Origin of the sequence: Ruminococcus sp. FMBCY1 (assembly GCF_023921805.1) — a bacterium.
GTDB lineage: Bacteria > Bacillota > Clostridia > Oscillospirales > Acutalibacteraceae > Ruminococcoides > Ruminococcoides intestinale_A.
The window spans coordinates 1,495,304-1,552,974 of sequence record NZ_CP074197.1; the positions used below are offsets into that span (position 1 = coordinate 1,495,304).

At 41.1% G+C, this 57,671-nt stretch carries 50 protein-coding genes and 3 tRNA genes (2 of these 53 running past the window's edge); 15 read left to right on the forward strand and 38 right to left on the reverse strand.

Annotated features, from left to right (window positions below; all coding sequences use genetic code 11):
• From KGF34_RS07440 to KGF34_RS07455, 4 genes are all read left to right on the forward strand, one after another.
• Window positions 1-1,620, forward strand: the 3' portion of a protein-coding gene (locus tag KGF34_RS07440) for a hypothetical protein (protein WP_252558592.1). It extends 72 nt beyond the left edge of the window; only the last 1,620 of its 1,692 coding nucleotides appear in the window; its start codon lies beyond the left edge, outside the window; it ends in the stop codon at window positions 1,618-1,620.
• Between the two features lie 47 nt (window positions 1,621-1,667).
• Window positions 1,668-3,113, forward strand: a complete 1,446-nt coding sequence (locus KGF34_RS07445) for a nicotinate phosphoribosyltransferase (RefSeq protein WP_252558593.1) — start codon at window positions 1,668-1,670, stop codon at window positions 3,111-3,113.
• 16 nt (window positions 3,114-3,129) lie between these two features.
• A complete protein-coding gene (locus KGF34_RS07450) occupies window positions 3,130-3,879 on the forward strand; it encodes a CAP domain-containing protein (protein ID WP_249377006.1) in 750 nt (249 codons plus the stop codon).
• 274 nt (window positions 3,880-4,153) lie between these two features.
• Window positions 4,154-4,573, forward strand: a complete 420-nt coding sequence (locus tag KGF34_RS07455) for a potassium channel family protein (protein WP_022234061.1) — start codon at window positions 4,154-4,156, stop codon at window positions 4,571-4,573.
• A gap of 104 nt (window positions 4,574-4,677) precedes the next feature.
• Here KGF34_RS07455 and KGF34_RS07460 read toward each other — a convergent pair whose 3' ends face one another.
• The 3 genes from KGF34_RS07460 to KGF34_RS07470 form a co-directional block, all read right to left on the reverse strand.
• Entirely contained in the window at window positions 4,678-4,923 is a 246-nt protein-coding gene (locus KGF34_RS07460; protein WP_252558594.1) for a hypothetical protein, read from the reverse strand.
• A gap of 222 nt (window positions 4,924-5,145) precedes the next feature.
• Window positions 5,146-6,084, reverse strand: coding sequence for a bifunctional riboflavin kinase/FAD synthetase (locus tag KGF34_RS07465; protein WP_252558595.1), 939 nt, complete (start codon window positions 6,082-6,084; stop codon window positions 5,146-5,148).
• Between the two features lie 25 nt (window positions 6,085-6,109).
• Complete coding sequence (locus KGF34_RS07470; protein ID WP_022233944.1) at window positions 6,110-6,655, reverse strand: NUDIX hydrolase; 546 nt, start codon at window positions 6,653-6,655, stop codon at window positions 6,110-6,112.
• A 54-nt stretch (window positions 6,656-6,709) separates the two neighbouring features.
• Between KGF34_RS07470 and KGF34_RS07475 the strand changes: the two genes are divergently transcribed.
• Complete coding sequence (locus tag KGF34_RS07475) at window positions 6,710-7,603, forward strand: M14 family metallocarboxypeptidase (protein ID WP_022233943.1); 894 nt, start codon at window positions 6,710-6,712, stop codon at window positions 7,601-7,603.
• A gap of 283 nt (window positions 7,604-7,886) precedes the next feature.
• Here the strand turns inward: KGF34_RS07475 and asnB are convergent, their stop codons facing one another.
• The 13 genes from asnB to KGF34_RS07540 all read right to left on the reverse strand — a co-directional run bounded on the left by asnB (window position 7,887) and on the right by KGF34_RS07540 (window position 19,329).
• The gene (gene asnB / locus KGF34_RS07480) at window positions 7,887-10,355 is read right to left on the reverse strand and encodes an asparagine synthase (glutamine-hydrolyzing) (RefSeq protein ID WP_333780947.1); all 2,469 of its coding nucleotides are present in this window, start codon (window positions 10,353-10,355) and stop codon (window positions 7,887-7,889) included.
• Window positions 10,356-10,677: 322 nt separating this feature from the next.
• A complete protein-coding gene (locus tag KGF34_RS07485) occupies window positions 10,678-11,082 on the reverse strand; it encodes a hypothetical protein (RefSeq protein ID WP_252558596.1) in 405 nt (134 codons plus the stop codon).
• 91 nt (window positions 11,083-11,173) lie between these two features.
• The gene (locus KGF34_RS07490; protein ID WP_022233996.1) at window positions 11,174-12,031 is read right to left on the reverse strand and encodes an NAD(P)H-hydrate epimerase; all 858 of its coding nucleotides are present in this window, start codon (window positions 12,029-12,031) and stop codon (window positions 11,174-11,176) included.
• A 22-nt stretch (window positions 12,032-12,053) separates the two neighbouring features.
• Window positions 12,054-12,749: a hypothetical protein gene (locus KGF34_RS07495; RefSeq protein WP_252558597.1), complete on the reverse strand. Its 696-nt coding sequence runs from the start codon at window positions 12,747-12,749 to the stop codon at window positions 12,054-12,056.
• Between the two features lie 12 nt (window positions 12,750-12,761).
• A complete protein-coding gene (locus KGF34_RS07500) occupies window positions 12,762-13,730 on the reverse strand; it encodes a biotin--[acetyl-CoA-carboxylase] ligase (RefSeq protein WP_252558598.1) in 969 nt (322 codons plus the stop codon).
• Window positions 13,731-13,766: 36 nt separating this feature from the next.
• Window positions 13,767-14,957 carry a bifunctional phosphopantothenoylcysteine decarboxylase/phosphopantothenate--cysteine ligase CoaBC gene (gene coaBC, locus KGF34_RS07505; RefSeq protein ID WP_252558601.1) on the reverse strand — a complete coding sequence of 397 codons (1,191 nt, stop codon included), beginning with the start codon at window positions 14,955-14,957 and terminating at the stop codon, window positions 13,767-13,769.
• A gap of 1 nt (window position 14,958) precedes the next feature.
• A complete protein-coding gene (panD, locus tag KGF34_RS07510) occupies window positions 14,959-15,354 on the reverse strand; it encodes an aspartate 1-decarboxylase (protein ID WP_022234000.1) in 396 nt (131 codons plus the stop codon).
• Between the two features lie 26 nt (window positions 15,355-15,380).
• Complete coding sequence (panC, locus tag KGF34_RS07515; RefSeq protein WP_186935649.1) at window positions 15,381-16,235, reverse strand: pantoate--beta-alanine ligase; 855 nt, start codon at window positions 16,233-16,235, stop codon at window positions 15,381-15,383.
• Window positions 16,235-17,074, reverse strand: coding sequence for a 3-methyl-2-oxobutanoate hydroxymethyltransferase (panB, locus tag KGF34_RS07520; RefSeq protein WP_252558602.1), 840 nt, complete (start codon window positions 17,072-17,074; stop codon window positions 16,235-16,237). Before panB ends, panC begins: the two co-directional genes overlap by 1 nt.
• Before the next feature lie 577 nt (window positions 17,075-17,651).
• Complete coding sequence (locus tag KGF34_RS07525) at window positions 17,652-17,933, reverse strand: hypothetical protein (RefSeq protein WP_186935532.1); 282 nt, start codon at window positions 17,931-17,933, stop codon at window positions 17,652-17,654.
• A 52-nt stretch (window positions 17,934-17,985) separates the two neighbouring features.
• A complete protein-coding gene (locus KGF34_RS07530; RefSeq protein ID WP_022234004.1) occupies window positions 17,986-18,135 on the reverse strand; it encodes a hypothetical protein in 150 nt (49 codons plus the stop codon).
• 152 nt (window positions 18,136-18,287) lie between these two features.
• A complete protein-coding gene (rpsT, locus tag KGF34_RS07535) occupies window positions 18,288-18,548 on the reverse strand; it encodes a 30S ribosomal protein S20 (RefSeq protein WP_022234005.1) in 261 nt (86 codons plus the stop codon).
• Window positions 18,549-18,720: 172 nt separating this feature from the next.
• A complete protein-coding gene (locus tag KGF34_RS07540; protein ID WP_252558603.1) occupies window positions 18,721-19,329 on the reverse strand; it encodes a TetR-like C-terminal domain-containing protein in 609 nt (202 codons plus the stop codon).
• Window positions 19,330-19,526: 197 nt separating this feature from the next.
• Here KGF34_RS07540 and KGF34_RS07545 point away from each other — a divergent pair, with 197 nt between their 5' ends.
• Window positions 19,527-22,244, forward strand: coding sequence for a YhgE/Pip domain-containing protein (locus KGF34_RS07545; RefSeq protein ID WP_252558604.1), 2,718 nt, complete (start codon window positions 19,527-19,529; stop codon window positions 22,242-22,244).
• Window positions 22,245-22,950: 706 nt separating this feature from the next.
• On the opposite strand, the gene hydF is transcribed toward KGF34_RS07545, so the two are convergent.
• The 15 genes from hydF to nifJ all read right to left on the reverse strand — a co-directional run bounded on the left by hydF (window position 22,951) and on the right by nifJ (window position 39,634).
• Complete coding sequence (gene hydF, locus KGF34_RS07550; protein ID WP_252558605.1) at window positions 22,951-24,132, reverse strand: [FeFe] hydrogenase H-cluster maturation GTPase HydF; 1,182 nt, start codon at window positions 24,130-24,132, stop codon at window positions 22,951-22,953.
• Between the two features lie 9 nt (window positions 24,133-24,141).
• On the reverse strand, window positions 24,142-25,560 hold the full coding sequence (hydG, locus tag KGF34_RS07555; protein ID WP_252558606.1) for a [FeFe] hydrogenase H-cluster radical SAM maturase HydG: 1,419 nt from the start codon (window positions 25,558-25,560) through the stop codon (window positions 24,142-24,144).
• A gap of 24 nt (window positions 25,561-25,584) precedes the next feature.
• Complete coding sequence (gene hydE / locus KGF34_RS07560) at window positions 25,585-26,631, reverse strand: [FeFe] hydrogenase H-cluster radical SAM maturase HydE (protein WP_252558607.1); 1,047 nt, start codon at window positions 26,629-26,631, stop codon at window positions 25,585-25,587.
• Window positions 26,632-26,907: 276 nt separating this feature from the next.
• Complete coding sequence (locus KGF34_RS07565) at window positions 26,908-27,168, reverse strand: hypothetical protein (protein WP_252558608.1); 261 nt, start codon at window positions 27,166-27,168, stop codon at window positions 26,908-26,910.
• A gap of 367 nt (window positions 27,169-27,535) precedes the next feature.
• Window positions 27,536-27,733, reverse strand: coding sequence for a hypothetical protein (locus tag KGF34_RS07570; protein WP_252558609.1), 198 nt, complete (start codon window positions 27,731-27,733; stop codon window positions 27,536-27,538).
• A gap of 199 nt (window positions 27,734-27,932) precedes the next feature.
• Window positions 27,933-29,201 (reverse strand): SPFH domain-containing protein, encoded by a 1,269-nt coding sequence (locus KGF34_RS07575; protein ID WP_186935541.1) that lies wholly within the window; start codon window positions 29,199-29,201, stop codon window positions 27,933-27,935.
• Window positions 29,202-29,439: 238 nt separating this feature from the next.
• A complete protein-coding gene (locus KGF34_RS07580; RefSeq protein ID WP_252558610.1) occupies window positions 29,440-30,252 on the reverse strand; it encodes a zinc ribbon domain-containing protein in 813 nt (270 codons plus the stop codon).
• Between the two features lie 3 nt (window positions 30,253-30,255).
• Window positions 30,256-32,031 (reverse strand): aspartate--tRNA ligase, encoded by a 1,776-nt coding sequence (gene aspS / locus KGF34_RS07585; protein ID WP_195410664.1) that lies wholly within the window; start codon window positions 32,029-32,031, stop codon window positions 30,256-30,258.
• Between the two features lie 34 nt (window positions 32,032-32,065).
• Window positions 32,066-33,361 (reverse strand): histidine--tRNA ligase, encoded by a 1,296-nt coding sequence (gene hisS, locus KGF34_RS07590; protein WP_022235334.1) that lies wholly within the window; start codon window positions 33,359-33,361, stop codon window positions 32,066-32,068.
• 98 nt (window positions 33,362-33,459) lie between these two features.
• Window positions 33,460-33,855, reverse strand: coding sequence for a methylglyoxal synthase (locus KGF34_RS07595; protein WP_022235333.1), 396 nt, complete (start codon window positions 33,853-33,855; stop codon window positions 33,460-33,462).
• Window positions 33,856-33,885: 30 nt separating this feature from the next.
• Window positions 33,886-34,626 carry a septum site-determining protein MinD gene (locus tag KGF34_RS07600; RefSeq protein ID WP_022235332.1) on the reverse strand — a complete coding sequence of 247 codons (741 nt, stop codon included), beginning with the start codon at window positions 34,624-34,626 and terminating at the stop codon, window positions 33,886-33,888.
• An 878-nt stretch (window positions 34,627-35,504) separates the two neighbouring features.
• Window positions 35,505-35,592 (reverse strand) — tRNA-Leu (locus KGF34_RS07605).
• Window positions 35,593-35,600: 8 nt separating this feature from the next.
• Window positions 35,601-35,675, reverse strand: a tRNA-Glu gene (locus tag KGF34_RS07610).
• A gap of 3 nt (window positions 35,676-35,678) precedes the next feature.
• Window positions 35,679-35,755 (reverse strand) — tRNA-Met (locus tag KGF34_RS07615).
• A gap of 318 nt (window positions 35,756-36,073) precedes the next feature.
• The gene (gene nifJ, locus KGF34_RS07620; RefSeq protein WP_252558611.1) at window positions 36,074-39,634 is read right to left on the reverse strand and encodes a pyruvate:ferredoxin (flavodoxin) oxidoreductase; all 3,561 of its coding nucleotides are present in this window, start codon (window positions 39,632-39,634) and stop codon (window positions 36,074-36,076) included.
• 505 nt (window positions 39,635-40,139) lie between these two features.
• On the opposite strand from nifJ, the gene KGF34_RS07625 reads away from it, so the two are divergent.
• The 3 genes from KGF34_RS07625 to KGF34_RS07635 all read left to right on the forward strand — a co-directional run bounded on the left by KGF34_RS07625 (window position 40,140) and on the right by KGF34_RS07635 (window position 45,449).
• Complete coding sequence (locus tag KGF34_RS07625) at window positions 40,140-43,046, forward strand: acyl-CoA dehydratase activase (RefSeq protein WP_252558616.1); 2,907 nt, start codon at window positions 40,140-40,142, stop codon at window positions 43,044-43,046.
• Between the two features lie 26 nt (window positions 43,047-43,072).
• Window positions 43,073-44,374: a 2-hydroxyacyl-CoA dehydratase gene (locus KGF34_RS07630; RefSeq protein ID WP_252558617.1), complete on the forward strand. Its 1,302-nt coding sequence runs from the start codon at window positions 43,073-43,075 to the stop codon at window positions 44,372-44,374.
• 250 nt (window positions 44,375-44,624) lie between these two features.
• Window positions 44,625-45,449 carry a hypothetical protein gene (locus KGF34_RS07635; protein ID WP_252558618.1) on the forward strand — a complete coding sequence of 275 codons (825 nt, stop codon included), beginning with the start codon at window positions 44,625-44,627 and terminating at the stop codon, window positions 45,447-45,449.
• Between the two features lie 200 nt (window positions 45,450-45,649).
• On the opposite strand, the gene KGF34_RS07640 is transcribed toward KGF34_RS07635, so the two are convergent.
• The 7 genes from KGF34_RS07640 to KGF34_RS07670 form a co-directional block, all read right to left on the reverse strand.
• Entirely contained in the window at window positions 45,650-46,399 is a 750-nt protein-coding gene (locus KGF34_RS07640; RefSeq protein WP_022234700.1) for a DUF6273 domain-containing protein, read from the reverse strand.
• 12 nt (window positions 46,400-46,411) lie between these two features.
• Window positions 46,412-46,855, reverse strand: a complete 444-nt coding sequence (locus tag KGF34_RS07645) for a C-terminal helicase domain-containing protein (protein ID WP_252558619.1) — start codon at window positions 46,853-46,855, stop codon at window positions 46,412-46,414.
• A 149-nt stretch (window positions 46,856-47,004) separates the two neighbouring features.
• Window positions 47,005-48,186, reverse strand: a complete 1,182-nt coding sequence (locus KGF34_RS07650) for a DHHW family protein (protein ID WP_252558620.1) — start codon at window positions 48,184-48,186, stop codon at window positions 47,005-47,007.
• A gap of 21 nt (window positions 48,187-48,207) precedes the next feature.
• Window positions 48,208-49,602 carry an MBOAT family O-acyltransferase gene (locus KGF34_RS07655; protein ID WP_252558621.1) on the reverse strand — a complete coding sequence of 465 codons (1,395 nt, stop codon included), beginning with the start codon at window positions 49,600-49,602 and terminating at the stop codon, window positions 48,208-48,210.
• Between the two features lie 233 nt (window positions 49,603-49,835).
• Window positions 49,836-50,801: a M23 family metallopeptidase gene (locus KGF34_RS07660; RefSeq protein ID WP_252558622.1), complete on the reverse strand. Its 966-nt coding sequence runs from the start codon at window positions 50,799-50,801 to the stop codon at window positions 49,836-49,838.
• A 39-nt stretch (window positions 50,802-50,840) separates the two neighbouring features.
• A complete protein-coding gene (locus KGF34_RS07665) occupies window positions 50,841-51,539 on the reverse strand; it encodes an NUDIX domain-containing protein (RefSeq protein WP_022234695.1) in 699 nt (232 codons plus the stop codon).
• Window positions 51,540-51,579: 40 nt separating this feature from the next.
• Window positions 51,580-52,875, reverse strand: a complete 1,296-nt coding sequence (locus KGF34_RS07670; protein WP_252558623.1) for a DHHW family protein — start codon at window positions 52,873-52,875, stop codon at window positions 51,580-51,582.
• 273 nt (window positions 52,876-53,148) lie between these two features.
• Here KGF34_RS07670 and KGF34_RS07675 point away from each other — a divergent pair, with 273 nt between their 5' ends.
• The 6 genes from KGF34_RS07675 to rfbG form a co-directional block, all read left to right on the forward strand.
• Complete coding sequence (locus KGF34_RS07675) at window positions 53,149-53,913, forward strand: type III pantothenate kinase (RefSeq protein WP_022234693.1); 765 nt, start codon at window positions 53,149-53,151, stop codon at window positions 53,911-53,913.
• Window positions 53,914-54,435: 522 nt separating this feature from the next.
• Complete coding sequence (locus KGF34_RS07680; RefSeq protein WP_022234692.1) at window positions 54,436-55,152, forward strand: Wzz/FepE/Etk N-terminal domain-containing protein; 717 nt, start codon at window positions 54,436-54,438, stop codon at window positions 55,150-55,152.
• A gap of 19 nt (window positions 55,153-55,171) precedes the next feature.
• Entirely contained in the window at window positions 55,172-55,891 is a 720-nt protein-coding gene (locus tag KGF34_RS07685) for a CpsD/CapB family tyrosine-protein kinase (protein ID WP_195410656.1), read from the forward strand.
• 89 nt (window positions 55,892-55,980) lie between these two features.
• Window positions 55,981-56,655 carry a sugar transferase gene (locus KGF34_RS07690; RefSeq protein ID WP_252558625.1) on the forward strand — a complete coding sequence of 225 codons (675 nt, stop codon included), beginning with the start codon at window positions 55,981-55,983 and terminating at the stop codon, window positions 56,653-56,655.
• A 12-nt stretch (window positions 56,656-56,667) separates the two neighbouring features.
• Window positions 56,668-57,447, forward strand: coding sequence for a glucose-1-phosphate cytidylyltransferase (rfbF, locus tag KGF34_RS07695; RefSeq protein WP_252558627.1), 780 nt, complete (start codon window positions 56,668-56,670; stop codon window positions 57,445-57,447).
• Window positions 57,435-57,671, forward strand: partial view of a CDP-glucose 4,6-dehydratase gene (rfbG, locus tag KGF34_RS07700; RefSeq protein WP_252558628.1) — the start only. The gene runs 831 nt beyond the window's last position; the window shows 237 of its 1,068 coding nt (coding positions 1-237); its start codon is at window positions 57,435-57,437; its stop codon lies beyond the right edge, outside the window. Before rfbF ends, rfbG begins: the two co-directional genes overlap by 13 nt.

Below are 57,671 nucleotides of genomic sequence, written 5' to 3' on the forward strand. Positions count from 1 at the left end.
TCCAAACATTTTTATACAATTATGGGTACGGCGGTTGTGCTTCTTATTATGATACCGGCAGGTGCGCTTGTCGGAATAATCACCTATGCTCTAACACTTGGCGTAATGACATACGGCGGAGCAACACAGGGTGCGGAAGTAATTTTACATATTATTTCTATCCTTTCCGTAGTATTCGGAATTAATGTAATTATCAATATATTTTATTTTTCAAACGATATTGAAAATCTCATTCCTCTTCCGTTAAAGCCGAGAGAAATCGTAAGCGCAAAGTTTGCTTATTCCCTGCTTTCGGAAAACATAATGGAATTTATCCTTATTCTCGGCGCTTGCGTAGGCTTTATGTCGGCAAAGGGATTTTCGCTTACAGGTGTTATAACTTCAATAATCGGCATACTTACCGTTCCCATTATTCCTCTTGCTTACTGCGGAATTATTGCCGTTATATTTATGTACTTTACCCACTCGGTAAAAAATCGTGATTTCCTCAATAAAATTACAGGTATCGGCACTGCCGTGCTTATAGTCGGCGCATTGGTTGCTCTCGTAAGCATCAGCGGATTTAATCCCGACGCAATCGTTACTTCGCTTGCAAGCGCAGACAACGGATTTTTAAATGTTATGAACTTTATTTTTCCGCACATTCCGCTTATGATGGATTCTATCTCAAGCGAATCCGTATATCAACTGCTTTTATACTTGCTTGCAAATGTAATTTTTGTTGCAGTCTTCCTTTTCCTTGCGTCAAAAATGTATATCAAAGGTGTGTCGGACATCAATACCACAAAATCCAAACGCAGTAAAAGCATTGCAAGTCAGGCTGTTGAAGAATCAACCCAAAAAGGAGTTTTTGCAAGTTATTTGAAAAAAGAATTTCTTATCCTTTTCAGAACTCCGCCTTTCTTTATGGACTGCATAGCCATTAACCTTTTGTGGCCTGTTTTTATGGCTGTTATTATGATTTTGCAGGGCAGTACAAACTTTTTGTCGGGCACACTTACACCGTACCTTGCGGGAGATCAAAAAAGTATTACTGTAATTACCGTAGCGGCTGTTGTAATTTCCGCCCTTGTCACGGCAATTAACAGTATCGCTTCTTCCGCAATTTCAAGAGAGGGCAAGCACTTCCAATTTATGCGCTATATTCCCGTTACATTAAGAGTTCAACTGAATGCAAAAGCACTTACAAGTATAATCATCAGCGGCTCTGTTATGGTGCTCTATGTAATTGCATTTAATATTTACTGCGCAATTCTCGCAGACAGCTTTAACCCGTTTGTATTCATCGTAATTCCGCTTATACATATTCTTTTAAGCCTTATCTGCGTTGTTTTTGTAACCTACCTCGGTATATTCTTGGACACAATAAACCCTAAACTTGTATGGGACGATGAAATCAACGCTTTGCGAGGTAACTACAATACCGTAATCAATGCAGCCATAATTATAGCAATTACCGCCGCTATTTGTGCAATTTCTCTTGTATTGCTATGGATTTTTGGCGTTGAACCTGTTATAATTAACCTTGGACTTGTTATTGTTATGTATGTGCTTGCGGTTTTTGCACAAAGGCTTTGCCTTAGCAAGGGTGTAAAAAATCTTGAACAAACCGAAAGCTGATAGATTCGAAACACAATGCAAATCAAATTTTATTAAGGTGATTTATAATGACAGAAACTAACTATTCCATGCTCTGCGATTTTTACGAGCTTACAATGTCAAACGGCTATTTTAAAAACGGCTTTTACAAAAAGACTGTTTACTTCGACCTTTTCTTCCGCAAAGTACCCGACAACGGCGGTTTTGCCATTGCGGCAGGCCTTGAGCAGGTAATTGACTACATCAAAAATCTCCACTTCTCCGAAACCGATATTGAATATCTTAGAGAAAAAGGAATTTTTGACGAAGAATTTTTAAAATATCTTTCAAATTTCAAATTCACAGGTGATATTTACGCTATTCCCGAGGGAACTCCTATCTTCCCTAACGAACCGATTATTACGGTAAAAGCTCCTGCCATAGAGGCACAGCTTATCGAAACATTTTTACTTCTTACAATCAATCATCAGACTCTCATTGCAACAAAGGCAAACAGAATTGTTCGTGCCGCACAGGGCAGAACTGTTCTTGAGTTTGGTTCTCGCCGTGCACAGGGCGCAACAGGTGCCGTTGACGGTGCAAGAGCCGCATACATAGGCGGTTGTGCCGGTACAGCCTGCACACTTACAGACGCACTTTACGGCGTACCCGCAGGCGGCACAATGGCTCATTCCTGGATTCAGATGTTCGACAACGAATATACAGCATTCCGCACCTACTGCGAGCTTTATCCTGAGAACCCGACACTTCTTGTCGATACTTACAACACGCTTAAAAGCGGCGTTCCGAACGCAATAAGAGTATTTAAAGAAGTGCTTGTTCCAAAGGGCATTAACAAATTTGCAATTCGTCTTGATTCGGGCGATATTTCTTACCTTTCTAAAAAAGCGAGAAAAATGCTTGACGAGGCAGGACTTGAAAACTGCAAAATTGTTGCGTCAAACTCACTCGACGAGTACCTTATCCGTGACCTTATGATGCAGGGTGCACAGGTCGATGTTTTCGGAGTTGGCGAAAGACTTATAACTTCGTCAAGTTCGCCTGTATTCGGCGGTGTATATAAACTTGTTGCCGTTGAAGAACCCACAAGCGGCGAAATTATCCCGAAAATCAAAGTCAGCGAGAACACATCAAAAATCACAAATCCTCATTTCAAAAAACTTTACCGTTATTATGACAACGAGAGCGGCAAGGCTCTTGCCGACGAACTTTGCGTGTACGACGAAGTAATGGATTTCTCAAAACCACACACCATTTTCGACCAGAATGCAACATGGAAAGCAAAAACTCTCACAGACTTTACCGCAAAAGAATTACTTGTACCGATATTTAAGGACGGCAAGTGCGTGTATGAATCGCCAAAGATTGAAGATATTGCAAAATACTGCAAAGACCAAATCGGACTCCTTTGGGACGAGGTAAAGCGATTTGAGAACCCGCACAACTACTATGTTGACCTCTCGAAAAAACTTTGGGACATCAAAAACATTCTTTTAAATATCTATCAGAGTTAAAATCACAGGAGTTCATATGATAAATTTAAAACAAATTATCGCCGTAACACTTACCGCCACAGCAGTAGCGGCAACTGCAATTGTTTCGGCATCAGCACTTGATACGCAAAAATACGACTTAAACGATGACGGCAGATTTGATGTGCAGGATGTTACATACTTGCAGATAAAAATAGCAGGTGACGGAGAACTGACAGACAATCAGAAAAAAATTGCCGACTATAACAATGACGGCAAAATTGATGTTCAGGATGTAACCTCGGCTCAAATGCTCATTTCGGGAGGAGAAACTCCGACACAGCCTGCAACACAGCCGACCACCGTACAACCGACTTCACAACCGCAGCCTACCACACAGCCGAGCGGATCTGCAAGCTATAATAAAGAATTTGCCGATAAGGTAATTGAACTTGTAAATGCGGCACGGGCAAAAGAGGGACTTTCTCCTCTCACAAAAGACACAACTCTTACAAACCTTTCAAACATTCGTTCAAAAGAAACAGCAACTCTGTTTTCACACCAGCGCCCTGACGGCACAAGCTGGTCTATGGTTTTAAAGCAGAATAATGTTTCGTACACTTCGGCAGCCGAAAACATTGCCGCAGGACAGAACACACCCGAAGCTGTAGTAAAAGAATGGATGAATTCTCCGTCGCACAGAGCAAACATAATGAACAGCAAATATAACAAAATCGGTGTTTCGTGTTATGTTGACCAAAATGCTCCGTACAGATATTATTGGGAACAGTTGTTTATTAAGGGCTAACGCAAACTCCGATAGCCAACCGGCTTGCTGTTTGGCAGCTTAAACACAATAGCGAAAACCTTTCAATTATGAAAACAAACAAGAAAATAGGCTTTTTAACACCGTCAACTCTTTGCGCTGACGGTGTTTTCTTTGCATAATAATTTTTCACCTGTTTTGTGAAAATCGATGCAAAAACTCTGACCAAAAATTCGACTGTTTAATTTTGCTAAAAATATTGACTGTTATACGCAGAATTGATATAATTTTGTTATAAAAGGCAGGCGGTGAAGATATGAAAAAAACTCGGCTGATAAAAATTATACTTAAACGGACAGGAGCACTTAAGTTTTTGACAACATACATAATAATATTTGCAGGTGTAAGCATTGGTGTATGGATAGTTGAGCCGAACATAAAAACTCCGATTGACAGTGTATGGTACTGTTTCAGCGTAGCCACGACCATAGGTTTTGGCGACATAACCGCCGTTACGATACTCGGCAGGGCAATGTCGATTTTCCTGTCGATATGTTCCATACTGATAATAGCGGTAGTACCGGGAATTATTACAAGCTATTATATTGAGAGTACAAAGCTAAAGGAAAAGGAAAGTATAGCAAAATTTCTTGACGACCTCGAACATCTGCCTGAACTTTCAAAAGAGGATTTACAAAGCCTTTCGGAAAAGGTAAAAAAGTTTAATAGGAAGTAATATTAAATCATTTTAAAATTTTCGTTCCGATTTAGTCTAAGCTATTTGCTAAATTATGTTTTAGCAGAGTGTCGGTCGGGCATTGAATTTTAGCTAACGCTAAATTATCCTCCCAAAAAATAAAAAAGTTTACTCAATTTTTTCAAAAATTGCGGGTTTGGGCAGCGCCCATAAAATCTTCCGATACAACAATTTATCAGGCGCAAACAGCCACGCTGTTTGCGTGCTAAAACTAAGTTTGCTAAAACAGGCGACAGCCTTTTAGAAAAGAAATAATTAACTTTTTCATTATATAACGAATGTCTTTTATTGTTGCTATCGCATTTAAAGGCTTTCGCCGTTGTGTTCAAGCCGCCAAACAGCGAGCTGTTTGGCTATCGTCAGATTGCGTAATCGGAAAGTATTTGTGGGCTTTGCCCACACCCACGACCTTTGAAAAGGTCGACCAAACTTTTATAATTACTTGTCGAAACAATTTGCCAAACCGTAATTTATTATTGTTATCCCACATTTAAAACAGAACCATAAATGTAAAAGCCTGACAACATTCAAATCTGTTGTCAGGCTGATTATTATAAATTATTAATTTCAGAAAACATTTTCTCGGCTGTCTTTGCGTTGTCAAAGATAGCTTTTTTCAATTCATCAAGCGAAGAAAATTTCTTTTCGCCTCTTATAAAATCTATAAGCCGCACATCTACCGTCTTGCCGTACAACTCTTCTCCACTGTAGTCGGGCATCCAAGTTTCGCAAAGCGGGGCAAAATTGCCTACTGTCGGTTTTACTCCTATATTTGTAACGCCGCAGAATTTTCTGCCGTCATCAAGAGTAACGCACGATGCATACACGCCAAACTTCGGCACAACAAGTTCTTCGTGCAAAGACTGATTAAGAGTCGGTGTTCCGAGTTCTCTGCCCAAGTGCTGACCGTGTACAACCTCTCCGCCGAATCCGAAATATGAACCTAAAAGTTCGTTTGCCCTGCGCATATTTCCGTCCTTAATAAGTTCACGGATAAGCGTTGACGAAACTACTCCCTCTTTTTCTTCAACAGGCGGCAAAACCTGCAACTCAATTCCGTTTTCCTTGCAAATTTCGGCGAGCAGCTCGGTATTTCCCTCGCCGTTTTTACCGAAAGTGTAATTAAAACCGCAGCAAAGTTTTTTTGCTTTCAGAGTTTTTATTAACATATCTTCCACAAATTTTCGTGGCGCAACATCAACAACCGACTTGAAATCGCACATATACAGGTGCTGTATTCCGATTTCGGACAGCACTGTTTTTTTATCTTCAACGCTCATCAACGCCTCTTGCGGTTGATTTTTAAGCACACTTTTCGGACTTTGTGCAAAGGTAAAGCAAATCGGCACAAGTCCGTTTTCACTGCCCCTTACCGCCTCGCCGATAACCTTGCGGTGACCGATGTGCAAGCCGTCAAAAAAGCCGAGTGCCGCTGATGTATTTTGTTTTTCGGGTAATAATTCAAAAAAAGTTTGCATATATTTATTCATACCTTAATTGCAGAGCATCTGCAAGTTAAATTTTTCCGCTTTTAAGCAGCATTGCCGTTTTCAGCACGGCTACTTGAGTTTTTGCATCCGGCAACTGATTGTTGAGCACCATTTCAACCGCCTTGTCGAGCGGAATTTTCTCGACATCCAAAAATTCGCCCTCGTCAGGCTTGCTTTCACCCTCGCTCTTTATTCTGCATACATAAAGATGAATTATCTCGTTGGTGTAGCCGGGTGACGGATAAAGCTGACCGAGTGAAGTATAAGAATATCCCTGTGCGCCTGTTTCTTCAAGCAATTCACGCTTGCCGTTTTCAAGCGGAGTTGAGCCTTTTTCGAGCTTGCCTGCAGGAAGCTCAAGCACAACCTCTTTGTACGGATAACGAAATTGTCTTACAAAAAGCAGGTTGTTGTCGTTGTCAAGGGCGGCTACGGTAACTCCGCCGGGGTGATTTACAACTTCCCTTTTAGACTTTTTACCGTCCTCAAGTTCAACATCGTCAAGGGTAATATGCAAAATTCTGCCGTCAAAAACAGAAGTGCTGTTTATGGTTTTTTCAAAAAGTTTCATACCTATACCTCATTTGAATTTTAATTTAAGGAAAAAAACAGAAAGGAAATTTTTATGACAGACTACAATGTAATGCCCGACTACCAGACCAGAAGAAAAATTATTAACGACATCTGCGAAAAATACAGTTTTGTTCATCATTCATTCGCAGGCAAAAGCGTATGCGGCAGATGTATTGATGTTTTGCACATCGGCAACACAAAAAACTGCGTGCTTTACTGCGCAGGCTTTCACGGTTCCGAATATCTTACCGTTACGGCGGTTCTCAAATTTTTTGAACAATGCGCCGATGCAATGGAGAACGATTCCGTTGTCGGTCGCTATAAAATACGAGATTTTCTCCGTGAAAAAGGACTTACGATTGTGCCTTGCGTAAATCCCGACGGAGTTGAAATCGCAATTCACGGCTCCGATGCCGCTCTCAAATACAAATCTCTTGTGGAAAAAGCCTCTAAAGAAAACAAAGTCTGGCAGGCAAACGCAAGGGGTGTGGACATTAACCACAACTTCAACGCAGGTTGGAACGAGCTTAAAAACCGTGAACTGAGTATGAACATAAAAGCTCCATCCGCCACCCGTTTCGGCGGCAACGCTCCCGAAAGCGAGCCTGAAACCAAGGCGCTCACAAACCTGTGCAAACGCAACAACTTTGACCGTGCCATTGCTTTTCACAGTCAGGGCAGAGAGATTTACTGCTCGTTCGGCAAGCACACTCCCGTTATGAGTTTTCGACTTGCGTCCGTACTCTCCCAAGCAAGCGGTTACAATATCTCTGTACCCGAGGATATTGCGACAGGCGGCGGCTTTAAAGATTGGTTTATTGAAAAATTCCGCCGTCCGGCTCTCACCATAGAAATGGGAAAAGGCAAAAACCCCTTGCCGCTCTCCGATTTTGAACCCGAATACAAAATTATGCTGAATATGCTCTGCCTCGGAGTTATTGTATAATTTTTGTGTTTTTGAGTTTTTATGTCAGTAAATTAATCAGAATTCAGCAGAGAGTTTTGCAAAAATTATAAAAGTTCGGTCAAACTTTTCAAAGGCTTGACCTGAATTCTAAAATCTTTTAATCTTAACCGTGCGCTAAACAATAATTCCCTCCGCCTTTTGATAAAAAGCCGACTTACTAATCCTAATTTTCCAACTGAAAAATATTTTATTCTGTGGTTATAATCATCTGCCCGACAACCGCTTAGTGGTGTCGGGCAGTTATATTTTATACGGTTTTTAATCAGTCCTCGTCATCAAAGAACTTAATTGACTTTACGATTTCGTCAATCGCCTCGTCTGAAATTACATTCGGTTCATCAAGATATTTTGAGCGCTTTTCAATGCCCTCAATAGCCATTTCAAGCTCCTCCTGCGGAGTGCTCGGTTTCTTTGGCTTTTCATAAACCTCTTTGTCCTCCGGATTTGAAATATTTACATATTCCTCTTCCTTTGGTGTTTCTTCAACCTGTGCAGGCTCTTGCTCCTGCGGTTCATCTTCAATTACAGGCTCGTCCTCGATTTTTTCTTCCTCGGACTTTACCTCTTCTGCAGGCTCTTCATTTTCAGCCTTAACTTCTTCGGCTTTAACCTCTTGCGGCTGATTTTCCGTCTTAACTTCTTCTACGGCATCTTCTTTAACAGGTTCTGTCTCGTTTTCGGCTTTTTCCGCCTTTACGGGTTCTTTTTCCGCTGTCTGCGCCTTTTCAGCCTTTTGTGCCGATTTATCTATGCCAAAGTTTGGTGCGTCATAATCTTTGTCAAGCTTTTCAGCCTCCGTCATAATAGCCTCGCCAAACTCGTTAAGCTTTTTTTCCTGTCTTGCCTCGGCAATTGCTCTTAATTCGTCAAGGTGATTTACAGGCTTTTCTACCTTTTCGTTGTCCTCGTTAAAGTAAATATCATACCATACAAGGAATACATAGATTGTCCATACCTTACGGCTGTTATCCTCTTTGTTGCTGAAATGCTCATCAAGCCAACGAATGAGAATATCTGTATTAAAGAATTTCTCGGCAGTTTTGCCCTTAAACTTTTTCTTTACAACATTATAATACTTCTCATCTCTGAGCCATACTCTTGTAGGAACAGGGAAACCGAGTTTTTCTTTTTCGGCTGTAGCCTCCGGCATATGGCGAACGGCAGCCTTACGCATAGCGTACTTAGTATTGTGACGGTTGCAACGAAGCTTTGTAGGAAGGGTGGACGCAACCTTGAATACTTCTTTATCAAGGAACGGAACTCTAAGCTCAAGAGAGTTTGCCATACTCATTCTGTCGGCTTTTAAAAGAATATCGCCTACCAGCCACATATTGATGTCAAGATACTGCATCTTTGTAACATCGTCATATCTGCGGCAACGGTAGTAATATTTCTTTGCATAATCCTGCGGACGGCTTGCAATGTTAGGGTCTTTTAAAAGTTCTCTCTTTTCTTTATAATCATACATAAAGGCATTACCGATATAGCGCTCCTCAAGCGGGTCTGTCGCTCTGATAAGGTAATCTCTGCCCTTGATGTCAGGGAGTTTTTTACATACGGCTCTGATTGCTTTTCTGATACAATGCGGAACGATTGTCTGATAAATTTTAAATACTCTCGGCTCATTGTAGCAAGTATAGCCGCCGAACAATTCGTCTGCGCCCTCACCCGAAAGTACAACCTTTACATACTCGCTTGCAAGTCTTGATACAAAGTAAAGCGCAATACAAGATGGGTCGGCAAGCGGCTGGTCCATATGATACTGTACGGTAGGAACTGCATCCCAGAATTCTTCGCTTGAAATAAGGTGTGTATGATGTTCAACACCGATTTTCTCACTAAGACCCTTTGCCCAGCTGATTTCGTTGTAGTGCTCGCCAAAATCAAAGCCTACCGTAAAAGTTTTCTGGTCTGCAAAATATGTTGAAACATAGCTTGAGTCAACACCGCTTGAAAGGAAACAACCAACCTCAACATCAGCGATTTTGTGGGCATTTACCGAATTTTCAAATACCTTTTCAATTGAGTTGACAGCCTCTTCCTCGGTAAGCTCTTCATTAGGATTAAAACGAGCCTCCCAATAGCGTGTAGTTTCCACTTCGCCGTCTTTGTACCAAAGGTAGTGACCCGGCATAAGGCAGAATACACCCTCAAAGAAAGTTTCGGGCGGAACAGCGTACTGATATGAAAGGTATGTATCGAGTGCTCTTTTGTTAAACCTCTTAACAAACTTAGGGTGCTCAAGAATACTCTTGATTTCACTCGCATAAACAAATTCGCCGTCAATCATTGTGTAGTGCATCGGCTTAATGCCAAAGAAGTCACGGGCAACAAAAACGGAGTTATCCTTTGTATTATAAATAGCAAAGCCGAACATTCCTCTGAGCTTTAAGAGGAGATCCTCTCTCCACTCCTCAAAGCCGTGAATAAGCACTTCGCTGTCGGTGTCTGTATAGAATTTATGTCCCTTTTCAATAAGAACTTTTCTTAACTCTCTGTAGTTATAAATTTCTCCGTTAAAAGTGAGAACAAGTGTTTTATCCTCGTTATAAATCGGCTGATGACCTGCGTCAAGGTCAATAATTGAAAGTCGGCGAAAACCCATTGCGATGTGATCGTCCATAAACACACCGTCGGAGTCAGGTCCTCTGTGAGTGATGACATCGGTCATATTTTTAATGACCTTATCTCTGTCGATAACTTCGCCTGTAAAGCCACAAATACCGCACATATATAAAACCCCTTTCGGTAATCTGTCAAAACAAAATTTTGTAATTGCATATATAGATTATTGTATCATAATTAATTGCTAAATTCAACAGTAAGAACTCATATAATACGCTTATTTGCCAAAAAGAAATATAGGAAAATCTATATAAAAACGGTTCTGTTTAAAATGTTTAGTAATATCAATAAATTATGGTTTAACAAATTGATTTGCCAATCAATTATAAAAGTTTGGTAAATCATTTTGCCAAACCATAAATTACCCCAATTTTTGACAAAAGCAGTACAAACAAAAAAGCCGCTCTGAACAAGCGGCTTTTTATCGGTTATATTTTCTTATCAAATTCACTTCCGCATTTAGGGCAGTGTACTCTGTGTTTACCTTTTACATTTCGTACTCTAAGCTGTGCCTTGCAGATAGGACACTTTAAGTAACGGTATTCTTTGCGGTCACGAATTTTTTTATAAGTCAGCTTAAACCAACCTGTAACGGCATTGTAAACAGGCATAAAAGCTCGGTTTTCCGCACTTCTTTTGGAGATATTGCGTGAAAGCGAACGAAACACGGTAATAACAATTATCGCAATTTCAAAGGCGTCGATAATCAGCGTCGGTATCGGTGCAAACACAAAGATATTTACAAACCATAGCACAAGAAACAGCACAAAAAGGCAGTTGTTAAGCTTATCTGTACCGTATCTGCCCTGCATAAAAACTGCAAATTTCTGCATTAAATTTCGCATAACATCAATCCCTTTCAAAAGCTATTTTATCATACGCTTTTATGTTTTGCAATATACAAAAGCCAAAATAAAGGCATTATTAATTTCTTATATAATCGGCGCAGAAATACACATATTTTACATCTGCAATAACCGCCGAATGTTCTGTCTTTACAACAATTGTTTTCTTGTTCTTAACGCTCATCTCTGCTACGATTTCGGTAATGTTGCAGGTTTCGGGAGAATAATTAAACTTCTCCATAAATTCTTCGGTTGTATATACCTCCGAATTATATCCCTCAAAAAGTTCCAGATTATCGTAATCTATCAGCTTGTACTCGTCAAGCAAAAGTTCAATGCCAATGTCGGCATTTGTAAGCGAATCAATATAATACGGTGCGTCATTCAGGAAAAGTCCCGTCTTAAGACTGCCGATAGACACTGTGATGTCTGAATTTACCGCAAGTTCGCCGTAACCTGTGTCGCCGTTAATGCCGCTGTTAATGTCGGCGCTTACAACATACGCAGGAGTCATATTTATTTGGGTGATTGCCTGTGCAATTTCACCCTCAACCTTGCCCGAAAATCCTGTACCGAGCAGACAGTCCACAACAATGTCGTATCCCTCAAAATTGCCTGCCTCATAAAGTGATATTTCATTAACGCCCAGTGATTTTGCAAGTTGATAATAATAAAGTCCGTCTTTTGAAAAGCCTTCAACAGCTCTCACAATTGTACAAGCCATAGAATGTCTTGCAAGAATACACGCAAGCGCATAACCGTCGCCGCCGTTGTTGCCCTTGCCGCATACAACGCAGGTTTTTCCCGCAAACTTCACTTTATCAAAAATGCCCTGTGCCGCTCTCATCATAAGCTCTGCCGAAGGGGTACGCTCCGCAATTGTGCGTGCGTCACTTTCTCTCATATTTTTAACAGATACTACTTTTTCAAAATCCATAGTAATTTCCTTTCGATAAGCGTTATTTACAAATTGCGTCGTACGCCGCCGTAACCGCATCGTCACTTATTGTGCAATGCAATGAATACAAATCGACAGCCGAGAAAATCTCGTCGTACAATTCAAGAATTTTGCTCATTCTGTCTTGTTTTTTGGAAATTAAAGTTGCCTCAAGCAGTTTCGGAAAAACTTTTCCCGCACTTACCTTTTCGGCATAATTTACTCTGTCACGCTCAAGCAGGAACACCGCTCCGAGCGGTGCAGAAATATTTGCTCCGATATTTGACTTGCCCATCCACGGAGTTCCGTAAACATAAAAAACTCCGCCTTTTTTCCTGATTATCGGTTTGTCATCGTTAATCATCTGCACCCTGCCGCCAAAATGCCTTTGCCAAAGTGCAGTGTGTGTGGATTTTCCTGTTCCGCTCGGCGCAGAAAAAACATAAGCGCCGCCGTCGAACATTAAAGCCGAACTGTGAAAGAAAAGTCCGTCATAGTTGTCAAGAATTTCTCTGCAAACCAAGGTATTGATTATACAGCTTTCGCTAAGGTAATCAATTCCGCCGCCGGCAACCAATCTGTCAATCTCGCTTTGCTCTGCCTCAACACAAAAGTCAGCCGTCTTTTCATCTGTGATATAAGCTGCAAGCTGTTTGCTTGTTTTTTCATATTTGGGGTTTATCTCAATATTAAGGTCGGCTATTTTGTATATCGGCATTTCTTCCTCCAATTAATAGATACCCTGAACCGTTACTTCTCCGGAATTTACTGTGTGCAGAGTACCGTCCTCAAGTTTTACGACCAACTCGCCGTTATTGTCAATTTTTTCAGCTACTCCGTTCAGCTGCTGTGAATTTCTGAAAAAGCTGACATTTCTGCCGATAGTTGCACAGAGCGAAGTGTATTCTTTGAGAGCCTTTTCGGTAAGTCGTAAATCATTAGTCAAAAGTTCTCTTTCAAGATATTCGATAACAACCGCCAAAAACTCGTTGCGGTCGATATGCTTGCCTGTTTCAAGGAATATTGATGTAGCTTTGTGCGCAATTTCCTGCGGAAACTGCGTATGCTCAACATTTATGCCTATACCCGTAATTGTGTATTCAACCGCAGAAAATTCAGCGCTTAGTTCGGTAAGTATGCCCACAAGTTTTTTATGTCCGGTGATAATATCGTTAGGCCACTTGATTTTGCAGTCAATGCCTGTATAATCCCTTATTGCCTTGCACACCGCAAGACCTGCAAGCGGTGTGATACCTGTAATTTCATTGGGTGCAAGGTCGGGGCGAAGCAGAAAAGAAAATGCAATTCCGTCATCTTTCTTTGTCTGCCATACTCTGCCAAGTCTGCCCTTGCCTTTTGTCTGTTCTCTTGCCGCAACCAAAGTTCCGCTTTCGCAGTCCTCTGCACCGAGAGTTTTTAAATAATCGTTTGTAGATGTTACCGAATCCAGAACAATAAGATTTTTACCGATAAGATTTGTATTCAGATGTGATTTTACCGCATATTTGTTGAGATGCTCCGGATACGCAACCAGCTTGTAGCCTTTGCGTGTAATCGAGTCAAAAACATATCCCTGTGACTTGAGAGTGTTTATGGCTTTCCATACGGCCTGACGGGAAACTCCGAGCTGTGTCGAAAGCTCTTGTCCGGAAATATAATCTTCTGTTTGAGAGAGAAGTTCAACTATTTTCTCATGCATAAAAATCATCCAATCTGAAAATCTTATTTTAAATTATTATTTATTAATTTCTGCGATTCTGTCAAGGATTTTGTCCGCAACCTCTGTTTTGGACATTATACCAAGTTCTGTTATATTCGTTTTGTCTATAACGGTAACAACATTCGTGTCACCCTGAAAGCCTGCACCTTCAACCTTTAAGTTGTTGCAAACTATCATATCAAGGTTTTTATTTTCAAGTTTTTTTCTTGAATTTTCGGTCATATTTTTGGTTTCCATCGAAAATCCGCAAATAAACCTATCCTTTTTATTTTTTCCGAGTTCTTTTAATATGTCTTTTGTCGGTTCAAGCTCTATGCTGTCCATTCCGTCTGCTTTTTTAAGCTTATCGTCTGCAATCCGCTTTGGTCTGAAATCAGCTACCGCCGCTGCCTTTATAACAATATCGGTATTTTCAAATTCCGCAGTGACCGCATTGTACATATCTTCTGCAGTGGTTATATATATCATTTTTACAAAAGGAACAGGCGGTAAATTCACCTTGCCCGACACAAGAGTAACCTCCGCACCTCTAAGCATGGCCTGTCTTGCAACGGCATAACCCATTTTGCCCGAAGAATGATTTGTAATATAGCGAACAGGGTCGATACTCTCTTGAGTAGGGCCTGCGGTAACAAGCACCCTTTTTCCTTTGAAATCCTGTTTATCCGACAATGCTCTTTCAAGATAGTCGAGCAACACCTGCTCATCGGGCATTTTGCCCTTACCGATTGTACCGCAGGCAAGTCTGCCCTCGGCAGGCGGAACTATAATATATCCGAATCGTTCAAGTTTTGCAATATTGTCTTGAACAATTGGATTTTCGTACATATTTGTATTCATGGCAGGCGAAATAATAACAGGGCACTTGCATGCCATAACAGTGGTAGTAAGCATATCGTCTGCAATTCCGTTTGCTATTTTGCCGATAACATTTGCGGATGCAGGCGCAATTATAAATGCGTCAGCACTTACAGCAAGAGAAATATGCGCAACATTATACTGAACATTTCTGTCAAAAGTATCAATAATGCATTTGTGCTTTGTAAGCTCCTCAAAGGTTAGAGGATTAATAAAATTCGTTGCATTTTCAGTCATAAGCACATTGACATTACAACCTTTTTTAACAAGTGCGCTTGCAACATTTGCCGATTTGTAAGCGGCAATGCTGCTTGTCACACCAAGAATTATGTTCTTGCCTTTAAACATTTCAGTCCTCCATATCCTTTAAAAGACCGTGTTTTTCGTATGATGTAATTCTTGTAATGCGGTTGTCGTCGTCGACAAACACAACCTTTGGCTTGTGCTCTAAAGCCTTTGTATTGTCAATTTGAGCATAGCTCATAATAATTACCTTGTCGCCCTTTTGCACACATCTTGCCGCTGCGCCGTTAAGACAGATAACACCCGAGCCTTCCTCACCTGCAATAACATAGGTTTCAAAACGCTGACCGTTGTTTACATCGGCAATCTGTACTTTTTCGTACTCCATTATGCCCGACGCTTTCATTAATGCCTCGTCAATGGTGATTGAGCCTACATAATCAAGCTCTGCCTGAGTAACAGTTGCACGGTGAATTTTACTTTTAAGCATTGTAACTGTCATAACTCTCTCCCTTTCTGAAAACACGCTTACAGTGTGTCGATGTCAACAATAAAGTTGTCAATAAGTCTTGTCTTGCCGATATAAACGGCAATTGCGGTAAGCACATAGCCTTTGTATTCATCAATAGGTGTAATGCTGAGTGCGTCTACCACGCTTACATAGTCAATCTTTGCAAGCGGTTCTGCCGAAATGCACTTTTTCATAGCGTCAATTACGGTTTGAGCGTTACGCTCGCCGTCCTCAACCATTTTCTTGCCGAGTGCAATACTCTTGCTAAGCACAAGTGCCGCCTGTCTTTCTTCGGCTGAAAGGTAAGTGTTTCTTGAGCTTTTTGCAAGGCCGTCTGCCTCACGAACGATAGGGCAACCCTTGATTTCAATATCAAAATTAAGGTCAGCTACCATTCTCTTAATAATAGCAAGCTGTTGAGCGTCCTTTTCGCCAAAATACGCTCTGTCCGGCGCAACAATATTAAAGAGCTTGCTTACAACTGTGCAAACACCGCCGAAATGAGTCGGTCTTGTTTTGCCGCAAAGTTCTTTTGTAAGATTATTCATTACAACATTTGTTGAAAATCCGTTCGGATACATTTCCTCGGGTGTCGGATTAAAAATAAGGCTTGCGCCTGCATTTGTGCAAAGCTCGGTATCCTTTTCAATATCTCTCGGGTAGCTTTCCAAATCCTCGTTCGGAGCAAACTGAATAGGGTTTACAAAAATGCTTACAACTACTCTGTCATTTTCTTTTACTGCTCTGTCAATAAGGCTCTTGTGACCCTCATGAAGATATCCCATTGTCGGCACAAGACCTACTGTAAGTCCCTGCTTTTTCCATTCTTTAACCTGCTGTCTTACTTCCGCAACAGAACCTGTACGCTTAATCATTTTTCTTCCTCCATAACCTTTTCCATCACATTTTCATCTATCTTAAAGCAATGCTCTTCACTTGGGAAAGCACCTGACTTGGTTTCGTTTATATAATCGGTAAATGCCTGTCGCATAAATGTACCGGCATCTGCATATTTCTTAACAAATTTCGGTGTATAGTCGCTGAACATTCCGAGCATATCCTGATATACAAGCACCTGACCGTCACAGCCTGCGCCTGCACCGATACCGATAGTCGGAATATCGAGAATACTTGTAACATATTCCGCAAGTTTTGCGGGAACGCACTCAAGCACAACCGCAAAAGCGCCTGCCTCTTGTACGGCAAGAGCGTCTTTAACAAGTTTTTTAGCGGAAAGCTCGTCCTTGCACTGAACTTTAAATCCGCCGAAAGCATTTACAGACTGCGGAGTAAGTCCGAGATGTGCCATAACAGGAATACCTGCCTGTGTAATAGCTTTGATTGCCTCGCAAACACTTTCGCCGCCCTCAAGTTTTACTGCGCCTGCGTTAGCCTCTTTCATAAGTCTGCCCGCATTTACAAGTGCGTCATAAACAGAGGTCTGGTATGACATAAACGGCATATCCACAACTACCATTGCCTCTTTTGCGCCTCTTGCAACCGCCGCACCGTGATGAATCATATCTTCCATAGTAACGGCAACTGTGCTGTCATATCCTAAAATTACATTACCCAGTGAATCGCCGACCAAAATAGCATCTACACCGGACTCATCCATAAGCTTTGCAGTTGAATAATCGTAGGCGGTAAGCATTGTAAGCTTTTCTCCCGACTGCTTAGCTTTGGCAAATGTTGTTACAGTTTTTTTCATTGGTAATTCTCCTTAAAAGTATTTGAACATACCGCTAAAAAGAAATAAAAGGATTTACAAAAACTAAGTAAATCCCGTACCGCTTTCCGTATTGTCCTGTTCCGAGCGGATACAGGCGAACGGATAATAGTAAAAATATAAAGTGGTACAGTTTCAAAGCGAATACTATCCATCATTTATAGTACCACATATGGCGAAAAATTGCAATATTATTATGATTTTGCAAGCAACAGTGTGTAACAAAATTTTTCGGTGAACAGCTTTAAAAAATTTGTTATAATGTCAAATGTAAAGAAACGGTGGCGGCTGTTTCAGCTCCCTTGCGAAAGGGGGTGTTATATTTTATGGTCGAGAGTATTACATACTTAATTGCATTTGCTATTGCTTTGACAGCAGTAAATGAAATCATAAAGAACATAAGAAAGAAATAACCGCCCTGTAGTGCAAGTACAAGGCGGTTGTTAAAAAATAACTAAATCGTTTTAGCGAAACAGCTAAAGCCGTTTCTTTACATCTTTATTATACAGCACTTATAAGTTAAAATCAATAACAAAAGCAGGGCACAATCCCTGCTTTTTTATTTGCACCATTCGAGAGTAAGGAAAAATTGCTCATAGGTATCGTCCCAACCGTCAATTCCGTTTACTCCGCCGCCGTTCACGCTTCTTAACTTTGAATCGTTCATATCCTGACCGCAGGCAAACAGTTCGCCTATCTTTATATCATAGCCAAGACTTTGACAAAGCGAGCAAAATTCGGATACGGGATCTTCCGCATTTTTTGTGGCAATTAATTTTTCTTTCAACTCTTTATTGCCCTTAGCTTCTTTTAAAAGTCTGTCAAGCTCGTGTTGTATCACAAAATCACTCCGTAACAAACAAGGTCACCCAAGCGGATGACCTTTAAGAATTTTATTCAATAGAGCTGTCGAGGTACTCCATAAGCTCTTCATCGTCTTTCTTCTGCTTATCTTTAACAATGAAGAAAGCTGTAAGCGCAGCAGAAGCTACGGCAACCGCCGAAATAATGCTGATTATGAGCCAAAAATGTTTCTTTTTCATATGTTATTCCTCCCGATTATGTTAAATTAACGGCAATATTATATGCGTATTATCTAAATATATTCTACCATTTTTCAAAAAAATGTCAACATAAAAACAAAAAAAGCAGAGAAAAATCTCTGCTTTTAAGGTTGCAATTCAAAATCTTTAACTTATGCAGATGCATTAAGTCTTTTTGCAAGAGATGACTTGCTTCTTGCAGCTGTATTCTTATGCATAATACCCTTAGCTGCTGCCTGGTCGATTTTCTTCATAGCAAGACTAACTGCCTCTGTTTTGTTGGCAGCATTAGTGTCAACAGCGTAGTAAGCCTTTTTGATAACTGTCTTTAAAGCTGACTTTACAGCCTTGTTCTGAGCTGTCTTAGTAGCGATAACCTTTACACGCTTTTTTGCAGATTTAATGTTTGGCATTGTCCCACCTCCTTAAAGTATCAGTCATATGTCAATTATAATAGCATATAACTTCAAAAAATGCAAGAGATTTAAGAAAAAAACTCTGATTTTCTTTCTTTTTACGCAAAATTTTCCTGTGTATATAAATTTTCGCAGTCGATTTTACTATACATTATATAATACGCAAAAATCAAAGCTTTATTTTTGAATAATCCGACACCCGAAAGTTATTGTCAAAACTCTTTAAAGTGCCCACAACCATATCCGTGGTAATCTTTGCCATATGCGCAGGCTCAAGAGCGTTTTCATCGGTAAGCCAATGCTTGAAAAGTCCCATACCGCCGGAAATGCAAAAATCAAAAACATATCTTAGATCATACAAATTTTTAACCATACCGCTTTCAAATATTTTCTTTATCCTTTCCGACACAAAGGTTTCGACCTGACGGATAAAAGAAATGTCGCCGTTTTCGCTTACAAGAGCAACGCAGATTTCACGGTTGTCATTCAAAATATTATAAATGTGCTCAAAGAATCTGCACATCTCTTCTTCACTGTTTGTCGGCGGATACAAATCTATTGCATTCTTAAATTCCTCCAAAAGCTCGCTTTCGAGTTCAGCCACCATACTGTATATATCGGTATAGTGCAGATAGAAAGTCGAACGGTTAATATCAACCTCTTCAACCAGCTCTTTTACCGTGATTTCCTTTATGCTTTTTTTCTTTGTAAGTACCGCAAGTCCGTGCCTCAACGCCGCCTTTGTTTTTCTTACACGCCTGTCTGTTCGTACTGCCATAATTTATTCACCAATCCTCAACATTATTACATCAAATGTCTATTATTAAACATAAGCGTTAATTTTAATGCTTGAATGTTTCTTTTATAGATATTATAATATATATCGCAAAGAAAATCAACACCTTATCTATTAAAATATATAATATAGTTTAATAACAACGGAGTTGATTAGTGCAAAGAAAGGAGAATACTGTTATGGTAAAGCAGGAATGGAAAAGCCTGTGGCGTAACAAGATACTGATGATTGTATTAGTATTCATCATTGCAATCCCTGCAATTTACACCACGCTTTTCCTCGGTTCAATGTGGGACCCATACGGCAAACTCGATGAATTGCCTGTCGCAGTGGTAAACCTTGACGAACCGGTCGAGTATGAGGGCGAAACCCTTAATGTAGGTCAAAAACTTGTTGACAAGCTCAAAGAAGACGGCTCGCTGTGTTTTAACTTTACAGACGCAGACCAAGCCGAGCGTGGACTTAAAAACGGTACTTACTATATGGTAATCACCGTTCCAAAGAATTTCTCTGAAAACGCTACCACTCTTATGGACACAGTTCCAAAGAAGATGGAACTTGACTACAAGACAAATCCGGGTACAAATTATATAGCAATGAAAATGAGCGAAACCGCTCTTGAAAAAATCAAGACATCGGTCGCTCAGGAGGTCACAAAGACCTATGCCGAAACAATCTTTGATAAGATTTCCGAGGCGGGTGACGGTATGAAAGACGCCGCAGACGGTGCAGGCGAAATTTATGACGGCACAGAAAAACTTTCGGACGGCAACAAAACTATTTCAGATAATTTAAAAACTTTGTCGGAAGGCACACTTACTTTTAAAGACGGCACAAGCGAACTCAAGGTTGGTCTTTCATCTTACCTTGACGGTGTAAATCAGCTTTCAGACGGCTCAACTACACTTGCAAACGGTGCTACATCTTTACTTACAGGTGCATTAAAGCTCAATGACGGCGCAAATTCACTTTCCGACGGTACAAAAACTCTCACATCAGGTACAGCCACTCTTGAGAGCGGCGCAAAAACACTTGAAAGCGGTTTAAAAACCTATACAGACGGTGTAAAACAGGCTAATGACGGTGCGGCTGCACTTAACGCAAACAGTTCGGCACTTACAGCCGGCGCACAGCAGCTTACCGCAGGCAACGAACAGCTTTCATCAGGCAGTGCGCAAATTCTCGGCGGACTTAATCAGATGAGCAGTACAGTAAAAAGCGGTTTGCCGAGCGAAGATACAATCACACAGCTTAGCAACGGACTTGATACTTATTCGGCAGCTATCGGCAAGATGAACGATGAATTGCAGAACACTTCACTTCCGAGCGAGGAAGAGCTTGCAGCTCTCAATGCTGTTAAAACCGATCTTACAAACAGCCTTACAAACGCAGGCGATAACGCAAAATCACTTTATGTGCTTGCGGCTCAATTGCAGGCAAGCGGCGATTTACAGACTGCCGCTCAAGTAAAAGAAATTGCAGACAGCCTTGCGGCAAATGTTACAACAGCAGCAAATGACGCAACAGCAATCGGCGCAGTATTTGAGCAGGTTACTCCTTCACTTTCAAAGGTAACAGAGCTTAAAAACGGTGTTGCTCAGCTTAACGAAAACAAAGAGCTTGTTCTCGACGGTGCTAAGACAGCCGTAAACGGAATGTACAGCGGTCTTGCAAATGTAAGCTACGCACTTGATACTCAGATTATTCCGGGTATGTCAACTCTTGACGGAGGTATTTCACAGGTATCTGACGGTGCTAAGTCGCTATCAAGCGGTCTTACATCATACACAAGCGGTGTTGCACAGGTAGGCGGCGGACTTACACAGCTTAACGATAATTCGGCTCAATTAAATTCAGGTGCAAATCAGCTTTCAAGCGGTGCGAGTCAGCTTTCAAGCGGTGCTAAATCACTTGACAGCGGTGCTGATGAATTAAAGAGCGGTACTAAGACTCTTGCAGACGGTACTAAAACTCTTGATGACGGTACAAAAACACTCACAAGCGGTTTTGCTACTCTTACAGCAAACAATTCAAAACTTACAAGCGGTGCTAATCAGCTTGCCGACGGTGCAGTAACACTTAACGATGGCGCAGGTCAGCTTTACGACGGTTCGATTACACTCGGCAACGGACTTTCAGACCTTAAGGACGGTGCAAACACCTTAAAGACAGGTCTTGAAGACGGACAAAAGACAATAGACGAAAACAAGGGCGACGATGCAGTATATGAAATGATTTCAAGCCCTGTAAAATCAAACGAAACTAAGATTTCAAATGTAGAAAATAACGGTCACGCAATGGCGGCTTATATGATGTGCGTTGGTTTGTGGGTACTTTGTATAGCATTCTGTATTATGTATCCTCTCACCGAGCACCATGGCACAATCAAGTCAGGTTTCTCTTGGTGGCTAAGCAAAGCAGGCATTGCTTATCTCGTAGCACTTGTTGCCGCTTATGCAATGATAGGTTCACTCCAGTTGTTCTTACACTTTGAACCTACCGAGCTTTTAAACACATTCCTCGTAGCAGGAATTACCGCAATCGCATTTATGTCAATTCTTTACTTCTTCAATGTATGGCTTGGTAAGGTAGGCAGCTTCTTAATGCTTATCTTCATGGTTGTACAGCTTGCAGGTTCTGCAGGTACTTACCCAATCGAAATTTCAGGCGACTTCGTTGCTACAATTCACAAGTGGTTGCCATTCAGCTATGCTGTTGACGCATTCAGAGGTACAATTTCAGGTAACGGCAATATCCTTGAAGTAACAATCGTTCTTCTCTCAATTGCAATTATCTTTACACTCCTCACAATTATGATGTTCAACATCAGAGCAAAGATGATTAAGAATAACAAGAAAGGTCTTTACGACTTTATCGAAAAATGCGGTTTAGCTTAATGCAAAGCTCAAATAAATAAACAGCAAAATCCGACTTCATTATGAGGTCGGATTTTTGCTGTTTAACATAGAATTATTTTTTACGATTTTTATTCAAAGTGTAAGAAAATTATGGTTTAGCGGAGTGTCGGTCGGGCATTGAAATTTAGCTAACGCTAAATTATCCTCCCAAAAACAAAAAAGTTTACTCAATTTTTTCAAAAATTGCGGGTTTGGGCAGCGCCCATAAATACTTTCCGCTTACGCAATCTGACGATAGCCAAACAGCGAGCTGTTTGGCGGCTTGAGCGCAACGGCGAATGCCCTTAAATGCGATAGCAACAAAAAGAAAAGCTACGCTACTAAAACTACTAATTTGCCACTTTTTAAGGGCAAATTAGCCACACACGCAAACTTTTGCATCCTTTATATTATCTTTTCTCTAAGACCGCTAAAGTGTGACTTTCTTACTTTCTGCCACTTATTAATCTTGACTTTTGTTTTATTTTAAGGTCTTGAACAATCTAAGGTTTATTTATCCTATGATATAAATTCAACCATTTGTTTTTATTAAAAATCAGTGTGTTTTTAATGTTTTATGGGCTCTGCCCAAACCCGCAACCCTTTAAAAAGGGTTGACCTAAATTTTGAATTTATTATACTAAACTTTATGTGGCAAACCATAATTTACTCCACAAAAGCATATAACTTTTGTGAGGTCGTTTCATCATATTTTATTTACAAACAAACTGCCATTAAAAATTCCACGCATATATGAAATTGCTATGCCGTAGTTTGTAAACGGTACGCCTGCGTTTTCGGCTTTTTGTCTGCGGCTGTCAACTTCTTTTTCGTTAAGCATACAGCCGCCGCAATGTATTACAAGTTTATATTTTGTAAGGTCAGAGGGAAAATCTCTGCCCGAGCTTGTTTCTGTTTTTATGCTCTTACCCGTGTATTTTCTTAAAAGCCGTGGAAGTTTTACCGTGCCAATATCATCGCATTGGCGGTGGTGAGTACATCCCTCGCTTATAAGAATCGTGTCACCGTCACAAAGCGAATCTATAGCTTTTGCACCCTTTGCGGCAGTGTCAAGCACGCCCTTATACCTTGCCATAAGAATTGAAAAAGAAGTAAGTCTGATGTCTTTCGGGGTGAGTTTTGCGATTGCCGCAAAAGCCTGACTGTCGGTAATTACAAGCGACGGCTTTTGGGCAAGCGAGTTCAAAGTCTGTTCAAATTCGCTGTCCCTCGTTACAACGGCGATTGCGCCCGAATCGAGAATTTCCCGTATTACCATTTGCTGTGGCAAAATTATTCTGCCTTTTGGCGCAGCCTTGTCTATCGGCACAACAAGCACTACCGTATCACCTGCGCTAATTAAATCCGAGCAAAGCGTTCTCTGCTCTCTGTCGGATTTTAACAGGCTTGCTATTCTTTCTTTCAACTCAAAAACACCTGTATTTTGTTCTGCGCTTACAAGCATTCCGTCATCTGTATGCGGTGGATTTTTCAGCAAATCAGCCTTGTTATAAGCCACAACATACGGTATGTTTTTCTGTTCAAACAGATTTATAAGTTCAGAATCTGCCGCTGTTTTTCCCATCGAACCGTCAACCACAAGCACTGCAATATCCGTTCCGTCAAGCACTTGTCTTGCCTTTTCAATCCGCATTTCACCAAGACTGCCCTCATCGTCAATACCCGGTGTATCAATTATTACAACAGGACCGAGCGGCAACAGTTCCATAGCTTTCATTACAGGGTCCGTAGTAGTGCCCTTAATATCGGATACAACCGACAAATTCTGCCCCGTAACCGCATTTACAAGGCTTGATTTTCCTGCATTGCGCTTGCCGAAAAATGCAATATGCACCCTCTCGGCAAGCGGAGTATCATTAAGTCCCATAAGCACCTCTTAAAAACGAAAATCCCGACTGCCGTTTTCTATCTCTGCAATGTGTTGTGCGGCAATTTTTCTTACTTTTTCATTGGGAATTTTCAAAAGCTCTTTTTCAATCAGCTTTTCTCCGATTTTTCTTGTGTCCTCGCTTGCATAGTCCATAAGATACTCCTTAAGCGTCATAAGCGCATTTGGATGACAGCAGTTTTGAATCTGACCGCTTTTGCAAAGCGACATAAATCTGTCGCCCGTCCTGCCCTCACGATAACAAGCCGTGCAGAATGACGGGATATAGCCAAGGCTTATTAGCCAATTTACAACCTCGTCAAGCGTACGATTGTCCGACACATCAAATTGAGCCGTATTCTCGTCCTCTTTTTCGGGTTCGGCATAACCGCCAACGCTTGTGCAGGACGCACCGCTGATTTGCGACACACCGAGTCTTATTACCTTTTCACGCACCGCCTTACTCTCTCTGGTCGAAATAATCATACCCGTGTACGGTACGGAAATTCTTATCAGTGCGCAAATTTTCGCAAAAGTTTCATCATCTATTCCGTTGTCAAATGAGTCTGGATCTATATCGTCTGCGTGCTTAATTCGTGGGACGCTGATTGTATGCGGACCTACTCCGTGAACCGCCTCAAGATGCTCTGCGTGCATTAAAAGTCCCGCAAATTCATAGCGGTAAAGTTCCAATCCAAACAGCACGCCAATTCCCACATCGTCAATTCCTCCCTGCATTGCCCTGTCCATTGCCTCGGTATGGTAATCGTAATTATGTTTCGGACCTGTGGGGTGGAGCTCTTCGTAGCTCTTTTTGTTGTAAGTTTCCTGAAAAAGAATATAAGTTCCTATGCCGGCATCCTTTAGCTTTCTGTAATTTTCAACCGTGGTGGCGGCAATATTTACATTAACTCGTCTGATTGCGCCGTTTTTATGGTTAATTGAATAAATCGTCTTTATGCACTCAAGAATGTACTCAATCGGATTGTTTACGGGGTCTTCGCCCGCTTCAATCGCAAGCCTTTTGTGCCCCATATCCTGCAATGCGATAACCTCGCTCTTCACTTCTTCCTGCGTAAGTTTTTTACGACAGATATGTTTATTTTTAAGATGATACGGGCAGTAAACACAACCGTTTACACAATAATTTGAAAGATAAAGAGGGGCAAACATAACGATTCTGTCGCCGTAAAAATCTTTTTTTATCTGCTCGGCAAGGTCATAAATTTTTGCAATTCTTTCGCTGTCCTCGCACGCAAGCAATACGCTTGCCTCCCTGTGGTCAAGTCCTTTTCTAAGCCTTGCCTTGTCGATGATTTTGTCTATGAGTGCAAGGTTATCTTTGTTTTCGTCTGCATATTTTAGGGTGTCGAGAATTTCACCGTCGTTAATAAATTCCTCTGCTTTAAGAGATTTTTTGTCATACATTTCATATTTCCTTTCCTGTCGCAACTAAGGAGCAATATAATTTCCCACATCGGTCACAACTTCGTAGCCGATTGACTTCATTCTGTTTTTCATACAACTTATGCACAGCGCCGACTCGTCACCCGTACAAATTTTATTATCGTACAGAGAATAATCCTTTCTGTGCTCAAGCGGAGAAAGGTTTGGCATAACCACATTTGCGCCGTGCAGTATTCCCTTTTCCCTGCCGTTGATGTCCGCCGTACCGAGTGCGGTTGTTGACGGCAGCAGTACGCTCGGCAACAGCAGTCTTATTATTGAGATGAGCATAAGGCAAAGCCGCACACTGCCTGTAGGCTGCTTGGCAAACGGCGTGTCTTTATGCGGAATAAACGGGCCTATACCGCACATCTGCGGATTGAGGTTTTTTATAAAAATCAGATCATCCGCAAGATTTTCGGCGGTCTGAAAAGGCGAACCGACCATAAAACCTGCACCTGTCTGATAACCTATTTTTTTAAGATTGTACAGGCAATCGAGCCTGTTTTGATGCGACATATTGTCAGGGTGTAATTTTTCGTAATGCTCTTTGTCTGCCGTTTCGTGACGAAGAAGATATCGGTCTGCACCCGAATCAAACAGTCTTTTGTAACTTTCGTAACTGCGTTCGCCGAGAGAAAGCGTTACTGCGCAGTCGGGATATTTTTGCTTGATTTTTTGCACAATATCGCACATAACATCATCGGTAAAATATCCGTCCTCTCCGCCCTGCAAAACAAAGGTGCGAAAACCGAGCGGGTAGCCTGTATCGCAGCACTGCAAAATCTGCTCTTTTGAGAGGCGGTAACGAACGGCATCTGCATTTGACCTGCGTATACCGCAGTAAAGGCAGTCATTTTTACAAATACTTGAAATCTCAATCAAACCACGGATATACACCTTGTTACCGTAGTATTTTTGTGCCGTCTGCTGTGCCTTTTTGCGCAGGTACTCAAGTTCTTCGTCTGTAACAGTATTTATTAATGCTGTAAACTCTGCTCTGTCTGCATTGTGATAGGCGTAGAGCTTATCTATAATTTCATAATTTTTCATATTCTTTAATAAAACGCTGTACGGGTAATACTTTTGCATTGCCTGTTGGGATTTGGTTTGGAGTAAAGATTAAATAATTTTTAAAATTTAGGTCAAGCCTTTAAAAAGGTTGACCAAACTTTTATAATTTTGTAAAAAGTATGGTTTATTAAAACGCAACTCATCTGCATCAAAAATATTCTTTTAAAAATCGGCAGGAACAAAATTCCTGCCGACAGTTTGTAAAAATTCTGATTTTGTTCTTAAGCCGATATAAAGAACACCGTTGTTGCAAATTTAAAAATGTCTGCCACCGCCGCCGTGTGATGAATGACTTGAACGGTGACTGCTGCTGCTCCTGTGACTTCTGTGCGACGACGAGCTTGAGCTTGAATTCGACACGGTAGTATAAGTCACATTTTTGTATAAAAACTGATCTCTGCTTTCCGTAAGGTTAAGCGAGCTGTTTTTAGCAAGGTCATAACTCGCACCCTTGCCGTTTTTGCCGTAAGCGTAACGAACGCCCAGACTGACAAGAAATCCTGCCAAGCCGCCCATCAGCATAAACACTATACCGTAGAGAAAGCCTTTTATAACCTTCTCAAGCGGAGTAAGCTGTGCTTCAATTATATTGCTGTAGCTTGCGTCTTTGCTTGTATCTACACCCGCATTATAGTATTGCTCAACCGTTTCGATAAATTCATCGCAAGCGCCGTCATAGTCGCCGCTTCTGAACAGGTCATAATACGAAGTTTAGGTATATCGTCTGTCACCGGATTTCCAGTGCCTGTACTTTTTGCCCCTTGCCGTCATATGAGAATCCTGTTGAGTATCTATGTACCAATATGGGAAATATACTCCTGTCATTTTCTCAATATTTGAGTCGCTTAAAAAATCTTTGGGCAAAAACTTTTTACCTTTTGTTTTATCCCATAAAAGCTGAAACAGCTTGTTCTCGTGACAACTTAAACGGAATAATTCTGTCGGGTCTGAAATCTCCCGACAATCTGCCCTTGAGCACAACAGGATTGTGGCAGTAAAAGCAGGTTGTTGCCGCTGTAGATGAAGTGGTAACAACCTCTGCGCCGCAGGAATCGCAATGGAACACATAACCGTCGTGCAATTCCTCTTTAAATTCCTGTTGGCTGTCAGCACCGCTTTATTCCCTTTCGGCGTAAATTTGCTGAATCTTCTCCGGAGAAAACTCCGAAAGACAGTATTCACAGCAAAATCTTTGCCTTTGCGGGTTAAAAGTAAGCGGTGCCGCACAGGATGGGCAGTTATAATTGACTGTACCCATTTATTGCCTTATCCCTCTTAAATTATTCTGCCTTTGTACCGCATTCAGGACAGAACTTCTGATTTTCTTTTAATTCATATCCGCAGTTTACACAGAAATGCTTTTTAGGTGCGTCAGGCTTTTTTGCGCCGCATTCAGGGCAGAATTTGCCTGTATTTACCGCACCGCAAGCGCAAGTCCAGCTATCTGCCGACTGAGGCTGTACAGGCTGTTGAGCGTTCTGCTGCGGCTGAGCAGGCTGTGCGCCGCCAAGCGGATTGCCCTGTGGCTGTTGAGGCTGCTGTGGCTGCTGATTATTGTAGTGTGGGTTCTGCTGATAGCCGCCGAGGATATTACCGCCTGCATTCATACCCATGCCCATACCCATAAAGCCTGCCATTGCGCCGTTTGAGTTTGAGCCTGCCGCTTTCATACCTTCGGCAACATTAGCTGCTACATAGCCCTGCTGAACCGCTGCGTCCGAAAGCATTGCGCCCTTGTTTCTCATATTGATAAGCTCTGTGCTCTCGTCATTGTAAGAAATGTTGATAGCAACTGCCTGAACCTGGAAACCACGCTGCTGCTCCCATTCCTGGTCGAGAGTTTTAGCCATATACTGACCGAATTCACGGGATTTACCCTTAATAAAGCTGATTCTGTAACCGTCAGCAGAGAAGTTGTTGATAGCAGAACTTAAAGCTGCCTCAAACTCTGTGTTATACTGGATTGACTTTGACTTGTAGTCAAACGGCTGACAAGCTGTTACAAGACCCTTGTCGATTACTTCCTGATAGAACTTAAGCGGGTCGGTAATCTTAATAGAATATGTACCGTGCGCACGGAGAAAAAGTTCTGCATTGTAGAAACTGTCGAAGTAGTTTACAACATTCTTTGTGCCGAAAAGAATACCTGTAATTTCGGCAAGATTGATGTAAATTACATACTGCGACTGTGACGGAATTCCGCCGTATTTAATACGGGAGAATGTTTCTTTAAGAGAGTCGCCAAACTGACCGCAGAAAAGTGACGGCATTGAGCTGTTGCTTACCTGGTAATAACCCGGTTCTGCAGTAAAGTCAACTACCTTACCGCCGTCAATAAGGAGCATACACTGGTTGTCATATACCTGAATAACCGAACCGTTTGATACGATGTTTGGTGTGCCCTTTGTGTTTTGAGATGTGCCGTGTGTTATCTTTTCACCGGGAACCATTGCGAGAGTTCCGCTCATTGGTCTTGGCTGAATAACCTCCTGCCAAGAATCTGCCAATCCGCCTTTAACCGAGTTAATGGCTGCTCTGATAATGCCCATAGTCTTATCTCCTTTACAAGAAATTTTCTTTATTTTTTAATTTTTGTGAGCTGATATAATTGCACTGAAACGAAGGTTTTTGCTTTAGATTAAATCTTCTTAATCTGTTACAGGTTTGTTTTCAAAAATGTTGGGGTAACAAATAAATTATTATTTAACACACAAGTTAAACAAAGCAATTTGCTAAACCATAATTCACTCTGATTTTCAACATTGCCTAAGTGCAATTGTTTATAAATTAATATGGTCTTGTAGCGTTGGTTTGTTCTCTTATTGACGAGAATTTCCACGCTCTTATGTTAATTTCCGTAATGCCTGTGCCGCAGTATTCACAGAATTTCTGACCTAAGTTCTTAATCGGTGCGCCGCAGTTAGGGCAATTAATACCAAGTCCCTCACTGCCGTTTGCAACCATGTCAACATTCTGTATGTACACAAGCTCGGTTTCGTAAACACTTTGAGTTTTCATATCCCTGCTGCCGTAAACCACACTGCCTGCGGCGTCGGTGGTATAGGCATAAGAACCTACAGACGATACAAACAAAATCCTTGCGGTTGCGCCGTCCTTTGTGTATCGTGAAATCTCCGTACGGTGAATTACAATATCATCGTAATTCTGCTTGTAGCCTCTGTTTGACAGGTCGGTAATAATACTCTTTACGCTGTCTTTTAAGGCTGTGGAGCACTCGCCGTACAAAAGCTTCGGATTTTTTTCCTCAATTGAGTTCATATAACTGCGCAGTACGGTTTCTGACTTTTGTTTGTAATCGTCATAGTCAAACTCCGGGAAATCTCTTTGTATTCTCGGCAGGCAAAGGCCCGTCATAGCCTGCAAAGAGCGTGGAGTTTCACTCATTTCCCTTTTCTGATTATTGATTCCCTGTACAAAAGAATCCGTACCGAACATATTTCTTGAAATCTGTCTGATTCCGTGTTTTATTTTATAGACTGCCACCGCAATGGCAATGGCAGCCGCTGCAATCAATACAAGTGTAACTATAAGTCCGACAGGCACACCTGACGAAACCGCTCCGACAAACAATTGATTCATCGTTTACTCCTGCGGTTTTACTGAAATTCCGAGAACATCGAGGCTCTCATCGTCAACAACGGACGGACAAGCTGACATAAGCTCGCTTGCATTCTGAACCTTAGGGAATGCCGTAACATCACGAAGGCTGTCTGTACCGCACATAAGCATTGTAACACGGTCAAGGCCAATGCCCATACCGCCGTGTGGCGGAGCGCCGTACTTATACGCTTCTACAAGGAAGCCGAATTTTGCTTCAATTTCCTCGTCGGTAAGTTTTAATGCCTTAAACATTCTCTGCTGTAACTCATAATCTGTAATACGCATTGAACCGCTTGAAAGCTCTGTTCCGTTAAGAGTGAGGTCGTAAGCCTTTGCAATAACCTTTGACGGGTCTGTGTCGAGGTACTGCAAGCACTCTTCCTTAGGCATTGTAAACGGATGATGCATTGCAAGCCACTCGCCGCTCTCTTCGTCATACTCAAAGAACGGGAAGTCAACAATCCAGAGGAACTTAAATTCATCGGGAATAATGTCGAGAACCTTTGCGACCTTAAGTCTTAATGCACCGAGAGTTGTAAGAACTGTGCTGTTTTTATCGGCAACAATGAAGATTACATCGCCCTTCTCTGCACCGAGTCTTTCGTAAATAGCGGAAAGCTCTTCCTCTGTCATAAACTTCTTAAATGATGCATTCGGCTCGTCAACCCATCTTACATAGGCAAGACCCTTTGCACCGATGCCCTTTACATACTCTGTAAGTTTGTCAATTTCTTTTCTTGTATATACAGACGCCGCATTCTTTGCAACAATGGCACGAACAGAACCGCCGTTTTCAATAGCGCTTGTAAATACGCTGAAGCCGCAGTCCTTTACGAGGTCGGAGATATTCTGAATCTTCATATCGAAACGAATATCAGGCTTATCTGAACCGTAGTTCTCCATAGCGTCGTTGTATGTCATTTTCTCAAACGGAGTTACAAGCTCCTTGCCAAGCACTTCTTTAAACAAACGCTTGAAAAGTCCCTCGTTGATTTCCATAATTTCGTCCATATCAACAAACGAAAGCTCCATATCAATCTGTGTAAACTCAGGCTGACGGTCGGCTCTTAAGTCCTCATCTCTGAAACAACGGGCAAGCTGAATGTAACGGTCAAAACCCGATACCATCAAAAGCTGCTTGTAAATCTGCGGTGACTGCGGAAGAGCATAGAACTTTCCCTTGTGGATTCTTGACGGTACAAGGTAATCTCTTGCGCCCTCCGGAGTTGATTTAATCATCATCGGAGTTTCAATCTCAATAAAGCCGTTCTCGTAGAAATAATCTCTTGCAACCTTTGCAATCTTACTTCTCATAATAATGTTGTTCTGAATAGGACGGCGGCGAAGGTCAAGATAACGGTATTTAAGTCTTAACTCCTCGTTTGTGCTTGTTTCGTCAACAATTTCAAAAGGCGGTGTCTGTGCCTTTGAAAGAACTCTAAGGTCTGTTACCATAACCTCAATATCGCCTGTAGGAATATCCTTGTTCTTGGAGCTTCTCTCACATACTATGCCTTTTGCCGCCAAAACATACTCACTGCGGCAAGCAAAAGCTTTATCAAAAATTTCTTTATCCGTCTTATCGTTAAAAGCAAGCTGAACAATGCCTGTGCGGTCACGAAGGTCAATAAAAATAAGCTGACCGAGGTCACGGCAACGCTGTACCCAACCGCAAACTGTTACTTCTCTGCCGACATCGCCGATTCTAAGGTCGGAGCAATAGTCGGTTCGTTTAAGTCCTGTCATAAATTCTGCCATTTTTGTATATCTCCTTAAATTAAGTTGTCAACGCTTACAGCTTAAAGCTGTCAACATCGGCAAGCTGAAGTACCATAAATTTCTCTGCAAATGTATCGTCAAGTACAATTTCAGTCTGCTCGCCGCTCGACATATTCTTAATAACTGCCTTGCCCTGCTCAATCTCATTGTCGCCGAGCACCATAGAGAACTTTGCGCCGATTTTGTCGGCATATTTCATCTGTGCTCTTAATCCTCTGCCTACAACATCGGTTTCGGCAATAAGTCCGCAGGAACGGACAGCTTTGATAATTTCAAATGATTTAAGCGACGCACTCTCGCCCATAACAGCAACATAGAGGTCGCAGGTTGACGGTTTCGGAATTTCAATGCCCTGTTTGTCCATAAGCATTAAAAGTCTTTCAATGCCCATTGCAAATCCGAGTGACGGCAAGTGCTTTCCGCCGAGCTCCTCAATAAGTCCGTCGTATCTGCCGCCGCCGCAAACTGTGCCTTGAGCACCGATAAAGTCGGTAACGAACTCAAAAACAGTTTTTGTGTAGTAGTCAAGACCACGAACTATTGTAGGATTTACTGTATATTCAACACCTGCGGCATCAAGGTATTTCTGAACGCTTGCAAAGTGCTCTTTACACTCGTCGCAAAGATAATCTGTAATTTTAGGTGCGCCCTGTGCAATCTTTGAGCAGACAGGACTTTTACAGTCGAGTATTCTCATCGGGTTCTTTTCAAGTCTTGAATTGCAGGTTTCGCAAAGCTCGTCTTTGTATCCGTAAAAATACTCCTTGAGCGCCTTGTGGTACTCGGCACGACAAGTAGGACAGCCGATAGAATTAATTTCAAGTCTGAGCTGTTTAATGCCAAGGCGGTCAAAAATAGACTGTGCGGCGCAGATAAGCTCTGCATCGGCAACAGGTGACTGTGTACCGTAGCACTCAAGACCGAATTGGTGGAACTCTCTTAATCTGCCTGCCTGCGGCTTTTCGTAGCGGTAGCAAGACACAAAATAGCTTGCCTTGATAGGTAAGCTGTCATTTACAAGACCGTGCTCAAGCACTGCTCTTGCTGCGCCTGCCGTACCCTCGGGACGAAGTGTAACACTTTCTCCGCCCTTTGTATCGAATGTGTACATTTCTTTCTGAACAACATCTGTTGTCTGACCCACACCTCTTGCAAAAAGCTCTGTGTGCTCAAAAACAGGTGTACGAATCTCTTTAAATCCGTAAGCCGCCGATTCTTTACGCATAACATCTTCAACGAACTGCCAGCGGTAGCTGTCCTTTGGCAAAACATCTTCTGTGCCCTTAATCTTTTTGGTGATTACTCCCATTATTTCCTCCAAATTATAAAACCTTTTATATTAATCGAAAATTCCGTATAAACACAATTATCGGGCAGCACAAAACCGCCCGACAATGAAATCGTTTTTTACTTTAAAATATTTCTCCAGTCAAGGTCGCCACGCTCAAGACCGTGAATAAGTACCTCTGCGGTTGCGATGTTTGTAGCAACAGGAATATTGTGCATATCGCAAAGTCTGAGCATATTCATATCGTTAGGCTCATTAGGCTTTGGATTGAGCGGATCTCTGAAAAAGAGAAGCATATCAACTTCGTTGCAGGCAATTCTTGCCGCAATCTGCTGACTGCCGCCCTGTGAGCCTGCCAAAAACTTCTGAATTGTAAGGCCTGTTGCCTCTGAAACCATTTTGCCCGTAGTGCCTGTCGCACAAAGGTTATTTCTGCTTAAAACACCGCAGTAAGCAATGCAGAACTGAACCATAAGTTCCTTTTTTTCATCGTGCGCAATAAGAGCAATATTCATACACAAATTCCTCCCTATATATTAAAAGGCTTATCCTTTAAATGCCAAGGGAACTCTTTGCCCCTCAAGCCTTCGTGCCAGACAATCAAAAACCGATGCTGCGGCACTCCAGTTAAGCCCTGCAACTCCACGCTGCATAATAACTGATATTCTTATGTCAAACGGTACAAGTGCGATAAGTTGAGTTTGTACCGCATCAATAACTTCGTCAAGGTCGGCATAAAAACCGAGCTCGGTAAAAGTTTTTCTGTCAAAGCGGTTTATAACAAGCCTTTGATTTTTTATACCCAAAGCGTCAAGCTTGTTTTTTACTTTTAATCCGCCTCTTACGCTTGTCGGCTCTGCGTTGGCTACAATAAGCGCCCTGTCGGCGGGCGTAGCAGCTGTAACAAAGCCCGAGCCGATGCCTGCGGGTGAATCAATAATAACAAAATCATAGTCAGCTTTTAATGTATCGACAAGCTGACGGAATACCCCGGGACTAAGCTCGTTATCGGTGTCAAAAGGTGCCGCCATAAGATAAAGATTCTCATTGTTTTTACTTTTATAAACTGCGTCTGTAAAAGAACAGTTACCGCTTACGGCATCTGCCGCATCAAAAACAATGTCGTTTTCCATATCGAGCATAATATCAAGACCACGCATACCGCAGTCGCAGTCGATAAGCAAAACTTTTTTGCCCTGTTTAATAAGGGCAACCGAAAGGCAAATGCACACTGTTGACTTTCCCGTGCCTCCTTTTCCGGAGGCTACAACTATAACATTATCCATAATACATACTACCTCTGAATTATTCTATCATATTTTTGTCAAAAGAGCAATAAAAGTAAGTAATTTTATCAAACAAAAATTATATAGACTTTTTATGCAAAATATATAATTTTATCGTTATACTTTTTGGGTTTTTACATTTTTACCATAATTTAATGGTAAAATTATACTAAATTATCGTTTGATTTTTTCTGTTATAAAATCTCTTGCGAATTTGCAGTCCGTTATTTTAAATGCAAGTACAGCTTGTATATAATTCTTAATTGCTCCGTATTCGGTTTTTATGTAAATAAAAATTTTAAAAATGCAGTTTGTTTTTAAATTATATCACCTTTTGCCGTCAAAACAAGTATTATTTTGGGAGCGATAAATTTTTCGGCAAAAAATATTTCAGCTATGTGCTTATGTGGCAAAAATCACTGATTTTTCAGGTATATACAAAATCCGCAGCAATTTATTTATCATTTTCCGCACGCAAAAAACAGCCCACATTTGTGAGCTGTTCCGAAGTATAGTTTAGCATTTATTAAGCAGGGTTTTGTAACATTCCCTGTGAGTCAACATTAATTGTAGCTGTGATTGTCTTTGTGGTTTTGTCGCCGGTGAAATATACAAGTTTGTAGGTTGCTGTGCCCGCTCTTTTGCCTGTAAGATTAAAGGTGTACTTGTTTGTCTTAAAATCGTAATTTACATTAATCTTTAAAAAGGTTGACCAAACTTTTATAATTGATTGGCAAATAAATTTGCTAAGCCTTAATTTATTAATGTTATCTCAACATTTAAGACAGAACAAATAAAGCCACTTTAACAAGCCGTATCTTAACTTAATTTTTATAAAAGCGAAAAGGTCTATTGTCTTACGACAATAGACCTTTTCATGGTGCCGGTGACCGGACTTGAACCGGTACGGTCGCAATGACCGAGGGATTTTAAGTCCCTTGTGTCTGCCTATTCCACCACACCGGCTAATTGTTTGGTGACCCGGACGAGAATCGAACTCGTGTTACCGCCGTGAAAGGGCGGTGTCTTAACCGCTTGACCACCGGGCCGTATGGTAGCGGAAATAGGACTTGAACCTACGACACCTCGGGTATGAACCGAGTGCTCTAGCCAGCTGAGCTATTCCGCCATCTGTTCGCCAACATCAAATCAGCAAGATAGATTATAATATAACAGCCCCAATTTGTCAAGGGCTTTTTAAAAGTTTTTTGAAATTTTTTTAATTTTTTTCAAAAAACTTAAAAGCATCAGTATTTTACTGCTTTTTTCGTGAAGAAAAACACAGAAAGCAACGGTTGCTGTCGTTTTAATACATATCTTTACGCTGTTTTTATTGTTAGCCGATAAATAATTTTTATTCTTAAAAATAAAATCAGTGCGGTTGCCCCCTACTTTTAAAGCAGGGAGCAACGCAAATTTATTAAATTTTATTTATTACTTTATAAAATTACTCTGCATCAGGAAGACTTGCAAGTTTTTCAAGGTGAGCGTACTTCTCTTCTGCAACCTTTTCAGCCTTAGCAAAGAGCTGTTCTGCTCTTTCAGGGAATGAACGGGTAAGTGAGTTATAACGAACCTCACCCATAATAAAGTCACGATAAGAAGCGCTTGGAGCCTTGCAATCGAGCATAAACGGATTCTTGCCCTCATCGGCACGGCGTGGGTCATAACGGAAGATATTCCAATAACCTGCCTCAACAGCCTTCTTCTCTTCCTGCTGAGCAATGCTCATACCGCCCTTAATACCGTGGTTGATACATGGAGCGTAGCAGATAACAAGTGACGGGCCGTTGTAGCTTTCAGCCTCTACCATAGCCTTGAGTACCTGATTGTTGTCAGCGCCCATTGCACACTGTGCTACATATACATAGCCGTAGCTCATAGCGATAGCGGCAAGGTCTTTCTTCTTAACAGACTTACCTGCAGCGGCAAACTGTGCAACAGAACCTACAGGAGTAGCCTTAGAAGCCTGTCCGCCTGTATTTGAGTAAACCTCTGTATCGAATACGAGAATATTTACATTTTCGCCTGATGCGATAACATGGTCAAGACCGCCAAAGCCGATATCGTAAGCCCAACCGTCACCGCCGAAGATCCACATTGACTTCTTAGCAAGTTCGTCTTTGTCGATAAGTGTCTTCTTGGCAAGTTCGCCAACCTTAGCGTCATCAACATTCTTTTCAAGCTCTGCAATAAGTGCGTCTGTTGCAGGACGGCTTGCTGTTGAATCGCAAACTGTGTCGAGGTAGTTCTGACAAGCTGTCTTTAACTCGTCGCTGTCTGTATCTTTCTGAATGTTCTCAACATACTCTACAAGTCTGTTGCGGATAGCTTTCTGACCGAGAGCCATACCAAGACCAAACTCGGCGTTATCCTCAAAGAGTGAGTTCTGCCAAGCAGGACCAAAGCCTTTCTTGTTCTTTGTGTATGGTGTTGCCGGAGCAGATGCACCCCAAATTGATGAACAGCCTGTTGCATTGGCAATGAACATTCTGTCACCGAAGAGCTGTGTAACGAGCTTAGCATAAGGTGTTTCACCGCAGCCTGCGCAAGCACCCGAGAACTCAAGGAGCGGCTGCTTAAACTGGCTGCCCTTAACTGTAGAGAACTTAAACTTAGCGGCTACTTCAGGCTTTTCGTCAAGAGTTACCGCATAATCAAATACAGCCTGCTCTGCACGCTGGCTGTCGATTGACTTCATTGTAAGAGCCTTTTCGCCCTTCTTGCCCGGACATACATTAGCACAAGCGCCGCAGCCTGTACAGTCAAGTGTAGATACAGTCATAACGAACTTGAGCTCCTTAAGACCGATCATTGGAATGCTCTTTGTGCCCTGCGGAGCGGCCGCAAGCTCGTCCTCTGTCATAGCAACAGGACGGATTACAGCGTGAGGACATACGATAGCACACTTGTTACACTGAATACAGTTGTCTGAATTCCACTCAGGAACATCAACTGCGATACCACGCTTTTCATAAGCGGCTGAACCGTTAGGAGCAGTACCGTCAACATGATCCATAAATGCAGATACAGGGAGCTTGTTGCCCTTGTACTCATTTACAGGCTTGAGGATACCGTTTACATACTCAACGAGTGCGCCCTCGCCCGGAACTACATCGCTTGCCTTATCGTCAGCGGCATTTGCCCAATCAGCAGGAATTTCAACCTTCTTGAGGTCTTCCATACCACGATCAATAGCTGCGTAGTTCATATCTACGATAGCCTGACCTTTCTTCATATATGACTTCTTAGCGGCTGCCTTCATAAGCTCCTTAGCCTTTTCAGCCGGGATAATGTCAGCAATCTTAAAGAATGCTGACTGAAGAACAGTGTTGATTCTGCCGCCAAGACCGATTTCCTTACCGATCTTAATACCGTCGATTGTGTAGAAATTGATATTTCTTGTAGCAAGAATTCTCTTCATCTTGCCAGGGAATCTTTCTGAAAGCTCGTCAACATCCCAAGGACAGTTGAGGAGGAATGAACCGCCTTCCTTGAGGTCGTCTACGATGTCGTACTTGTCAACATATGATGGGTTATGACAAGCAACGAAGTCAGCCTTAGAAATGTAATAAGTTGATTTGATAGGCTGATTACCGAAACGCAGGTGAGAAACCGTAAGACCGCCCGACTTCTTTGAGTCATAAGCAAAGTAGCCCTGTGCGTACATATCGGTATTGTCACCGATAATCTTGATTGAGTTCTTGTTTGCACCTACTGTACCGTCGGCGCCAAGACCCCAGAACTTACATGAATGTGTACCCTTTGGAGTTGTGTCAGGGTTTTCAACAATCGGGAGTGAAAGGTTTGTAACATCATCAACAATGCCGATTGTAAATCTTCTCTTAGGAGCGTCGCTCTCTGCGTTTCTGTAAACGGCAATGATGTCGGCAGGAGTTGTATCCTTAGAACCAAGACCGTATCTGCCTGTGTAAACCTTTACGCCGGCAAAGTCAGAACCGTTGATAGCAGCAAGAACATCAAGATAAAGAGGCTCACCGATTGAACCCGGCTCTTTTGTTCTGTCAAGAACAGAGATAGTTTTAACTGTCTTAGGAAGCTCGCTTAAAAGGTAATCTGCAACGAACGGTCTGTAAAGGTGAACCTTTAAAAGACCAACCTTTTCGCCTGCAGCGTTAAGGAAGTCTACAACCTCTTCTGCACAATCACATACAGAACCCATAGCAACGATAATGTGCTCTGCATCCTCTGCACCGTAGTAGTTGAACGGCTTGTAGTTTGTGCCGATCTTCTCGTTTACTTTGTTCATATATTCAACAACAACTTCGGGTACTGCATCGTAGTACTTGTTGCAGGCCTCTCTTGCCTGGAAGAAGATGTCGTCGTTCTGAGCTGTACCTCTTGTTACAGGGTGCTCAGGGTTAAGTGCTCTTCTGCGGAATGCCTCTACTGCGTCCCAATCGAGCATATCTGCGAGATCCGCATAATCCCACTCTTCAATCTTCTGAATCTCGTGAGAGGTTCTGAAACCGTCAAAGAAGTGGAGGAAAGGAACTCTGCCCTTGATAGCCGAAAGATGTGCAACGGCAGCAAGGTCCATACATTCCTGTGGGTTGTTTGAACAGAGCATTGCATAGCCTGTCTGACGGCAAGCATAAATATCTGAATGGTCACCGAAAATTGAAAGAGCGTGGCTTGTAAGAGCACGGGCAGATACATGAATTACGCCCGGTAAAAGCTCGCCTGCCATCTTGTACATATTCGGAATCATAAGAAGCAAGCCCTGTGAAGCTGTGTAAGTTGTGGTTAAAGCACCGGCTGCAAGCGAACCGTGAACCGCACCGGAAGCACCGCCTTCCGACTGCATTTCCGTAACCTGTACTTCTCTGCCGAAAAGGTTTTTAGTGCCCATTGCCGAGAACTTATCGGTAAGGTCAGCCATTACGGAAGAAGGTGTGATAGGATAGATAGCAGCAACATCTGTAAACGCATAAGAAACATGAGCAACAGCGCTGTTACCGTCCATAGTTTTCATTTTTCTTGCCATTGGAATTGTCCTCCTTAAAGTATGTCAGCGACAACACCGTTTGCCGCATTTAATACAATTTTTAAAGATACATACTGTATCATAATAAATTTTAACACTTAAATGTTAATTTGTAAAGAGGTTTTCAACAATAACGCATATGTTTTCGCCCGATTTTTCTAAAACTTTACCAAATATTTTAAATTTCCGCATAAAACCGAGTTTTTCGCCGATTCAGGTGATTTTTAGACAAAACAAAAGTTTGTTAATTGCCATAAAACCGTAAAATTCGTCAATAATTTTTATACGCAAAAAATTGTTATACATACATTATGCGAAAATTGTATTATTTTGGCAAGAAAACATACAACTTAACGGCTGATATTTTTGAAAATAATAGTCATTTTTATTAAAGAAATTATATTGCGATTAAAGAATTAAAATTAAACAAAAAAAGCGTATAATAGTTTGGATAATCAATTGACATAATATGACTTTATATAACTTTATAAGGCACGGAGGCAGTATGTTGAAATTAGGACTTGACATTGGCTCAACTACAATAAAATGCGTTGTTTTGGACGAAGAAAATAAAATTATATACAGCACCTACGAACGACATTATTCTCAAATAACCGAGAAAATTGCCGAAATTCTCGCAACTGTACGCAGTAAGGTAAAGGGTGTTGAAAACGCAGCCGTTGCGCTTTCCGGTTCTGCCGGTATGGGCGTTGCGGAGTCAAGCAACATTGACTTTGTGCAGGAAGTTTACGCAACAAGAGTTGCTACAAATACATTTATTCCGGGCACAGATGTTGTCATTGAACTCGGCGGTGAGGACGCAAAAATTCTGTTCCTCACAAACGGTCTTGAAGTGCGTATGAACGGTACCTGTGCCGGCGGTACCGGTGCATTCATCGACCAGATGGCAACACTGCTCAATGTTCCGCTTGAAGATCTTGACGAACTTGCAAAGCAGTACGAAAAAACATACACTATCGCATCACGCTGCGGCGTATTTGCAAAGACGGATATTCAGCCTCTTTTAAACCAAGGCGCAAGAAAGAGCGATATAGCCGAAAGTATCTTCAACGCCGTTGTAAGCCAGACTGTCGCAGGTCTTGCACAGGGACGAGAAATTGAAGGTCAGGTTGTATATCTCGGTGGTCCTCTCACCTTTATGAGCGAGCTTAGAAACTGCTTTGACAGAACTTTAAACACAAAGGGTATATGCCCTGAAAATTCACTTTACTTTGTTGCCTGCGGTGCGGCACTTTGCGCCGAAAAAACAATTGACTTTGACAAGGTAATCGAAGAAGTAAAAAATTACCGTGGAAGCGGCAACTTTGCCTTTAACCCTCCGCTTTTCAAAGACGAAGAAGATTACAAAAAATTCTCTGACCGTCACGCAAAAGCAACCGTTCTTCAAAAGGAACTTAAAGGCTACAAAGGCAAGGCTTATGTGGGTATGGACGCAGGCTCTACCACCGTTAAGGGCGTTGTTCTCAACGACGACGGCGAACTTCTTTATTCAAAATATCTTCCGTCAAAAGGAAATCCTGTAGAGATTATCAAAGGTTTTCTTGAGGAAGTCTATGCAATCAACCCCGAAATCAACATAGTTTCTTCTGCCGTTACAGGTTACGGCGAAGAGATTATAAAGAACGCTTTTGATGTTGACTACGGCATAGTAGAAACAATTGCGCATTTCACTGCCGCAAAATACTTTATGCCCGATGTTGAATTTATCATCGACATCGGCGGTCAGGACATCAAATGCTTTAAAATTCACAACGGCGCAATCGACAACATCTTCCTTAACGAGGCTTGTTCTTCCGGATGCGGCAGTTTCTTGCAGACATTCGCAAACGCTCTCGGTTACGAAATTGCCGACTTTGCAAAGCTCGGACTTTTTGCAAAGCGCCCTGTTGACCTCGGTTCGAGATGTACGGTATTTATGAACTCAAGCGTTAAACAGGCTCAAAAGGACGGCGCAACAATCGAGGATATTTCCGCAGGTCTTTCCTTAAGCGTTGTAAAGAATGCACTCTACAAAGTTATCAGAGCGTCAAGCCCTGACGAACTCGGCAAAAGAGTTGTTGTACAGGGCGGCACATTCCTTAACGACGCCGTACTCCGTGCATTTGAGCAGGAAATGGGCGTTGAGGTTGTTCGACCTAACATTGCGGGTCTTATGGGCGCATACGGTGCGGCGCTATATTCAAAAAATAAATCAAAAGGCAACGGCAAGAGTAAACTTGCAAATAAAGAGACTCTCAAAAACTTTGTTCACGATATAAAGGTTACAAACTGCGGTATGTGCAGCAACAACTGCCGACTTACAATCAACAGCTTTGGCGGCGGCAGAAGATTTATTGCAGGCAACCGTTGTGAGCGTCCGATTACAAAGAAATCGCAGTCGAGCGAACTCAATATGTACGCTCTGAAGCTCAAACTGCTCGAAGAGTACAAACCTGTAGAGGGACTCCGTGGTAAGCTCGGTATGCCTATGGCGCTCAATATGTTTGAAATGTACCCGTTCTGGTACAGATTCTTTACAGAACTTAAGTTTGAAGTATTCCACTCACCGTTCTCGACAAGAAAGATATATCAGCGCGGACAGCAGACAATTCCGAGTGATACAATTTGTTTCCCTGCAAAACTTGTGCACGGACACATTCAGACTTTGATTGACGAGGGAGCAGAAACTATTTTCTACCCTTGTATGTCATACAACTTTGACGAACACCTCGGCGATAACCACTACAACTGTCCTGTTGTTGCCTACTATCCCGAAGTTATCAACAACAATATGAAAGATGTGCAGAAAATCTGCTTTATAAAGGAATACTTCGGAGTACATATACCAAAGCATTTCCCGCAGAAAGCATATGAGGCACTTTCTAAATATTTCCCCGACCTTACACTTAACGAGGTAAGAAAGGCCGCAAAACTTGCTTATGACGAACAGGATAAGTACAGGAAAAAGGTAATCGCAAAGGGCAACGAGATTATTGAAAAAGCCGAAAAAGAGGGTAAAAAGATAATGGTGCTTGCCGGCAGACCTTACCATGTAGACCCCGAAATCAACCACGGCATTGATAAACTTATTTCGAGTTTTAATGTAGCAATCGTCAGCGAAGATGTTGTATCTCCGAGGGTTGAGAAATTCCACACCAATGTACTTAACCAGTGGACATATCATTCAAGACTGTACGCTGCCGCTAAGTATGTTACAACAAGAAAGGATATGGAGCTTATACAGCTTGTTTCCTTTGGCTGCGGCGTAGATGCCATTACTACCGACGAGGTAAGAGAAATTCTTGAAAAAGAGGGCAAAATCTACACACAGATTAAAATTGACGAAATCACAAATCTTGGTGCAGTTAAAATTCGTATCCGCAGCTTGCTTGCTGCTATTGACAACGATTAACCACCGTTTGAAAGGTTGTGCTTTAAATGGCTGAACTTAAATATGACAGCAAAACAGGTCGTTTGCTTTTTACAAAAGAAATGAAAAAGGAATACACAATCCTTATGCCGAATATGGCACCTATTCATTTCAATATACTTCAGAATGTTTTTAACTACTACGGCTACAAGTCGGAACTTCTCGACACCTGCGGCCCTGAAATTGCACAGACAGGTCTTAAATATGTTCATAACGACACCTGTTACCCTGCGCTCCTTGTAATCGGACAGTTTATACACGCTTTACAGAGTGGCAAATACGATGTGCATAAAACAGCGCTTATGATTACCCAAACAGGCGGCGGCTGTCGTGCCTCAAACTATATCTTCCTGTTAAGAAAAGCGCTTAAAAAAGCAGGTTTTGAGTTTGTACCCGTAATCTCGCTTTCTTTCGGTATGGAAAAGAACAGCGGTTTTTCGCTCACACTTCCGCTTATCAGAAGATTTGTCGGCGGTCTTGTTTACGGCGATCAGCTTATGCTCCTTTCTAACCAGACAAAGCCTTATGAGGTAAATAAAGGCGAAAGTATGGCGCTTGTTGCCGATTGGAGCGATAAGATTTCTAAAATGCTTATCGAGGGCAACGGCTATACGCTTGAAGAAATTGACGAAAATCTTGATAAAATCACAAAATCTTTTTCGGAAATTAAGCTTAATAAAGTGCCAAAGGTTAAAGTCGGCATCGTAGGCGAAATTTATGTAAAATATTCCAAAATGGCGAATAACGGACTTGAGGATTTTTTGGCTTCACAGGACTGCGAGGTTTGTGTGCCGGGTCTTATGGGCTTTGCTTCATTTAAGGTTGACAACCGAATTGAGGACGCCAAACTTTACGGCGGTGCAAAGATTAAATCCACATTTTGTAAAATGCTGCTTGACTACCTCACAAAACTCGAAGCACTTATGATTGAATCGGCAAAGAAATATAACTTCGTTCCGCCGCACGAATACGCTCATACAAAACAGCTTGTAAAGGGCATTATCGGATACGGCAGCAAAATGGGCGAGGGTTGGTTACTTACCGCAGAAATGCTTGAGCTTGCCGAAACAGGCTACGAAAACATTGTTTGTACACAGCCCTTCGGCTGTCTGCCGAACCACATCAACGGCAAGGGCGCTATCCGCAAAATCAAGGAAGTAAACCCGAAAGCAAACATAGTTACAATAGACTACGACCCGGGTGCGCCAAAGGTAAACCAGGAAAACAGAATCAAGCTTATGCTTGCTGTAGCAAAAGAGGAGCTTAATAAAGAGCTTGCCGAAAAACAGGACGCAGAGCAAAAATCTTAACAAAAAGCAGTCCGAGAATAAATAAATCGGACTGACTTATTTTTAGGTTCTTTATCAAAAGTCGGAGTAAATTTGATTTAGCGCACGAGTTAAGCAAAATGATTTAAAAATTTAGGTCAAACCTTTATAATTGCTTGGCAAAACAGTTTGCTGAATAATATACCAAAAATTTAAAACAGAATCTTTTTAGAAAATAAACATCAACACTTACATATAATAATGTATGACAAAATTTTAAGAGGTGAAACGAGTGAAAAAAAATAAAAACAAGGCACAAAAGGCAAAAAAGCCGCACACTTTGCTTATCAGTGTTAAGCAAAACAAGGAGCTTGCCGCACTTTACTTTATACTAAGGCTTGTAATTATATTTATATTTGTTCTCAACATCATCCGTGGCAAATACGAAAGCGCAATGACTTGCGGACTTACATTTATACTTATGTTGATTCCGTCGTTCATTGACCGCAGTCTTCACATAGAACTGCCGAGCGTGCTTGAAACCTTTATGATACTGTTTGTATTCTCGGCAAATATTCTCGGTGAAATCGGTTCATTCTATGAAAAAATACCTTTTCTCGACACAATTCTTCATACGCTGAACGGTTTTATCTGCGCAGGCGTGGGATTCGGACTTACCGATATTTTGAACCGCAGTAAAAGGGTTAAATTTAACCTTTCCCCTATCTTTGTATGCCTGTTCTCGTTCTGTTTTTCAATGACGGCAGGTACAGTTTGGGAATTTTTCGAGTTTGGTGTTGACACTTTTCTCGGCAAAGATATGCAGAAAGACACAATCGTCACAACAATCAACTCTACCCTGCTTTCGGGCAACGATACAAACGCCGTTACCCATATAAGCGGAATAACCTCTACAACCGTAAACGGCAAAGACCTCGGCATCAACGGCTACCTCGACATCGGTCTTATTGATACAATGAAAGATTTAATGGTAAACTTTGTCGGCGCAGTTGTGTTTAACGGTTTGGGATTTATCTACCTTAAAAACAGAGGCAAAAAAGCAAGTTTCCTAAATAACTTTATCCCGAAAAAAGCCGAAGATATTACAGAAGAATAAGTTTAACAATCAAAAATCCGACAGTAGTAAAAACTATTGTCGGATTTTTTGTTGTATCCTAATTATTGGTAACATTGATAAATTATGACTTATCAAACTAAGTAATAAAATGTAGCCAATTAACGTTTAGATAGCACAGGCAAATGAATTTCAATAATTCTTTCAAAATAACATAATCACTTTAATATAAATAAGTTATGTTATTTTAAAATATATCTGCCCTCTTCTTTATATATTTCTTGCTTACCGTCAACACAAAATGCTGGCCTGATGCCATTCATATTGCATGCATTCGTGCTTCCAATTTCACCTTCCGGTCCTACTGCATATACACAAGAATCATATGTAGAATCCGCACTTCTTAACCACCAACTTACAGTAAACTTTCCATTATTCGTAGTAGCAAAACGATTCTTATTATCTTTAAAATACAACAATGGCACCCCTTCAACTCCGACATGCCCATTTTTTTTATATCCAAGTTCAGTAAAAGACAACAAAAACACTTTTCTTACAATAGTTATCACGCTATCATCTATTTGATTCAAGCATCGTTCATCTAAAATCTCTATTTCCGAATCTTGAATTAAGCAACGAGTTTGAATAGGTAAATTATCAAAAAACTCTCCCATTAAGTAATTATCAATTTCGCTTTCTTCATAGTAAGCCGAATAATCACTAACTCTTCTATTCTCTGGAAGAATTTCTTTTCTTAACAAAAGTGTTTTACCATTATAATCATTAGTTAATACAATATATGGAACAAATCCTGTTTTTTCTTCAATATATATGATTGGTTCAATTTTACATTTTTCAGAATACGCCAAATCACTTATTGTATTATATTCCTCGGTTACTGTTTGTCTTTTACTACAAGCATTTAATAGAACTCCAAGAACAATTGCTAATACTACTACTTTTAATACTACTTTATACTTTTTTCTGAACACTTATGTGGCTCCTTAATTTCTCTGCTTTTTACGTCTTATTTTTGTAAATGCCATACACATCACTATACTTACCATGATTACAGCCATTAGGCTCCAAAATCCAACTGCAGATTCGTCTCCTGTTGAAACAGATTCTATCTTTTCTCCTCCATTTTCATTTGTTCCCGAACCAGAATTGTTACCTGTATTATTATCTTTTCCCGAATCAGGATTTTCCGATTGAATATCAACAAATGTCAGGGGCTGTGTGCTTTGAGATACTGTTTTAATTTTCAGTTTATTATTATAATATTTTTTATTGCTGAAATCTATTATAGCTTTATTACAGCGATAATGATAGCTTAGCAAAATCTCGTTACTTATTGTATCACTTTTGTTTTTATACTCTATATAAAGCCACTTGCCCTCATGAATAGCTTTAAATATATTTCTTCCTATGCTGTTAATTACCCTCACCGCCTTTAGTTCTTATATTTCACTGAAATCATTATAGCATAAATATTTCATAAAACAACAATTTTATACTAAAAATATTAAAATTTATCCACGCAAAAATAAACACCCGACTAAAAAGCCGAGTGTCAATTTTACCGCTATTAATCATTTTACGACAGCCACGCAATGTCGGTATCGGTTGCAAGGTTATCTATGCCGTAGAGCACCAGGATATTATCGGGTTTTTCCTGCTGTGCAAGTTCTGAAATGCTGTTTTTGTAATAACGCATATCGACGAGTATTACCTCACTGTAATTTTCTGCAAGGAACGGCGCAAGACAATGTGAAAAGCTGTCCTTTACAAGGATAATTTTTCCGCCTGTGGCATTTGTATTCTTGATTCTTGTCATTGCGTGGTTTCCGTCTATGAATACAGGGTATTTATCGTCCTCTTCAAGATGATTGTAGAAATACATTGAGTGGTAATCCTGTTTTTCGTCGCCCTCAATAATCTCTACGCTGATATTCTTTTCGGTGTTATTTTTATTGTTCCAAATTTCAATGGTATCCGGCTGTGTGAGCCAAAAACCGCTTGTTGAGTAGGTTGTACCGTAGAAATCGTTGTACTTTTCGACCGTAAACAGGCTCTTGTCGGCAGGGGTTATTCCGAGCGACTTGCATATTTCCGTATAACCCGTATATGCACCTGCCGTTGTCCAATGATGGTCGGTTTTGTAGTAAAGCTGCGTGCCGTTTGCATAGGCATTTTTGAATGTGGAACGCAAATCCACAAAATCCGCACCGCTTTCGGTAAGCACTTTCTGTGCGTTCTCGATTTTTTCGTCATCTGTATATGTATCGTGAACCGCAGGAAGAACATCATTTGCGATGTAGCCTGTTGACGGCACAAGTGTTACCGTTACGGGAACATCGACTGATTTCGCAAAATCTGCGATTGTCTGCACATTGCTCTCAAGTGTGTCGGTATCAAGTATCGGCTTATTTATAAGGTAGCCGTTCTTACAATTGTAAACACCGTCTGCGCCGTTGTTGCCGACAGAGAGATTAAAGTAAGCGTTTGCGCCTACCCATTGGGTACGCATAGGAAAATGGTCGGCAAAGTATTTTTCAAAATCAGTGCCGAATTTGCCGTCAAGCACAGAATTTACCGACACTGTCGGGAATTTTTGCAAATATCTTTTTTCGCTTGAGCTGTAATCCGCTTTTGGATTTATCAAAAACCAGATTGCAAAGCCGAATATAAAAATTATAAATACAAAGCTCGGCAGATGTCGGCAGACAGGCTTTGAGGATTCCATATGTTTTGCTGAATGTTTTGCTGCATATTTCATAAATACTCTCCTTTCCTACCGTTAAAATCTGAAATATAGGAACGGGTTATAGCTCTGATTTACAAGTGAGGCTGTGCAAAGTACAAGCACAATTGCAACAAATGCGGTCTGCGCAAAACCGATATACTTTGTATTCTGTACCTTTGCATAAAGCTTTGCCGCAAGCGGTGTGCTTGCAACAGCCGCTGCAATGATAAGCGGCAGGTACGAAAGTATAAGATTTAAAGCCTGCTCGCCGCAGATACCGTTGCCGAAGTTAAACAAATCTCCGAGGAATGTACCGAGCTTGCTCATATCTGTAAAGTAGAAAAGTCCCCAGCCGATAACTACTATAAACATTGTGTAGATATGCTGAATTGCCGATGGCAGTTTGTCGAGAACCTTTTTGAAAACAAATTTTTCAAAAATAAGCAAAACGCCGTAGTAAAGTCCCCATAATACAAAGTTCCATGACGCACCATGCCAAATGCCTGTAAGTCCCCACACAATGAGGAGGTTAAGCACCTGTCTTTTTACGCCCTTTCTGTTGCCGCCGAGCGGAATATAAACATATTCCTTAAACCATGTGGAAAGCGAAATGTGCCATCTTCTCCAAAACTCGGTAACAGATTTTGAAATGTACGGATAGTTAAAGTTTTTGAGGAACTCAAAGCCGAGCATATTGCCGAGACCGCAAGCCATATCGGAATAACCCGAAAAGTCAAAATAAAGCTGAAAGCTGTACGCTATAATTCCTACCCAAGTGCCGACAACGCCGTTTTCGTCGGTTGTGGCAAACATTGCCGTGCTAAGATTACCCATCTGATTTGCAATCAAAACTTTCTTGCCAAGACCGATTATAAACAGATTTACACCCTTTGTAAACTCGTCCAAGGTTTCTTTTCTGTTTGTGAGCTGTTCGGCAACATCACGGTAACGAACGATAGGGCCTGCAATCAACTGCGGAAAAAGCGCTACATATGTACCGAAGTTAATCGGATTTTTGGATACGGGCGCATCGCCTCTGTAAACATCAATTACATAACTCATTGTCTGGAATGTATAGAAGCTGATACCGATCGGCAAAGAAATCTGCGGAGTCGGCAGATTCAGGAACGGCAGCATATTAACGGTTTCCACAATCATTCCCGTGTACTTAAACACAGCGAGTGTGCCGATGTCGATAACGCAGGTAAGTATCAGCACAAGTTTCCGCTTTTTCGGGTCATCTTTAAATTTATCTACAAGGTATCCGCCTATGTAGTTTACGGCTATGTTTATGAGCATAAGCACGATAAGTTTCGGCTCGCCCCAGCCGTAGAACAAAAGGTTTATAAAGAACAGAAAAATGTTTCTGCCTTTTCTCGGCACAATGTAATATATGAGCAGAGTAAGCGGCAGATACGCAAACATAAATACAAGGCTTGAAAAAACCAATCTGTATACCCCCAAATATTCTATAAAATAAGTACAAAATCAAGCGTTATATATCCTTTTTAACCTGACAATTCATTGCTCTGAACGCAATATAATAATTGTCGGGATTTGCACACCATAAAATACCCTCACCGCTTTTGGTGAGGGCGATTACTGTTTATTTTACATTATTTTTATGGTACAGTCAATGAAATTAAAGCAAATATAATTGCTGTCCTCGAATTTTGGCATTATCAACTAATTTCTTTAAAAGAAAACTCTCTTTTAAACTCTTTTGTTTCACTGTTTCTGACGGTTGAGCTTTTATGCTGTTCAAGGGTACTTATGAGTGCGTACATATCCACCCATATTTCGTTGTCGCTTTCCTTTTGGCTTTCGTCAAAAACAAGCTCAAGCCCTATATGGAGATGGCTTTCGGTAATTCCGTTTATGTTTTCGGTATCGCTGTAACCTGTTCTGCCCACATAGCCTATAACATCGCCTGCCGTAACCGTATCGCCCTCCTTGAGGTTCTCAGCATAGGGGCGGTTCTGCCGCAAATGCGCATAATACCAATACCTTTTATTGTCAAGCGAGCGTATGCCGATTCGCCAACCGCCGTATCTGTTCCAGCCGAGGCACTCGACCTTGCCCGATTCAACGGCTATAACGGGAGTACCGACTGCCGACATCAGGTCGTGTCCCAAATGCGGTCTTGTGTATCCGAATGTCCGCTTTGCACCGAAGTCATCGTAATGCGAATACGGAAAAGTCTTTGCAATCGGCGAAAACCACCGCACTCCGTAGTCCTGCTTTATACTGCCGTCAGACTGTTCTTCCTCAAAATTTCCAACCATACCGCTGAGCACTGCCGTATATACATTATAATAATATGTATAGTATTTCATATCCTTGGTAAGCTCGGCTATTGTTTTGCCGTCTTTCAGCTTTTCGCAGAGGTTATCCATATCGCTTTGCTTGTATTTTGAAAAATCGCCGCCGTATTTTGCGCCGAGGTACGATAAAATTTCTATATAATTCAGTTTGGTATCTTCCGACTGTGAAGAAACATCGTAACTGACGGCTTTTTGCAGAGCGTCTGCCGTAACATTAAATTCCGCATACTTTATAAAATTATCGGTTTCCTTTCCGCCGACAATCGTCATAACCGAACAGGCAAGCACAAAAGCAGAAATAAGCAATAAAATAATCCGTTTCATATATAATCACCCGATTATATATATGAAACGGATTTCAAATTAATTTCTCATTAAATGTATTGCGGTTTCGGCTTTTTCTATAATTCTTAAATCGTTGTCATAGGTGCAAAGTTTTCGTGCCTGCTGGAGGTCAACCCAGATGTAACTGTCGATTTCTTCCTCCTGAATTTTTACGCTGTCGGTAAACGCCTGTGCAAGGAAGAACACTACCCGCTTGCGAATTTTGCCGAACGGGCAATACTCGCTGATTTCTCTAAATCCCTTTGCAAGGGTAACATCAAGCCCTGTTTCCTCTTTGATTTCTCTCAAAGCGGTTTCCTGCTCGTTTTCGTCGTTTTCTATATGACCTTTCGGAAAGCTCCAATATCTGCCGTTGCTGTTCTTCACAAGCAATACCTTTGTATTCTGCTTGTTGCGGTAAAAAATCACCGCACCGCAGGATTTTTCGTAAAGACAGCTTATACTCTCCACTTTTACATTACGCAAGCGGGCAAGTATTTTTTTAAGCTCCGGCTCGTAATAAATCTCTCCGTACGGAGCGACTATGAATTTATCGCCCTTGAGTCCCTCAAATTTGGCAACGGCAATAACCACACCGTCAAAGTATTCTTCAACTCTGTCCTTGCGTGTAACAAGATAAGCGCTTTTGTTTGAAAAGGAATTGCCCGAAACATAGGCGGAGAAAAAACCTTTTCCGACCTTGCCAAACACATTTACTCTTACATTTTCCGCAAGCATTGCCGCTGCCTCCTTTCTTAATTCAAATAAAAATCAACAATTAATTCAGTAAGCCGTCCATACTGTCGAGCTGTACCTGAGTATTTGCACTCATAATGCCGTTGAGGTAAAGAACCTCTGTAATGCCGTTCTGCTTGCAGTAGTCTGCAAGATTCTGTCCGAAATATCTGAAATCTATAATATGAACTTCGGAATAATTATTTGTAAGATACGGTGAGAATGCGTTGCCGTAGCTTTCTTTGACAACGGCAATCTTCTTGCCCGTACCGTTTTCGGAATCGGAATGTAAAACCGTGAGCGGATTGTCGCCCATAATAAATAAACTGTATGTATTTGAACCCGCCTCCGCATACTGATAATAAGGCGAATCGTAGTTTGATACAGTGCCGTTTGAATCCGTAATATCCATTGTAACATTATAAGGGAATGTCCAATAGCTTACGGTATCGGTTGTAAGTCCGTCATTTGTGTTTGCAAACGAACCCGTAAAGCCCTCAATTTTATTTTCCGTGCAAGTGCTTAAATCAAGAACAGCCTGATTTGTTGCCTCCGCAAACGCTGTATATGCGTAATATGCGCCAAGTCCTGTCCAGTGGTGGTCGGAATTGTAATAAACATATTCGTTGCAGTGCTCGGCAATTTTGTTGTAAGCATTTATCGGTGTTACAGAGCTGTTTAGCTTTGAATAAATCTGCTTGATGTTCTCTGCCTGTGAATCCGACGGAGCGGAGCTGTTTTTAAGTCTTTGCGGAAGTCCCATTTCCGTATGGTTGGGAACAACCATATTGTAAACCTTAATTCCGCTTAACTTCTGCTGATAGCTGTTGATTGAATCGGCATAAAGCTGTGCTCTGTATTCATCGCCGCCGAAAAGCTCATATGCGGCGCCGTTCCAGATGTAAGCGTTTGTACCCATATATCCTGTTGTGTTATCGTCCTTAATATTAGGCGTAACAAAATTAAGTGCCGCTGCGTTTGCTGCTTGTGTTGCGGGTTGAGTGGTTGCTGCCTGTGTAGGCGGTATTGTTTTATCGGAATTATTGTCAACTTTTTTGTCCGAACCGGTACAGGCTCTGAACATTGAAGAAATTATTGTGATTATAAGTATTAATATAAGTATTCCAACACTTACAATAATAATGCGGTTTCTAAGTCTTCTGCTGAATCTTTTTCTTTTAGGCGGCTTGCGATGCACATTATTTCGATTATTAGGTACAGGCCCTCTGCCGTTTTGCGGCGGTCTGTTCATCGGCTGACGGTATTCTCTCCTGTATTGACTGCGTTGAGCCGCAACTCTGTCGTCATCAAAATAGTCTAAGTTGTATTTATCTGCCATATATACACTCTCCCGTCTTAAAAAAAGCAACAGATAATTAAACGCTGTTTCCTCATTATATCATTATATTAATTAAAGCATATTTTATTATACAACATATTTAGTCTAAAAACAATACAATTTTTCATTTTTCGAGTAAATCCGCAAATGCGGCAAATATTTACATCCATAAGCAAAACAGATTTTAAAATAGAGTTGAAACAAAAGGAAAAATACGATATAATTTAGAGTTGCAGGATGTTTTTTCCAAGCAATTACAATGAGGTGATATTTATGTTGCTATGCACGGATGTGGGCAATACAAATATAAAATTTGCACTTTACAAAGGTGAAAAACTGCTTATGAAGTTAAGATTTTCCACTAATCGCAGTAAAACCGCCGACGATTACGCAGTTGACCTTTATACTATATTCAGAATAAACAATGTTGATGTAAACGAAATTAACGGCTCAATAATCTCAAGCGTAGTACCCATAGTAACCGACCTGCTCGGAAAAGCTATTTTTACTGTGGCAAATGTAGAAAGTTTGGTTGTCGGACCGGGCATTAAAACAGGTCTTGACATTCGCCTTGACAACCCCGGCGCCGTAGGCTCGGACATTGTATGTATGTGCGTTGCTTTAAAAGAACAGTACCCCTGCCCGGTAATCGTAATCGGAATGGGCACTGCCACAACCATTCTTTATATGAACGAGCACAAGGCTTATTGCGGCGGAGTTATTTTGCCGGGTGTGCAGATTTCACTTGACGCACTTACCGCAAAATGCGCACTTTTGCCGTCGGTCAGTTTTTCTGCGCCGCAAAAGGCAATCGGAACAAATACTGCCGACTGTATACGCAGCGGCATAATTTACGGCAATGCCGCAATGATTGACGGCGTAATCGACCGCTTTGAAGCGGAAACGGGTCACAAATGCACTCTTGTTGCAACAGGCGGATTTGCACCGCACATTGTAAAGTTCTGCAAAAAAGACATTACCGTAAACGACGACCTTGTACTCGAGGGATTAAGACTTATATACGAAAAGAATCTGTAATTATTCGATTTTCAATAATATACAATTTTGTTTTAAACTGCATATCTGTTTGTGCACCCTTTTGAATTATTGCATCAAAAGGGTGTTTTTATTATTCCTTTTATAAATTTGTATTTGATGTTCACATCATTTTTACTAAAAAAGCAAACTCGTTAAACACATACAATTTTGTATGTGTAGAAATTTTGCTGATAAACATTTTTGTTTTTGTATAATTTTATTTATTAGTGTGGCGGTTATTTGTTTTTTGTTTCAAAAATATATACATAATTACCAAATAATAAAATTTTGCATTTTTTAATTTAACAAATATAACAAAGATTTTGTTATATTTGTACAAAATTCTCTTGTTCGCATATAAAATCGTCAAATTTACCGCATTTTAGCAGTATTGATTTTTAAGTTGTTTTCAAATATAATAGTAATGTTATATTTTGAAGAATTATCGGCTTTTATGTTGATTATTGCAACTGCGAAAATGCATTTGCGTTTGCTGTAAAAGCTGGGAGGAGAATCATTTTAATGGAAATATCGTTTAAGGACATAACAAGAGTAATTAAGAAAAACATCGTTTTCATTTTGGTTGTATCGTGTTTATTTGCAATCATATCGGTTTTTGTAACTACATTTTTTATTCAGAAAACATACACCTCAAGCGTAAAGCTCTATGTTGAAACAAACTACAACACTTCCTCTGCTATGGAAGACAACCAGAGTGTAAACTACGCTAAAAACCTTGTTTTAACCTACATTGAGCTGCTCGATTCAAACACATTTTACAGCGAGGTTTCAAAGGAGCTCCACGAAAAATACACAGCGTCACAGCTCAAAGCTATGATTAAGTTTGAAAGCATTGAGGATACCGAGGTATTTAAGGCGATAGTTGTATCGCCAAGTCCTTATGAATCAAAAGAAATAGGCGACTCCATTGCTAAAATAGCACCTAAGATAATCGCAAATGTAAAGGACAACGCAAAACTCAAGATTGTCGATGAGGCAGATACACCGAAAGTGCCTACATCACCGAATGTAACAAGAAACACAATTATTGCATTTCTCGGCGGACTTATACTTGCTCTTATCATTTCATTTGTTCGTGACTTCCTCGATGTGAAGATTAAATACAACGAAGAAATGACAACTATTCTTGATCTTCCTATTCTTGCCGCAATTCCTGACTTTGAGTATTTTTCAAATCAGAAAAATGCAAACAAATACGGCAACAGATACGGCAAATAAGTAAAGGAGTTACACAGCAATGAAAAAGAATAAAACAAAAATTGATCGTTCAATAGATACTGATGTTCTCGGCTTTCAGGTTCGTGAATCATACAAAGCCGCAAGAACAAACATAGCTTATTCAATTCTCAAAAAAGGCTGCAAAAAGGTAGCTTTTACATCATCGACAAAAAGTGAAGGCAAAACCGTAACCTCTATCAATGTTGCGTCGGCACTTGCTCAGCAGGTTGACACCAAGGTGCTTGTAGTTGAGTGCGACCTTCGCCGTCCGAGAGTAAACACAGCACTTAAAATTGAGCCTACACCCGGTCTTACAAACTATCTTAATGACGAGTGTTCGCTTGAGGACATTATAAAGGACACTAAGATTGACAACCTCAAGGCGATTGCCTACGGCGCAATTCCTCCTAACCCGTCCGAGCTGCTTGCGAGTGAGGCTATGGCTGACCTTATCAAGACGGCTGAAAAAGAGTACGACTACATTATTTTTGACACACCGCCTGTCGGCATCGTAATCGATGCAGTTCCGATTCTTAAGGCAGCGGACGGTGTTGTAATTGTTGCAAGAAACAACTCAACTACATATCCCGAGCTTGCAAAAACCGTAGAAACAGTCGAGCGTACAGATGCAAAAATCATCGGAGTTATTCTTAACAGAGTTAAACCGCAGGAAACAAGAAAAGGCAAGGGTTACTACTCAAGATACGGCGGATATTACAGCAGTTCAACCAAAGACTAATCTTTAATACTTCAGAGCAATTTTATTTAATTACACAGGTAATTAATTGGGTATAATAAAAATTTACGGAGGATAAAACGGAAGCAATTATGGGAAAAGCAAATATTACCGACACATCGAAAGCGGCAGCATCAAACACACATTCAGTTAAACCGAAGCCGATTTACGATTTTGTAAAGCGTGTTTTCGATATTGTATGTTCACTCATCGGTTTGATTGTTCTTTCACCTGTTTTTATCATTATTTCCATACTTATAAAAACCACAAGCGAAGGTCCTGTTTTCTTTGCGCACAAGCGTGTCGGCAAAGGCGGCAAAACAATAAAAATCTATAAGTTCAGAAGTATGGTAACAAATGCGGAAGAACTTATAAAGCAGTTCACACCCGAGCAAAAAGCCGAATACGAAAGAAACTTTAAGCTTGAAAACGACCCTCGAGTTACAAAAGTAGGAAAATTTATGAGAAAAACAAGTCTTGACGAACTTCCACAGCTTATTAACATTCTTAAGGGCGATATTTCTGTTGTAGGCCCTCGCCCCGTTATGGATGTTGAAACTAAAATTTACGGTAACTACCGCAATATGCTGCTCAGCGTAAAGCCGGGTCTTACAGGCTTTTGGGCGGCAAACGGCAGAAGCGCCACTACATACACACGCAGAAGAGCTATGGAAATTTACTATGTAAAGAACCGTTCCGTATTACTTGATTTAAAAATAATTTTCAAAACATTTATTTCTGTATTTAAGCGTGTAGGTGCGATTTAAGGAGGAAAAGCAATGAAAGCTGTATTACTTGCAGGTGGCTTTGGAACAAGAATTTCCGAAGAATCGCAGTTCAAGCCAAAGCCTATGATTGAAATAGGCGGTATGCCGATTTTGTGGCATATTATGAAACTTTATTCATATTACGGAGTAAACGAATTTATTATATGCGCAGGATACAAACAGCATGTAATTAAAGAATGGTTTGCGGATTATTTTCTGCATACTTCGGACATAACATTTGATTTTACACAGGACGATAAAATAATCGTACATAACAAAAGGGCCGAACAGTGGAAGGTCACGGTTGTTGATACGGGACTTAACACAATGACAGGCGGCCGACTTAAGAGAGTGCGTGACTTTATAGGCGATGAACCTTTCTTTATGACCTACGGTGACGGTGTTTCTGATGTAGATATAAACGCACTTTTAGAGTTCCACAAAAAGAACGGCAGACTTGCCACTATGTCGGCAGTCAAACCCGAAAGCCGCTTTGGTGTGCTTGACCTTTCAAGCGACAACGAGGTAAAGGCATTTCGTGAAAAGAGCGACATTGACTCAGGTTGGATAAACGCAGGCTTTATGGTGCTCGAACCAAAGGTGCTCGACTATGTAAAAGACGATACAATTATGTTTGAGCGTGAGCCTATGGAACAGCTTGCAAAAGAAGGTCAGATTGTGTGCTGGAAACACAATGGTTTCTGGCAGTGTATGGACACTCTTCGTGATAAAGAAAAGCTCGAAAAACTCTGGAGCACAAACAAAGCACCGTGGAAGGTATGGAAAGATTAATGCTTAATTTTTATAAAGGTAAAAGAGTATTTGTAACAGGTCACACAGGCTTTAAGGGCAGTTGGCTCTGCAAAATCCTTGCAAATGCGGGCGCACAGGTTACCGGCTACTCTCTTAACCCACCTACAAGCCCGAATTTATTTGAAATTGCAAACATCGAAGGTGACATTAAGTCCGTTATCGGCGATATTCGTGATTTTGATTTGCTAAAAAAGGCATTTGAC

Bases quoted from the DNA above. Each gene is read 5' to 3' on its own strand.
- KGF34_RS07670 (WP_252558623.1), bottom strand. From the start codon at position 52,875: ATGGCAGATAAATACAACTTAGACTATTTTGATGACGACAGAGTTGCG.
- KGF34_RS07445 (WP_252558593.1), top strand. From the start codon at position 1,668: ATGACAGAAACTAACTATTCCATGCTCTGCGATTTTTACGAGCTTACA.
- KGF34_RS07630 (WP_252558617.1), top strand. From the start codon at position 43,073: ATGGCTGAACTTAAATATGACAGCAAAACAGGTCGTTTGCTTTTTACA.
- KGF34_RS07600 (WP_022235332.1), bottom strand. From the start codon at position 34,626: ATGGATAATGTTATAGTTGTAGCCTCCGGAAAAGGAGGCACGGGAAAG.
- KGF34_RS07470 (WP_022233944.1), bottom strand. From the start codon at position 6,655: ATGAAACTTTTTGAAAAAACCATAAACAGCACTTCTGTTTTTGACGGC.
- KGF34_RS07475 (WP_022233943.1), top strand. From the start codon at position 6,710: ATGACAGACTACAATGTAATGCCCGACTACCAGACCAGAAGAAAAATT.
- KGF34_RS07545 (WP_252558604.1), top strand. From the start codon at position 19,527: ATGGTAAAGCAGGAATGGAAAAGCCTGTGGCGTAACAAGATACTGATG.
- KGF34_RS07565 (WP_252558608.1), bottom strand. From the start codon at position 27,168: ATGGGCGGCTTGGCAGGATTTCTTGTCAGTCTGGGCGTTCGTTACGCT.
- hydF (WP_252558605.1), bottom strand. From the start codon at position 24,132: ATGGGACTTAATGATACTCCGCTTGCCGAGAGGGTGCATATTGCATTT.
- KGF34_RS07450 (WP_249377006.1), top strand. From the start codon at position 3,130: ATGATAAATTTAAAACAAATTATCGCCGTAACACTTACCGCCACAGCA.
- KGF34_RS07690 (WP_252558625.1), top strand. From the start codon at position 55,981: ATGGGAAAAGCAAATATTACCGACACATCGAAAGCGGCAGCATCAAAC.
- rfbF (WP_252558627.1), top strand. From the start codon at position 56,668: ATGAAAGCTGTATTACTTGCAGGTGGCTTTGGAACAAGAATTTCCGAA.
- KGF34_RS07595 (WP_022235333.1), bottom strand. From the start codon at position 33,855: ATGAATATTGCTCTTATTGCGCACGATGAAAAAAAGGAACTTATGGTT.
- nifJ (WP_252558611.1), bottom strand. From the start codon at position 39,634: ATGGCAAGAAAAATGAAAACTATGGACGGTAACAGCGCTGTTGCTCAT.
- panD (WP_022234000.1), bottom strand. From the start codon at position 15,354: ATGACAGTTACAATGCTTAAAAGTAAAATTCACCGTGCAACTGTTACT.
- aspS (WP_195410664.1), bottom strand. From the start codon at position 32,031: ATGGCAGAATTTATGACAGGACTTAAACGAACCGACTATTGCTCCGAC.
- KGF34_RS07530 (WP_022234004.1), bottom strand. From the start codon at position 18,135: ATGAAAAAGAAACATTTTTGGCTCATAATCAGCATTATTTCGGCGGTT.
- coaBC (WP_252558601.1), bottom strand. From the start codon at position 14,957: ATGTTTAAAGGCAAGAACATAATTCTTGGTGTGACAAGCAGCATTGCC.
- KGF34_RS07625 (WP_252558616.1), top strand. From the start codon at position 40,140: ATGTTGAAATTAGGACTTGACATTGGCTCAACTACAATAAAATGCGTT.
- asnB (WP_333780947.1), bottom strand. From the start codon at position 10,355: ATGTGCGGTATTTGTGGCTTTACAGGCGAAGTTATCGACAGAGATAAG.
- KGF34_RS07455 (WP_022234061.1), top strand. From the start codon at position 4,154: ATGAAAAAAACTCGGCTGATAAAAATTATACTTAAACGGACAGGAGCA.
- KGF34_RS07500 (WP_252558598.1), bottom strand. From the start codon at position 13,730: ATGCATGAGAAAATAGTTGAACTTCTCTCTCAAACAGAAGATTATATT.
- KGF34_RS07540 (WP_252558603.1), bottom strand. From the start codon at position 19,329: ATGGCAGTACGAACAGACAGGCGTGTAAGAAAAACAAAGGCGGCGTTG.
- panB (WP_252558602.1), bottom strand. From the start codon at position 17,074: ATGAAAAAAACTGTAACAACATTTGCCAAAGCTAAGCAGTCGGGAGAA.
- KGF34_RS07680 (WP_022234692.1), top strand. From the start codon at position 54,436: ATGGAAATATCGTTTAAGGACATAACAAGAGTAATTAAGAAAAACATC.
- KGF34_RS07685 (WP_195410656.1), top strand. From the start codon at position 55,172: ATGAAAAAGAATAAAACAAAAATTGATCGTTCAATAGATACTGATGTT.
- hisS (WP_022235334.1), bottom strand. From the start codon at position 33,361: ATGGGAGTAATCACCAAAAAGATTAAGGGCACAGAAGATGTTTTGCCA.
- KGF34_RS07575 (WP_186935541.1), bottom strand. From the start codon at position 29,201: ATGGGCATTATCAGAGCAGCCATTAACTCGGTTAAAGGCGGATTGGCA.
- KGF34_RS07650 (WP_252558620.1), bottom strand. From the start codon at position 48,186: ATGAAATATGCAGCAAAACATTCAGCAAAACATATGGAATCCTCAAAG.
- hydE (WP_252558607.1), bottom strand. From the start codon at position 26,631: ATGAAAAATTATGAAATTATAGATAAGCTCTACGCCTATCACAATGCA.
- KGF34_RS07665 (WP_022234695.1), bottom strand. From the start codon at position 51,539: ATGCTTGCGGAAAATGTAAGAGTAAATGTGTTTGGCAAGGTCGGAAAA.
- rpsT (WP_022234005.1), bottom strand. From the start codon at position 18,548: ATGCCAAACATTAAATCTGCAAAAAAGCGTGTAAAGGTTATCGCTACT.
- KGF34_RS07675 (WP_022234693.1), top strand. From the start codon at position 53,149: ATGTTGCTATGCACGGATGTGGGCAATACAAATATAAAATTTGCACTT.
- hydG (WP_252558606.1), bottom strand. From the start codon at position 25,560: ATGTATGACAAAAAATCTCTTAAAGCAGAGGAATTTATTAACGACGGT.
- KGF34_RS07495 (WP_252558597.1), bottom strand. From the start codon at position 12,749: ATGCCGATATACAAAATAGCCGACCTTAATATTGAGATAAACCCCAAA.
- KGF34_RS07465 (WP_252558595.1), bottom strand. From the start codon at position 6,084: ATGAATAAATATATGCAAACTTTTTTTGAATTATTACCCGAAAAACAA.
- KGF34_RS07485 (WP_252558596.1), bottom strand. From the start codon at position 11,082: ATGCAGAAATTTGCAGTTTTTATGCAGGGCAGATACGGTACAGATAAG.
- KGF34_RS07660 (WP_252558622.1), bottom strand. From the start codon at position 50,801: ATGAAACGGATTATTTTATTGCTTATTTCTGCTTTTGTGCTTGCCTGT.
- KGF34_RS07580 (WP_252558610.1), bottom strand. From the start codon at position 30,252: ATGAATCAATTGTTTGTCGGAGCGGTTTCGTCAGGTGTGCCTGTCGGA.
- KGF34_RS07490 (WP_022233996.1), bottom strand. From the start codon at position 12,031: ATGGATTTTGAAAAAGTAGTATCTGTTAAAAATATGAGAGAAAGTGAC.